We start from the raw sequence: 56,048 nt of genomic DNA, 5'->3' as shown, positions 1-56,048 counted from the left end.
TTCGTGCCGGCCACCGACGGTTCGGCATCCGCCCCGCTGCTGCTGTGCGCGCACATCGATACAGTCGAGTGCGGGCCCGTCGTGCGTGGCGAGGTGCGTGACGGCGTGGTGCGGGTCGCCGAGGGCATGATCCTGGGTGCCGACGACAAGGCCGCGGTCGCGGCCATCCTGGATGCCGTTCGCCGGCTCCGCGACGAGAGGGTCCCGCATCCTGCGGTCGAGATCCTCCTCACCGTGCAGGAGGAGCGCGGGCTGGTGGGTGCGAGAGCCGCTGATCTGTCGATCCTGAAGTCGCGGCGCGGCATCATCATCGATGAGTCCGGGCCGATCGGCGCGGTCGCCGCCCAGTCGCCCAGCTATCTGCACGTGACCGTTCAGATCACCGGGCGGTCGGCACACGGCTCGCTCCCCGAGCTCGGCAGGAACGCGATCCTCGCCGCCGCCGAAGCACTGCACGCTCTACCGTCGACGCCGCCCGGGGTGTCGTCGAACGTCGGTCTGATCAAGGGCGGCTCCGGTGTGAACGTGGTCGCAGAGCATGTCGAGGTCGAACTCGAGGTGCGCGGCATCGACCACGACGAAGCGACGGCACACCTCGACCGCCTGATCGCGGCCGTCCGGGCGTCCGTGGAGCCGACCGGCTGCACGGTCGAGATCAGGACCGACGTGCTCTACCGCTCGTTCGCGCATGGCGACGAGCATCCGGCGGTGCGCCTGGCGCAGGATGCCCTGCGAGCCGTCGGAATCGCCCCTCGGCGCTCGTCGCCGTTGGGCGGGTCCGATTCCAACGCGCTGTCGCAGGCCGGCATCGCCGCTGTGACTCTCACCGGCGGTATGTTCGACATGCACACCCCGCAGGAGCGCATCGCGGTCGATGATCTGGTGAAGCTCTCCGACCTGCTCGTCGCGGCTGTGCGACTTCACGGAGAGGCCTGAGGATGCCTGAGACAGACGTGAACGCCCTGCTGCGGGACATCTCCGCCATCGGGCGCGACGCCAAGCGCGGCGGATTCTCGCGGCACGTGTTCGACGACTCCGACATGCAACTGCGGGAGTGGTTCACCGAGCACTCCCGGCGGCTGGGCCTCGACGTCGAGCATGATCGCAACGGGAACATCTGGGCGTGGTGGGGTGCCCCCGGCGACGACGCCGTGGTCACCGGGAGCCATCTCGACTCCGTGCCCGGTGGGGGTGAACTCGACGGGCCGCTCGGCGTCGCGTCCGCGCTCGCCGCAGTCGGACGGCTGCAGACCGACGGATGGCGGCCGACCCGGCCGTTCGCGGTGACCATGTTCGCCGAGGAAGAGGGCTCGCGCTTCGGCGCGGCCTGCCTCGGCTCCGGTCTGCTCGCCGGTTCGCTCGATCCGGCCCGTGTGGCCGCACTCACGGACCGCGACGGCATGACCTTCGCGGAAGCGGCGTCCCGGATCGGGCTGGACCCCCGGCACCTCGGCCGCGACGACGCGGCTCTGCGCCGGATCGGCGCCTTCGTGGAGCTCCACGTCGAGCAGGGTCGTGCTCTGATCGACCTCGGGGCCGGCATCGGCATCGGCACCAGCATCCTCGCCCACGGGCGATGGCGCTTCGAGTTCCACGGTCAGGGCAACCACGCCGGGGCGACGCGCATGGCGGATCGGGCGGACCCGCTCGTCGCCGCGTCGCGCACCGCGATAGCAGTGCGCGACATAGCACGGCTGCGCGATCGTGATGCGCCGTCGCGCTGCACGGTCGGCCGGATCGAACCCGTCCCGGGCGGCACGAACGTCATCGCCTCGAGGGTGGCGATGTGGCTGGACCTGCGCGGAGAGGGCGACGCCGACGCGAAGACGCTTCTGGATGCCGCGTCTGCCGCGGCGCAGGATGCGGCGGCGATCGAGGGCTGCACGGTGACGATCATCGAGGAGTCCTACAGCGGTCGAGTCGACTTCAGCCCCGAGCTGAACGAGCGGCTGCGCCGGAGCCTGGGGGAGGGCGTTCCGATGCTTCCGACGGGGGCAGGTCACGATGCCGGGGTGCTGAGCGCGAAGGTCCCGACCGCGATGCTGTTCGTGCGCAACCCCACAGGGGTGTCGCACGCGCCTGAGGAGACCGCGGAGCCGGCGGACCGAACCGCCGGCACCCTGGCGCTCGCTCGGGTGCTGCAGGACCTCGACGACGCGTAGCGCGCCATCCGCAGGGAGACTTCGGCGACCGGCATCACGACGCCGTCAGCGCACGGGCACGAGACGCAGGACGGCGAACGCGCCCTCGAGCGCCGTCGCACCCGGATCGAGCAGCATCGAATCCAGTGGTGCGACAGGGCGTCCTGCGACCGCATGAACCGTGCCTCCGACGTCGCCGGGCAGTGCGACGGCGACGTCGATCCCCGCTCCGGTGACGGTGATCTCTTCATCGGATGCTGTCGAGAGCGAACCCACCCACCGGTCCCGACGGGCGAAGAGATTCAGGGCACGGAGCCCTGCTGCGTCGGGCATCGCCGTGACGCGATCCTCGCCGGCGAACCCCCACCATTGGAGCGGGTGGAGCACGGCGGACGCGTCGTTCACCCTGAGGGTGAGATCGCCCGGACCGAGGGAGAGCTGGAACCGCTGCACGCCGGGAAGGCTGCTGTAGGGCTGAGGACCCGCGAGGTCGGCGATGCTGATCCGCCACGTCCATGCGCCCGCGGCGGCATCGTCGAACAGCACCCTGGTGCTCCCGCGGCCGTTGGCCCACGGTTGAGGTGCGATTCCGGTGAAACGGCGAACCATGCGCATCCGGGGTCCTTTCGTCCCGATCAGCTTACGAAGCGGGCCGCCGACGCGCTGATGCCCTGGACGCATGACCCCAACCTCCTTCCAGCCGCAGGGCGCGCACCCTGCCGGCGTCTCCGCCAGCAGCATCGGGATCTCCCCACGCGCCGCCGCCCCGATCCGATCTTCGCGCCAGTCCATGCGTCGAGCCTAGAGTGCAGATGCCGTGCGCCTCGTGCGGCAGTCCACCGCGCGCAGCGCAGACCCATCAGGCGGAGGACACGTCGGACTCATGCGGAGGTCGTTTCGGTCCGGTGACGGCCGTCGCCGGTACCATATGACGCATGACTGATCTTCCCGGGGGCGAGCGATGAGCGGCTTCGGCACCCTTCTCTCACCCGCCGAGAGCCTGCGCGAGCAGGTGGAGGGGCAGCTCGCGTCCCGCATCGTCTCGGGCGAGATCCCGCCCGGCCAGGTGCTGACGGTCCCCACGCTCGCCGGCGACTTCGGCGTGAGCGCGACGCCCGTGCGCGAGGCCATGCTCAACCTCGCCCGCCGTGGGTTCCTGCGCCCCATCCGCAACCGCGGCTTCGAAGTCACCGAGGTCTCGCCCGACGAGCTGCGCGAGCTCAGCGAGGTGCGGATGCTGCTGGAGGCGCCGCCCATGCGCCAGGTCGCCGGCACCCTCGATGAGGCCACGGTCAGAGAGCTGCGCGAGACCGCCGACCGCATCGTCTCGGCCGCCAAGGCCGCGCACTTCGACGAGTACCTGGCATCCGACACGGCGTTCCACCTGCGCATCCTCGAGGCCACCGGCAATCGCAAGCTCGTCGAGACCGTGCGCGAGCTGCGCCAGCAGACCCGATTGGTGGGTCTGGTGCACCTGGCTGAGACGGATGCGCTGATCTCCACCTCGCTCGAGCACGCCGAGCTGGTCGACCTGCTCGTGGCGGGTCGGGGCGAGGATGCCGAGGCGCTGATGCGCCAGCACATCCGCCACGTCGGCGGCGTGTGGAGCGGACGCGACGAGGATTGATCGTGTCCACGGGTGGGAACTCGGTTCCTAGGATCACGGATCGATCTCGGAGGGTTCCGCAACCGCATCCCGGACGGTAATGTGTCACGTGCTATTGGCGGTACTGCAATGACGCACCCCAGGAGGACAAGCACATGCAAACCCGAACCCCGCGCATCCGACGCGCACTGTCCATCGCCGCCGTCGCCGGCGCGATCATCCTCACCGCAGCAGGCTGCTCCAGCGGCCTCGGCAGCAGTGACTCCGGAGATTCCGGAAACTCCGACGGCCCCATCAAGCTCGGCATGATCGGCCCGTTCTCGGGCAGTGAATCGGCCTTCGGCGACTACATGAAGAACGGCGCGCAGCTGGCCGTCAACGAGATCAACGCGAAGGGCGGCGTCGATGGACGCAAGCTCGAGCTGATCGTCGAGGACGGCGCCTGCGACGCGACCACCGCGGTCGCAGCGGCCAACAAGCTCGTGACCGAGGGCATCTCGGCATCCGTCGGCGGATACTGCTCCGGCGCGACGCTGCCGACCCTGCCGATCTTCAACGAGGCCAAGGTCCCGATGGTGATCCCGGCCGCCAACTCCAACGAGCTGGTCAAGCAGAAGCTCCCCGGCGTCTTCCTCATCAACGGCACCGGCACGCAGCAGGCCGCCGCAGCGGTGAAGTACGCCAAGAAGGCGGGCCTCACCGACGTCGCCGCCATCAACGACGCCAGCGCGTACTCCGCCGACCTCGCCACCTCGTTCGTGACGCAGGCGAAGGAGGCCGGCCTGACCGTCTCGTTCGAGGCGACCGTCACCCCCGGCGAGAACGACTACTCCTCGGTGGCCACGCAGCTGGCCAACAAGAAGCCCGCGCTCGTCTACTGGACCGGCTACTACCAGGAGGGCGGCCTGATCGTCCGCCAGGCGACGGATGCCGGTTACACCGGTGAGTTCCTCGTCGGCGACGGCTCGGTCGACGCGAAGTTCGCGCAGATCGCCGGCAAGGGCTACACCGAGCACGTGCTGGGCACCTTCACGCAGACGCCCGACATGATCAAGGGCGCCGACAGCTGGATCGCCGACTACACGAAGCTGGCCGGCGCTGCGCCCGGCCCGTACTCCACGCAGTCGTACGACGCCGTCAAGGTGGTCGCGCAGGCGATGACGGATGCCAAGGGCACCGACTTCACCAAGGTCAGCAAGGCGCTCGAGGACCTGAAGGGATTCAAGACCTTCGCCGGCCCGCTGAGCTTCACGAAGGACCACACGCTCAACGGCGGTGGCTTCGTGATCGTCGGCATCGACCCGGCCACGGGCAACTTCGTCCTCAAGGACGACCTGCAGGGCTGATCCTGCGAGCGGGGGCGGTGCGAGCCGCCCCCGCTTCAGGCTCCGCACACCCTTGACGCGGAAGGACATCCGCCTGTGATGCAACTCATCTGGAACGGCCTGATCGTCGGCTCGTTCTACGCCCTCGTCGCCCTCGGCTACAGCATGGTCTACGGGATCATCAAGCTGCTGAACTTCGCCCACGGCGACATCTACATGCTCGGCGCCTTCGTCGGCTTCGCCACCCTCTCGTCCTTCGGCATCTCCAACGAGTCCTCCATCGGGCTGCTGCTGGTGATCATGCTGCTGTCGATGGTGATGACCGGCCTGATCGGCGTGGTCATCGAGCGCATCGCCTACCGTCCGCTGCGCTCGAGCCCGCGCCTGGCGGTGCTGATCACCGCCATCGGCGTCTCGTTCACGCTGGAGTACGCGGCACGGCAGATCTGGGGTCCGAACCCCGAGGCCTTCCCCGTGCGGCTGGCGTCGAACGGATTCGACTTCGCGGGCATGCGCATCACGGCGGCGCAGATCGTGCTGGTCGTGATCGCCGCCGTCCTCATGCTCGTGCTCGCGCACATCGTCGAGCGGACCCGCGAGGGTCGCGCCATGCGCGCCATCGCACTGGACCCGCAGGGCGCCCAGCTGATGGGCGTGAACGTCAACCGCGTCATCGCGACGGTGTTCTTCATCGGATCGGCACTCGCCGGAGCCGCCGGCGTCATGGCCGGCGCGTACTACGGCTCGATCGACTTCCTGATGGGCTTCATCATCGGGCTGAAGGCGTTCACCGCCGCCGTCATCGGCGGCATCGGCAACCTGTACGGGGCCATGCTCGGCGGCCTGCTGCTGGGACTGCTGGAGTCGTTCGGCTCCGCGTGGTTCGGCGGCGAATGGCGCGACGTGTTCTCGTTCGCCTTCCTCATCCTGTTCCTCACGTTCAAACCGACGGGGCTCCTCGGTGCCCGCGTCGTCGAGAGGATGTGACATGTCCCGTCTGCAGAGCAAAGCGGATGCCGCGCTGCGCGCACCGTCCCCGCTGTTCGACCGCCCGGCCGCACCCGGCGGCATCTTCACCTCCAACAGGGGCTTCCTGCGGGCGCTCGGCGTGCTGTGCGTCGTGCTGCTGGTCGTACTGCCGTTCATGGACGCCTCGCGGTACACGATGTCCGTGGCCACGAGCGCCCTCATCTACGTGATGTTCGCGATGGGCCTGAACGTGGTCGTCGGCTACGCCGGCCTGCTGGACCTCGGCTACATCGCCTTCTTCGCCGTCGGAGCCTACGTCTCCGGCATCTTCACCACGGTGCTGGGCTGGCCGATGTGGGCGGCGCTGCCCATGACGGTGCTCGCCTGCATCCTGGCAGGAATCATCATCGGCGCACCGACGCTGCGACTGCGCAGCGACTACCTGGCCATCGTCACGCTGGGCTTCGGCGAGATCATCCGCATCACCGCCAACAACCTGAAGATCACCGGCGGCCCCACCGGAATCCACGGCATCCCGACCTGGTCGTTCGGCAGCTGGAGCTTCGCCGACGGCTTCACCCTGTTCGGCATCGAGTTCCCGCAGCGAGTGGTGTTCTACTACTTCGTCGCGGCCATCGTCGTGCTGGTCGGCGTGATCGGCGCCGGACGCCTGGCCAAGGGCAAGATGGGCCGCGCCTGGAAGGCCGTGCGCGACGACGAGGACGCCGCCGAGGCGATGGGCATCAACACCTACATCGCCAAGATCACGGCCTACATCATCGGCGCGGTCTGGGCGGGCGTCGCGGGCCAGCTGATGGCCACGCAGCTGTCGGCCATCAGCCCGAACAGCTTCCAGTTCCTGTACTCGGCGCTGATCCTGATGGCGGTCGTGCTGGGCGGCATGGGCTCCACGCCCGGTGTGATCATCGGCGCGCTGTTCGTGTCGCTGGCACCGGAGCTGCTGCGAGACTTCTCCGAATGGCGCTTCCTGATCTTCGGCATCCTGCTGGTGGTCGTCATGCTGTTCCGCCCGGCGGGGCTGTGGCCGTCCACCGCTATCCTGCCGTGGCTGAAGAAGCACCGGCCGGTCGCGCCGCCGACGGCCGGGTTCATGGCCGTGCCGTCGTCCGCGTCGAACGAGGATCTCACCACCGCCGAAGGGGAGGATGCCCGATGAGCACGCTGCTGGAGGTCAAGGACCTGCGCCTGCAGTTCGGCGGCGTGAAGGCCGTCGACGGGCTGAGCTTCACCGTCGAGTCGGAGGAGATCCTGGCCGTGATCGGGCCGAACGGTGCCGGCAAGACCAGTGCGTTCAACTGCATCTCGGGGTTCTACCTGCCCACCTCGGGCAAGGTGGTCTTCGACGGCAAGGACATCGTGCGCAACGCGCCGGGGTTCTGGCGCTCGCTGCGCCTGGTCGACCTGCTGCAGAGCTTCGGGTTCTACCGGGTGCTGCCGTCCCGGGTCACCAAGTGGGGCATGGCGCGCACGTTCCAGAACCTGCGGCTGTTCCGCGAGCTGAGCGTGCTGGACAACGTCAAGACCGCGATGCACGCCAACATCCGCGAGGGCTTCTGGGCCACGCTCCTGCACACGCCCGGCTACCGCCGCGCCGAGGCGGAATGCGCCGAGCAGGCCCGCGGCTGGTTGGACTTCGTGGGCTTCGAGGGCGACGAGAACCTGTTCGTCACGCAGCTGCCGTACGGCGAGCAGCGCCGGGTGGAGATCGCCCGGGCGCTGGCCACCTCGCCCAAGCTGCTGCTGCTGGACGAACCTGCCGCAGGGCTGAACTTCAATGAGAAGCAGGCCCTCATGCAGCTGATCCGCAGCATCCGGGATCTGGGTGTGGCCGTCGTGCTCATCGAGCACGACATGGGGCTGATCATGAACCTGGCCGAGCGCATCGTGGTGCTCAACTACGGCAAGGAGATCGCGGTGGGCACGCCCGATCAGATCAAGAACGACCCGGTTGTGATCGAGGCGTACCTGGGCGTGGAGGACGAGCCGCTGGATCCGACCAAGCTGCAGACCGGCACCGTCGACCTGTCGCTGCTGGATGACGGCAAGAAGGGGAAGCTCTCATGAGTGCGCTGATCGTCGACGCCGCCGACGTCTACTACGGGCGGGTGCACGCGCTGCGCGAGCTGAGCTTCCACGTGGGCGACGGCGAGATCGTCTGCCTGCTGGGGAACAACGGCGCGGGCAAGTCCACCACCATGAACATGCTCTCGGGGCTCGTGCGCCCGAAGACCGGCGCGGTGCGCTGGGGCGACATGGACCTCACGACGGCCAAGCCGTGGGACATCGTCGCATCCGGACTCATCCACGTGCCGGAGGGCCGGCGCATCTTCTCCACGATGACCGTGCACGAGAACCTGCTGCTGGGCGGGTACACAGTGAAGGATCAGAAGCTCATCGCGCAGCGCGTGGACCAGGTGTATCAGCTCATGCCGCGCCTGGCCGAGCGGCGCAAGCAGCAGGGCGGCACGCTCTCGGGCGGCGAGCAGCAGATGGTGGCCATCGGCCGCGCGATCGTCGGCGGACCCAAGCTGCTGCTGCTGGACGAGCCCTCGATGGGGCTCGCGCCGCTGGTGGTCAAGCAGGTCATGGAGACCATCCAGGCCGTCAACGCGCAGGGCACGACGGTGCTGCTCGTGGAGCAGAACGCCCGCGCCGCGCTGAAGATCGCCGATCGCGCCTACGTCGTGGAGACCGGCAGGACGACGATGGAGGGCACCGCCGCGGAGCTCGCGGCCGACGCCCGCGTGATCGACGCCTACCTGGGCGGCTGATCGCCGCTTGCATCACCTCGAGAGGGGTGGCGCAAGCACGTCCAGACGAGTAATATGTCACATGGTACAGATCGGATCGGGAGGAGGGGCGGATGCGGATCATCGTGATCGGCGCGGGGGCTGTCGGCGCCGCGTGCGCGCTGGCCCTCACCGAGGCCGGCGCCGAGGTGATCGTCGTCGACCGCACCGGCGTGGCGGGGGAGACCTCCAGCCGCTGCGAGGGCAACATCCTCGTCTCCGACAAGGAGCCCGGCGCTGAGGCACTGATGGCCATCGAAGCGAACCGCGCCTGGCGCGAGCTCGCCGCCCGCCTGGACGCCGACCGCGTGCCGGGCCAGCCTGCCACCGAGTTCGAGTCCAAGGGCGGGATCGTCGTGGCCTTTCCCGGCGGTGCGGATGCCCTCGAGGAGTTCGCGACCTCGCAGCGCGGGATCGGCGTCCGTGCCGACGTGCTCGACTCGGCCGCGCTCCGCGAAGCCGAGCCGCACCTCTCGCCCGAGGTCGCGCTGGGCGTGCACTATCCCGACGACGCACAGGTGCAGCCGAGCCTGGCCGCACAGGCCATGATGGCCCGCGCGCGGCACCTGGGCGCGCAGCTGCGCATCGCCGAGGTCACCGCCGGCATCGTCGAGCGCGACCGCGTGCGTGGTGTGCAGACCACGAGCGGCCGCATCGACGCCGACGCCGTCGTGAACTGCGTGGGCCCGTGGGCGGGCGACGCCGCCGCGCTGTTCGGCTCGATGCTCGACATCCGTCCCCGCCGCGGCACGATCCTCGTGACCGCCCCCATGCCGCAGCGCGTGTTCCACAAGGTGTACGACGCCGACTACGTCGGAGCCGTCGGGTCGGGGGATGCCGCGCTGCAGACGTCCACGGTCGTCGAGTCCACCCATGGCGGCACGGTGCTGATCGGCTCCAGCCGCGAGCGCGTGGGGTTCTCGGGCGAGGGTCTGCTGGCGCCGCTGGCGGAGATCGCCGACAAGGCCACCCGGCTGTTCCCGTTCCTGCGCGACACCATGCTGCTGCGCACGTACTACGGCTTCCGTCCGTACGCGCCGGACCATCTGCCGGCCATCGGAGCGGATGCCCGCATCGCCGGTCTCTTCCACGCGGCCGGACACGAGGGTGCCGGCATCGGGCTGGCGCCGACGACCGGCGCGCTGATCGCGCACGCCGTCCTCGGCACCCCCGCGCCGCTGGACCCGACGCCCTTCCTGCCTTCCCGCCCGACATTGCAGGGGGTTCCGGCATGAGCACCGTGCACATCACCTTCGACGGCGAACGGCTCTCCGGGCGCGAGGGGCAGAGCATCGGCGGCATCCTGCTGGCGAACGGACACCGCACCTGGCGCACCGCGGCGGGCTCCGAGCGCGGGATCTTCTGCGGCATCGGCATCTGCCAGGACTGTGTCGTCACTGTCAACGGCGTCGAGGGCGTCCGCGCCTGCCAGCGCACCGCCTGCGAGGGCGACGCCGTCGAGCGGGAGGAGCGGGCATGACGCGCATCGTCGTGATCGGCGCGGGCCCCGCGGGTCTCGCGGCCGCGGCATCCGCCTCCCAGTCCGGCGCCGACGTGACCGTCGTCGACGAGGGCGAGCGCCCGGGCGGCCAGTTCTGGCGCCACCACCCCGACTTCACCGACCCGCGCCTGCAGCATCAGCTGGGCAGGTTCGCCTCGCTGCAGCAGGCGCTGAAGAACGTGCGGATGCTGTCGTCCGCCAGCGTCTGGCGCGTCGAGGCCGGCACGCCGCTGCGCGTGCACGCCCTGGTCGGCTCCGTCGACGCCGCGCAGCGCCGCGGCGAGACCCTCGAGGCGGATGCCGTGATCCTCGCGACCGGTGCGCACGACCGCGTGCTGCCGGTGCCGGGCTGGACCCTCCCCGGCGTGACCTCCGCCGGTGCCGTGCAGGCGCTCGCCAAGCGCGACGGCATCGCCCTCGGCACCCGCACGGTCGTCGCCGGCGCCGGGCCCTTCCTGCTGCCGGTCGCGCAGAGCGTGGCGATCCTGGGCGGCGAGGTCGTGGAGGTCGTCGAGGCGGCATCCGTCCGCACCCTGCTGGCCGGCTGGGGCCGGCGGCCGTGGGAGCTGGGCGCCGCGGCGGGGAAGGCCGGCGAGCTCAGCTCGTATGTCGGCACGCTCCTGAAGCATCGCACCCCGTACCGGCTCGGCAGCGCCGTCACCCGCATCCACGGCACCTCGTCGGTCGAGGCGGTCACCGTGCAGCGCATCGACGCCGACTGGCGGCCCGTCGCGGGCACGGAGCGCACCGTCGAGTGCGACACCGTCGCCCTCGGACACGGCTTCACCCCGCGCCTGGAGGCCGCCATCCAGTTCGGCTGCGCCATCACGCACGACCGGTTCGTGCAGGTCGACGGGCAGCAGCTCACCAGCATCCCGGGCGTGCACGCCGCCGGCGAGATCACCGGTATCGGCGGGGCGGATGCCGCGCTCGCCGAGGGCGCGATCGCGGGCCTCGCCGCCGCGGGCGTGCCCGAGGCCGACCTGCGCTACCGCGAGCCGCTGGGGGCCCGCCGCCGCATGCACGCCTTCGCCGAGAGGCTGAAGACGCACGGCATCCGCTCGGGTTGGACCAGCTGGCTGGATGACGACACCGTCGTCTGTCGGTGCGAATCCGTCACCCGCGGCACGATCGTCGAGTACGCGGACGCGTCGGCGCGCGGCATGCGCCTGGCCACCCGCGCCGGCCTCGGCCCCTGCCAGGGCCGCACCTGCGGCCGCAGCGTCGAGGACATCATCGGAGCATCCGAATCCCGCTTCGACCGGCGGCCCGTCCTGTCGTCGGTGCGCATCGGCGAACTCGCCGCGCACCGAGCATCCACCCCCAACACCACCGCAGAAGGAGAATCAGCATGACTGAGAAGAGCATGGACCTCGGCGGCGTCGTCGTCGCCACGGCCCTCGCGTTCAAGGAAGACGCGTCCGCCCCCGCAGGTCTCGCCGTCGACTACGACAGGTTCGGCGAGCACGTCGACTTCCTGATGTCCAACGGATGCCGCGGCGTCGGCCCCAACGGGTCGCTGGGCGAGTACTCCTCGCTCACCGACGAGGAGCGCCGCCAGGTGATCAAGGTCGCCGTCGACGCCGTCGACGGCCGCGGCATCGTGATCGCCGGGGTGCACGGCGTGGGCAGTCACCAGGCGCGCCAGTGGGCCGAGTACGCCCGCGAGGACGGCGCCGACGGCGCGCTGCTGCTGCCGCCCATCGTCTACAAGGCCAACGAGCGCGAGATCCTCGCGCACTACGAGGAGGTCGCCAAGGCGGGCCTGCCCATCATGGCCTACAACAACCCCTACGACACCAAGGTCGACCTGGTGCCGTCGCTGGTCGCCAAGATCGCCCAGATCCCCGAGGTCGTCGCGATCAAGGAGTTCTCCGGCGACGTGCGCCGTGTGTACGAGATCAAGGAGCTCTGCGACATCGACATCATCGCCGGCGCCGACGACGTGCTCTTCGAGCTGATGATCAACGGCGCCGTCGGCTGGTTCGCGGGATACCCGAACGCGTTCCCGCGCGAGGCCGTCGAGCTGTACGACCTGCTGGCGGCAGGGCAGTGGAAGGAGGCCAAGTCGCTGTACGAGCAGCTCGTGGCCGTGTTCCGCTGGGACTCGAAGACCGAGTTCGTGCAGGCCATCAAGCTGTCGATGGACATCTGCGGCAACTCCTACGGCGGCCCCACCCGCCCGCCGCGCGGCCCGCTCAGCGACGAGCAGCGCGCTCAGGTCACCGCCGACACCGAGCGCGCCCTCGCGGCGATCAGGGCCCGCGCGGCCGTGGTCGCCTGAGGCGTGTGATGATTCAGGGAGGGGATGCCCGGCATCCCCTCCCTCCCCGCTCTCTACTTGGAGGACACTGATGCGCGCTCGCCGCACCATCCAGGCCGTCGACTCGCACACCGAGGGGATGCCGACGCGCGTCGTCACCGGCGGCGTCGGCCGCATCCCCGGTGAGACCATGAACGACCGGCGCCTGTACGCGATGGAGCACCTCGACCATCTCCGAGGGTTCCTCATGAACGAGCCCCGTGGGCACGCCGCCATGTCGGGTGCGCTGCTGCAGCCGCCGGCGCGGTCCGACGCGGACTGGGGCGTGGTGTTCATCGAGGCGTCCGGCTTCCTGCCGATGTGCGGGCACGGCACCATCGGCGTCGCGACCGTGCTGGTGGAGACCGGCATGGTCGAGGTCACCGAGCCGGTGACCGAGATCCGGTTGGATGTGCCGGCTGGCCTTGTCATCGCCCGCGTGCGGGTGGAGGACGGCCGCGCCGTGAACGTCACCATCGAGAACGTGCCGAGTTTCGTCGACCGGCTGGATGCGCGCATCGACGTGCCCGGCATAGGCGAGATCACCTACTCCGTCGCGTTCGGCGGCAACTTCTACGCGCTGGTGGACCTCGACCAGGTCGGGCTGCCGTTCGACCGGTCGCGGCAGGGCGACATCCTCGCCGCGGGGTTGAAGATCATGGATGCGATCAACGAGCAGGCCCCGCCCGTGCATCCGATCCTCGAGGGCGCGAACCACGTGCACCACGTCGAGTTCATCGCCCCGGGATCGGATGCCGTGCGCTCCCGCCACGCGATGGCCATCTACCCGGGCTGGTTCGACCGCTCGCCCTGCGGCACCGGCACCAGCGCCCGGATGGCCGAGCTGCACGCCCGCGGCGAGCTGGGACTGGACACCGACTTCGTGAACGAGTCGTTCATCGGCACGGAGTTCATCGGCCGGATCGTGGGGGAGATGACCGTGGGCTCTGTGCCGGCGGTGATCCCCACCATCACCGGCCGCGCCTGGGTGACGGGCCTGGGCCAGTACCTGCTCGACGAGGACGACCCGTTCCCCGAAGGCTTCGTGTTCTGATGCCCCCCTCTCCCCGGCCCCTTTGCCCACCCCCTTTCCGTCGAGAGCACGGGACCTCGCCGAGTGCACGGGAACTTCGCGTGAACAAGCCGTGCGCTCGCCGAGATGTCGTGCTCTCGACGCTGAGATTTGAGACCGAGGACTGAGGAGATCGACGTGACCGAGAACATCGAGAACATCGTGGAGCAGATCGCGGGCGCGGCGGCCGCTGCAGCGCGGCCGTTCGCCCGCACCAGCCCGCGCGAGCGCGCGGCGGCCCTCGTGGCCGTCGCGGATGCGCTGGATGCCGCGGGCGGCGAACTCATCCCGATCGGGATGCGCGAGACCGGCCTCGCCGAGGCGCGGCTGACCGGCGAACTGCGGCGCACCTCGTGGCAGCTGCGCCTGTTCGCCGACACCATCGTCGACGGCGGTTACCTCGACGCGCGCATCGACCTCGCCGACCCGGAGTACGTCATCGGCCCGCGTCCCGACGTGCGGCGGATGCTGGAGCCCGTCGGCCCCGTGCTGAACTTCGCCGCCTCGAACTTCCCGTTCGCGTTCTCGGTGGCCGGCGGCGACACGGCGGCCGCGCTCGCCGCGGGCTGCCCGGTGGTCGTGAAGGCGCATTCCGGGCATCCGGAGCTCTCGCGCGCGACCGCGGCCGTCGTGACTGATGCACTGTGCTCTGCCGGGATGCCGGAGGGCACGTTCCAGCTCATCGAGGGTCAGGAGAACGGCGTCGCGCTGCTGAAGGACGAGCGCATCCGTGCCGGGGCCTTCACGGGATCCACGCACGTCGGCCGGATGCTGGCCGACATCGCCGCCGCGCGCGAGGTGCCGATCCCGTTCTTCGGCGAGCTGGGCAGCGTGAACCCGGTGTACGCGACCTACGCGGATGCCGCCCTGCTGGACGGCTTCGTCGCCTCGGTGGCGGGCTCGGCCGGGCAGCTGTGCACCAAGCCGGGGTTCCTGTTCGTGCCCGACGACGCCGATCTGTCGTCGGTCTCGGGGGCCGCGGCGACTGTGGCCGAGCACCGGCTGCTGAACCCCGGCATCGGGCGCGCGTTCTCCGCACGTCGGTCCGATGTGCTGGGGGCCTCAGGCGTGGACGTGCTCTCCGCCGGCGAGGTGCGCGTGGACGACGACGGGCAGACGTTCGCGACGCCCACGGTCGTGGCCGTCGACGTGGACACGCTGCTGGCCGACCGCGACGCGCTGCTGGACGAGTCGTTCGGGCCGTTGTCGGTCGTCGTGCGGTATTCAGACCGTGACCAGCTGCCCGCGCTGCACGCCGAACTGTTCCCCGGCAACCTGACCTCGACCGTGCACGCGCGCTCGTCCGAGTTGGAGGACGGCTCGCTGAGCGACCTCGTCGAGAAACTGGCCGAGACCAGCGGCCGCGTGCTGTTCGGCGGCTGGCCGACCGGCGTGTCTGTGACCCCCGCCATGCAGCACGGCGGCCCGTATCCGGCGACCACGAGCGACGGCACCAGCGTCGGCACCGCCGCCATCACGCGCTTCCTGCGCGGCGTGGCCTACCAGGGCGCCCCGCAGGCGCTGCTGCCCGCCCCCCTGCAGGACGCCAACCCCTGGGGCGTGCCGCAGACCATCAGCCGCCCCGGCAACTCGACCTCCTGGGGCCAGTCCGCGCGCTGACGCGCCCCGCCCAGGTCGTCCCCGCCCCTGCTGGCCGTCGCCGCCCGTGTTCAGTTGCGCAGCTGAGCAGGGGCGGTGTCGCTGAGCAGGGGCGAGGATGCGCAGCGACGCATCTGGAACGCGGCGGAGGTGCGGCGCCGGCGTCAGGAGAGCTGCTGCGGGTGGATGACGGCCTTCACCGAGTCGGGCACGTGCTTCGCGAGCAGGAGCGCGTCCGCCGTCCCGTCGAGTGCGAAATGGTGCGTCACGAGCGAGGAGGCCTCCACCCGACCACTGGAGATGAGCTCGATGGCCATCGGCCAGGTGTGCGCGTAGCGGTTGACGAGCCCGATGGTGAGCTCGTTGACGTTGAGCCGGGACAGCGGAAGGCTCACGTCCTGCTTGGGCATGCCCACCATGGCGGCGCGCCCGTTGGTGCCCAGTCGCCACAGGCCATCCGCGAGCGCTGTCGGCGCTCCCGAGCACTCCAGCAGCACGTCGTGATCGCGACTGTCGCTCTCGCCCGGCTTCTCCGTGTCGAAGCCCAGCGAGGAGGCGATGCCGAGACGGAAGTCCGCGATGTCCGAGACGGTCACGGACCTGGCGCCGAAGGCCCGCGCCGCCTGCGCGGCGAAGAGTCCGACAGGGCCCGCACCGGTGACCAGAACCCGATCACCGGGCACCAGGTCCGCCCTGTGACAGGCCCAGATGCCCACCGAGAGCGGCTCGCAGAGAGCTCCTTCGTCATAGCTCATCGCGTCCGGGATCCGGAAGAGCTGCCGTTCGTCGATCACCATCCGCTGCACGAGCGAACCGTCGTACGGCGGCGTCGCGAAGAAGATCAGGTCCGGGCAGAGATGGTAGCGCCCTGCCATGCACTCCGCGCAGTCGCGGCAGGGCTTTCCGGGCTCGATCGCCACCCGGTCCCCGACGGCGACGGCGGTGACCTCGGAGCCGGTCTCGATGACCTGCCCTGCGCACTCGTGGCCGAGGATGATGGGTCCGTCGACGATCCAGTCGCCGATGCGGCCCACGGTGAAGTACGCCGTGTCCGACCCGCAGACGCCGACCGACTCGATGCGCACGCGTGCGTCTCGCGGCCCCAGCGGCTGATCGCCGACATCCCGTATCTCGATGCTGCCCAGCTCGGGCATCACGGCGGCGAAGTTCGGCATGGAGGACTCCTGTCAGTCAGCGTTGCGTGGAGGCTCGGAGGATGAGCTCCGGCGGGATGTACTCGACGACGGGTCCGGGTTCGGCGGTTCCGTCGAGCAGGGAGAGGAGGCGGGTGGTCGCCAGGCGGGCGACATCGACGGCGGGAAGGCGCAGCGTGGAGAGCGGCGGATCCAGATAGCGGGAGAACGGATAGTCGCCCCAGCCGATCACCACGACGTCGTCGGGAACGCGGATGCCGCGCTCGCGGAGCGCCGCGTACAGGCCCAGGGCGAAGTAGTCGTTGCCGACGAGGAACGCGTCGGGCAGACGGCCGGTGTCGAGCAGGTCGCTGACGACCCGGTAGGCGTCCTCGCCTCGCCACAGAGAAGCGCCGCGTGCCGTCCGCCGTGAGGGGACCGCGGCGATGCGCTTGGAGTCGAACGGGATGCCGTGAGCCTCGAGCACCTTCCGGTAGGCGTCCAGTCGATGCGTGACCGTGGAGATCCGCAGGTCCTCCTCGAGGAGCACGATGTCCCGAGCGCCGTGGGAGAGGGCGGCCTCCGTGGTCATGATGCGACCGGCCTCGTTGTCGGTGGAGTAGAGGTCGACGTCCAGTCCGGGCATCTCTCGCGCCATGAGCACGAGTGGCACGCCGGCGTGCACGACCGCGGACCACGGGTTGTTGCGTCCCTGCACCGGTACTGCGAGGATGCCGTCGACGCCCGACTGCAGCGCCGTGTCGACGGCATCCTGCTCGCGTTCGGGATCCTCATCCGAGAGCAGCAGGACGATGGTGTAGCCCGCGGCGATCGTCTGCTCCTCGATCTCAGTGACGAGGTCGTTGAAGAACGGGTTGGCGAGATCGGTGAGGATCACGCCGATCATCTTGTGCGACCCCAGGACGAGGGAGCGGGCGTGCGCGTTCGGCACGTACCCGAGCCGCTGGGCCTCCGCCTTGATGCGCTCGCGCGCGGCGTCGCTCACGCCCGACGCGTCGCGCAGGGCGCGGGAGACGGTGTTCACCGACAGGCCCACCGCGTCGGCGACATCCTGCAGGGTTCGCCGTCGCGGACTCGACGTTGTTCTGGGCATCCTGGACTCCTCGGTCACTCCTTCAACTCAAGATAGATCCGCAGCGTCGGCGCACCGACACCGCTGGTGCGCGTCGTGCGCAGCCTGAGCCAGTGCCCGAAGCGCTCGACGGGGATGGAGCGCCACCCCGCAGCCGTGGACGAGATCGGGGCGATGCCCTCGTGGTCCAGCCAATTGATCCCGTCGGCGGAGATCTGAACCCGGAACTCCACCTGGGTGTCGTCGGCCGGCTGCAGGAATTGGACGTACCACCGGGCCTCACCCGCCCAGGCGACCTCGAAGGGCTCGGTCTCGTGGACGTCGACGAGTTCGACGCCGCGTTCCATGACTGCGCTCTGAGACTGACGCATGTTCGTGCTCACCAATCTGCCGAGATGACGACGGAGTCGAGGAAGAGGAAGTTGCGATGCGGTGCGAGGGTGCGCACCGAGAAGTAGAAGTTCAGCAGGCTCTCGAGCGACTCGTACTTCTCGGCATAGGGCGGCACCGGCACGTCGCGGAGGTCGTAGACGTCGTTGTTGAACTGAAGCTCGACGTTGGATCGCGTGGAGGTGTCGATGGTGAATCGCAGGTAGTGCCAGTTCACCTTGGTGGGCACCTCGTTGTAGCACGCCTCCTGGCGCCGATCGTCCAGATAGCGCCAGTCGTCGGGGTCGGGCGCAGTGAAGTCGGCGTAGCGGCCGTGATCGTGCTTGCCCTCGAAGCGCTCATGCGGCGTGGGTTCGGCGACGACCGGGTACATCCACTTCTGCACGATCCGGCCCTGCTCGTCGGAGTTCTGGAATCGCATCACATTGTGGTAGCGGACGCCTTCGTGGCACAGGTCCGTGGCGACGGTGAAGGCGCCGAACTGCGCTTCGGACGGGTGCGAGTTCGCGTCCCAGGTGATATCGCCGTATGTGTTCGCCTCCTCGCCGCCGCCGAGGTTGGCCTCCACCTTCCAGGCCAGGTGCGCCTCGATCTGCAGCAGACCGCGGCCCGCCATCGTCAGCCGGCGGATGGCAGTGGCGGTGTGGCCGGGCGCCTGCCGGGTCGCCAGCTTCAGCGAGTACGTGCCGCCCATGCCGCCATGCGTTCCCACATCGAAGAAGTTCTGGTTGGACAGCTGCGGAGGACGGAAGTCCCGGAAGTGCTCGTCCATGGAATCCAGGTCACCGCGTCCGTTGTAGTTGCCGCCGAGCTCCACCCATCCGTGGGCCCCGTCGTTGAAGTCGTCGAACGTGAGGATGCGAGCGAGCGGGTTGAACTTCGACAGGCGCGGGTCGCTGCTTCGTATCGCGTGGCGCAGGGCGGCCGCGACATCCGCGACTTCTGTGGTGGTCACCGTTGACTCCTCGATCTCGGTCAGCGCCGCGCTGATTCACGGCGTCGTGTGCGAAACATTAGCGTTACCAGAACCACCTGTCAACGGATCGTCGAGATCACAGCATCTCGAAGTGGTCGAGGAGAGAAGCATCGAAATAAAGCAGGAAAAGTCGGGCTTGACAGAACCATCAAGGTGAGCGAACCTACATGAACGATAACGTTGAGCATCCGACGTAGCGAGATCGATGAGGATCCGGCGCTGTCCGAACGGCGTCGCCATTGGAGGTGGGAAGTGCTCGGGTACACGGTGCGACGGCTGCTGCTGGCCGTCTTCGTGCTCTGGGGCGTGGTGACGGTGGTCTTCCTGATCGTCCGCCTGATCCCCGCGGATCCTGCCGTGCTCGTCGGCGGGATGGATGCGACGCCGGAGCAGGTCGAGGCGATCCGGCACCAGATGGGCCTCGACAAGCCGCTCATCGTGCAGTACTTCGGCTACCTCGTCGGTGCATTCGCCGGCGACTTCGGCACCTCCTACACGCAGGGCGTGCCGGCGATGAGCCTGGTCGCCCGTGCGCTGCCGAACACCGCGATCCTCGCCGTACTCGCCTGCTCGCTGGCTCTGATCGTCAGTTTCCCGCTGGGGCTGCTGGCCGCGCTGAAGGTCAATCGTCCGGCCGATCGGGCCGTGACCACCATGAGCCTGCTGACGCAGTCCCTTCCCGGATTCTGGGTGGGCGTCGTGCTGATGCTGATCTTCTCCCGGCTGCTGCAATGGCTGCCCAGCGCGGGGCTGGACACACCGGACGCCCTCGTGCTGCCGGTCATAACCGTTGCGCTGCCGTTCATCGCCATCCTCACGCGCATGACGCGCAGCGGACTGCTCGAGGTCGTGGGCGAGGGGTACATCGCCACCGCACGCGCGAAGGGCCTGTCCGAGCGCATCGTGATCTTCGTGCACGCCACGCGCAACGCGATGATCCCCGTCATCACCCTGGTCGGACTCGAGTTCGGAACCCTGCTCGGCGGCGCTGTCATCACCGAGACCGTGTTCAGCTTCCCCGGTGTCGGCAGGCTCCTGGTCGATTCGATCCTGGTCCGCGACTACAACCTCGTGCAGGCCTGCGTCGTGATCATCGCCGCCGGGTTCGTCCTGGTCAATCTGATCGTCGACCTGCTGTACGGCTACCTCGACCCGAGAGTGAGGCTCGCGAAATGACCGCCGCACTGCCACCGACCATCGCCATCCAGACCATGCAGCGTGCGAAGCGAGCGCGCCGCGCGGTGACCGTGCGGATCGTGACCCCGATCATCGTGATCGCCCTGTTCGTCGTCGGCGCGATCTTCGTCCCCCTCCTCTACGGGTTCGACCCGCTGCACACGGAGGTGCTGCAGCGACTGCTGCCACCCGGTTCGGAGCTCCAGGACGGATCGACGGCGATCTTCGGCACGGACCAGGTCGGGCAGGACCTCTTCGCCCAGATGATGATGGGTGCGCGCGTCTCGCTCACCGTCGGGATATCCTCGCTCCTCGTCGCGGGAGCGCTCGGCGTCATCCTCGGCCTCTTCGCCGGCTACTTCGGCGGCTGGCTCGACAACACGCTGATGCGCATCGCCGATGTGCAGCTGGCCTTCCCCGGCATCCTGCTGGCGATCCTGCTCTCCGCAGTGCTGGGATCCAGTCTCTGGAACGTGATCGTGGTGATCTCCATCACCAACTGGGTGGTCTTCGCGCGCGTGACGCGGAGCCAGGTGCTGGCGCTGCGCAACCGGGAGTACGTCGAGTCGGCGCGCACCCTCGGCGCCAGCTCCTGGCACATCATCTTCCGCACGCTCTTCCCTGGCTGCCTCGCCCCCATCCTCGTCGTCGCGACCGTCGAGTTCGGTCACGTCGTCCTGCTCGAGGCGGCGCTGTCCTTCCTCGGCGTCGGCGTGCCGCTCGGCATCCCGAGCCTGGGAACCACCATCCACAACGGCACGGCGTACCTCGTGTCGGCGTGGTGGATCTCCGTGCTCCCCGGGATCGCGCTGGCGGCCCTCGTCCTCGCGACCGGCGTGCTCGGCGACGCCCTGCGCGACCGTTTCGATCCGACGCTGAGGAGCGCGTGATGATGAGCACACCGCACCGTCGCAACGACGCCGCAGCCGAGACGGACGACGTGCTGCTGAGCGTGCAGGACCTCCAGGTGGAGTTCGCCACCTCGGCGGGCGTGGTCCGCGCGCTCGACGGGGTGAGCTTCGACGTCCGGGCGGGGGAGACCCTTGCGATCCTCGGAGAATCCGGCTCGGGAAAGTCCGTGACCGCGCAGGCGATCATGGCCCTGCTGCCGAAGCCCGCCGGCTCGATCGTGGGCGGACAGGTGCGCTACCGGGGCACCGACCTCGTCGCCGAGCCCGTCAGCCGCGTGCGCGAGCTGTGCGCCACCGAGATCGCGATGATCTTCCAGGACCCGCTGAGCTCGCTCAATCCGGTGTTCCGGATCGGCTACCAGGTCGCGGAACCGTTCCGGCGCCGGCTCGGCATGGGGAAGCGCGAGGCGTGGGCCAGGGCACTCGAACTGCTCAAGCGCGTCGGCATCCCGGATGCCGAGACCCGCATCCGCGACTATCCGCATCAGTTCTCCGGTGGCCAGCGCCAGCGCATCATGATCGCGATGGCGATCGCGCTGGAGCCGCGGCTGCTGATCGGCGACGAGCCGACCACAGCGCTGGACGTCACCGTGCAGAAGCAGGTCATGGATCTGCTCGCCGACCTGCAGGCGGAGACCGGCATGGGGATGATCCTGATCAGCCACGACCTCGGCGTCGTCGCCGACGTCGCTCAGCGCGCGGCGATCATGTACGCAGGACGGATCGTGGAGACCGGGAGCATCCGGGGGATCTACGACACTCCCGCCCACCCGTACTCGCAGGGTCTGCTGTCGTCGATTCCGAGCAACACGGCCATCGGGGAGAGGCTCACGCCCATCGTCGGATCGCCTCCGAATCTGCTCGCGCTGCCGACCGGCTGCTCCTTCCACCCGCGGTGCCCCTTCGCGACAGAGGTGTGCCGCACCACCGTGCCGGTGCTGCGTCAGCCCGACGGGTGGGAACCGGGCCACGTCGCAGCCTGCCATCGCTCCGAGGAGGTGCTGACCCATGCCTGAGACGCACGTGCACGGTGAGAGCGCCCTGCTGACCGTCTCGCATCTGAAGGTCGCCTATCCGATCCGCTCCTCGGTGCTGCTGCGGAGGATCGGCGACAACGTCGCGGTGTCGGACGTGGACTTCGAGATCAGGCCGGGTGAGACGGTCGGCCTGGTCGGGGAGTCGGGGTCGGGGAAGTCGACGATCGCGCGCGCGGTGATCGGGTTGGTCCCGCCGTCCGGTGGGCGGATCAGCTTCGAGGGCGCGGACATCACGAACCTCTCACCGCGGCGGATGAAGGATGTCCGCCGCAACATGCAGATGGTGTTCCAGGATCCGTATGCCTCGCTCAACCCGCGGCTGACGGTCCGGGACATCATCGCGGAGGGGTGGCGCGTGCATCGCGGCATCGTGTCGCCGAAGGACTGGACCCGCGAGGTGAAGGAGCTCATGGACCGGGTGGGCCTGAACCCCGACTACTCGGACCGGTACCCGCATCAGTTCTCCGGCGGTCAGCGTCAGCGCATCGGCATCGCGCGGGCGCTCGCGCTGCGCCCCCGGCTGATCATCTGCGACGAGGCGGTGAGCGCGCTCGACGTCTCGGTGCAGGCGCAGGTGCTGAACCTGCTCGAGGATCTGCAGGCCGACCTCGGTCTGTCGTACCTGTTCATCTCGCACGACCTGTCGGTGATCGAGCACATCTGCGATCGCGTCCTCGTCCTGAACAAGGGCGTCGTCGTCGAGGAGGGCACAGCACTGGAGCTGTTCGAGAACCCTCAGGACGAATACACCCGTGCCCTGCTGGCCGCGGTGCCCGTCGCGCGTCCCTGGCTCGTCGAGGAGACGCCATGAGCGGCCGCGTCACACTGCACCTGATCCGCCACGGCGAGTCGCTGTGGAATGTCGAGGGGCGCTATCAGGGACACGCGGACTCCGGACTCACCGAACTCGGCCGCAGCCAGGCCCACGCACTCGGAGGAGCCCTCGCGGCGCAGGTCCCGGTGCCCGACCTCGTGCTCGCCAGCGATCTGCCCCGGGTGGCGGATACGGCCGCCGACTACGCGGTTCGCGTAGCCGCCGACGTGCGACCCGTGCCCGCACTGCGGGAGATGAGCGTCGGGGATTGGGCCGGCCTGACCTTCGAGGAGGCGGAGGCCGTGCACCCCGACATCGTCGCGGCGGTCGTCTCCGGCGCGGACGTGCGGCGGGGCGAGGGCGGCGAGACGTTCGCGGAGACGCGCGAACGCGTCACCGCTGCGCTCGAGAGTGCCATCGAGGAGGTCGACGACGGTGCCGACCGCGTGATCGTCGCCTTCACCAGCGGCAACCCGATCCGCCTCGCCGTGGCGCACATGCTCGGTCTGCCCAGTCCCGGTCACATGGCGCTGAGCCCGCCGGACAACTGCTCCGTCACGACGATCCGGCTGCGGGCCGGGCGCCGCGAACTCGTCCGCTACAACCATGACATCGCGCCGGCCCGTCCGGCTGATCAGAGGGAGATATCGTGACCGCCCCGTTCACGTTCATCGCGCAGACCCACAATCTGTGGGGTGACCATCACGGTGCGGACCGGGCTGACGCGCTTCGCGGACTGTACGAGCGGCGTGCTCCCGATCTGCTGGCGACCCAGGAGACGCGAGCCTGGTCGCGGGATCTGCTGGACGCCACCATGCCGGGACACGACCGCGTGCAGGACGACTTCGCCGGCTGGCAGGACGAGGGCTGCCTCTGGTGGGATCGCGAACTGTTCACCGAGGTGGAGCACGGCGCGGAGGACGTCGGCATCCACTCTCCGCACGCGCGGCTGTTCTGGGTGCGCCTGCAGGTGGAGGGGACCGACCGGACCCTGCTGTGGACTACCGCCCATCTCTCGTACTCTGGCAATGCCGTCGAGGTCGAGACCGGTGTCAATCAGCGCACCATCCAGGCCCGACGGGTGATCGAGACGCTCGAGCGGCTCACGCATCCCGGAGAGGCGGTGCTGTTCGCCTCCGACACGAACGCGATCGCCACGGCGATCTGGATCATCGGCAACGCCGGCTATCTGGACGGATTCTCCGCGCTCAACCGCCAGGCGCCGCCCACGCATCCGGTGATCCCCAATGCCTTCGCAAGCGTCGTCGGCACGCCGAAGTCGCCGATCGCGAGTCCTCAGAAGACCATCGACTACATCTTCTTCCGCGGCCCGCTGCGCGCACGCGCGGCCGAGGTCGTGGAGTACTTCGACCGGGGGATCGCGCCGAGCGATCACTACCCGGTCGCCACCGCGTTCGCCCTGGATCGCACGACGGGCGGATGATTCGCACCACTGCTCCACGCACTACCCGAAAACCCTGAACAAGAGGAGAAGGCAATGACATCGCTTCGCGCGAGGATGGGAGCGGTCGCCGCCATGGCGACGATCGCGGCCCTCGCTCTCGTCGGCTGCTCCGGGGGCGGAGGCGGCACAGGCGCCGCCTCTGCAAAGCCCCTGCCCGACGCACAGCAGAACCTCACATACATCCCGGCCTATGGCTGGTCGGGATCGGACATCTCCCAGGCGCCCCTCGAGATCGGCATCAACATGGCGATCTCTCAGACGCTCGAGACCGTGATCACCCTGGACAAGGACAACAAGCCGCAGCCCAAGCTCGCGACGTCCTGGGAGTGGACGGATCCCACCACGCTCGTCCTCAAGCTGCGCCAGGGGGTGAAGTTCACCGACGGCACGCCGTTCACCGCCGCCGACGTGAAGGGGTCCATCGAGCGCTACATCGGGTGGAAGGCGGCTCTGGCCACCGTCCTCTCCTCGATCGACACCGTCGAGGCGACCGACGACTCCACGGTCACGATCAAGACCAAGGCGCCGACGGGCACGCTGCTGGGCGTGCTGTCGCTGGTCAGGATCGGCCAGGCGAAGTACTCGCACGCGGACACCACCATCCAGGCCGACAACGACTACTGGGCCAAGCCCATCGGCACCGGTCCGTTCATCATCAGCGACTACGTGGCCAACGATCACTTCACCTTCACCCGCAACGACGACTACTGGGGCAAGAAGGCGAAGCTGAAGAAGCTGACCATGAAGCAGGTGACCGACGTCAACGGCAAGATCACCGCGCTCTCCAACGGGCAGGCGCAGGTCGTCGGGGACGTGCCCAACGACCAGATCGAACAGGTCAAGGCGATGAACGGCGTGACGTTCACGCAGGAGAAGAGCCTCAACTACTACTTCCTGTGGTTCGACAACAAGAACGAGTACCTCAAGGACCAGCGCGTCCGCGAGGCGATGTGGTCTGCGCTCGACCTGCCGACGATCCAGAAGCAGCTGTTCGGCGACACCGCGTCGGTCATGGACGCGTACTGCCCGGTGTCCGCGTTCGGATGCCTCCCGCCCGCCAAGGGCATGCCGAAGTACGATCCTGACCGCGCCAAGAAGCTGCTGGCCGAAGCGGGATACCCCGACGGGTTCACGGTGGACGCGATCTTCAGCAACGCCAACGGCGCCGGCTTCGCGAACATGATGCAGGCGTTCATCTCGGCGTGGAAGGCCGTCGGCGTCACCGTCGAGCCGCGCGCGCTGGACTCGGCGTCGTGGCTGAAGGTGTTCGGCACGGTCAACCCCGACGGCACGCACGCCTGGGACATGGACGTGCAGGCCAACCAGACCGCGACGGGCGACGCGGACTACACCATCTACCGCCTGTACAACTGCACGGCCGCTCGGCTGGGCTACTGCAACGAGGACTTCGACAAGCTGACCATCCAGGCGCAGCAGAGCTCGGACCAGGATGCTCGTCTCGAGCTGTACCAGAAGGCGGCCGACGTGCTGCGGGCAGACACCCCGGCTATCCCCCTGTTCGAGATCAAGGTGAACGCCGCCGCGAGCTCGAAGGTCAAGGGCATGGTCATCCCGCCGAACGAGTTCATCGATTTCAGCACGGTGTACCTCACCGACTGAAATCCGCGTGACGGGGCGCCCTGCGCCCCGTCACGCGTCCCGCCGCATCACATGAGAGGGAGTCCCGCTGTGGGCATCCGCATCCCCGTCGTCATCGACACCGACAACTCCTTCGGGATATCCGGCGCGGAGGTGGACGACGCGTTCGCGCTCGCCGCAGCGCTGGCCCTTCCTGCTCTGGACGTGCTGGCGGTGACCACCGTGCATGGGAATGCCGGTATCGGCGATGTCACGACCGCGACGCGGATGCTGATGCGGGATCTCGGTCGTCCGGAGCTGCGCGTCGAGCGAGGCGCCGGCCGTCCGCTGCGCAGGCCGCTCCGTGTCCGCATCCCGGACGGCGCCGATGACGGCGCCGATGACGACGGCGGCGCGGCGCTGGACGCGCTCGCGTCTGCCGTGCGGTCCAGGCCGGGCGAGGTCGTCATCATCGCGCTGGGGCCGCTCACCAACATCGCGAGGCTGCTGACCAGGGAGCCCGACATCGCGGGGATGGTGAAGGAGATCGTCGCCATGGGCGGCGTGTTCTCCGGCACGACGGGTCGCCTCGACCTTCCGGGCGAGTTCAACATCTGGGTCGATCCCGATGCCGCCGCTGTCGTGCTCGGCTCGGGCGCTCCGCTGCGCATGGTGGGGCTGGACGTGACCGAGCGCGTGCGACTCACCTCGGATATGGCACGGGCTCTGGCCGCGGAGGACGGCGTCATCGGACGCCTCGGGCGTCACGCGCTGGAGTGGATCTCCGTCGTCGGACATCGCCGGCCGCACGACCCGCGTGCACAGGGATCCTGCGCGATGCACGATGCGATGGCGGTCGCCGCCGTCGTGCGCCCCGATCTCATGGACTGGCACGACGCGCGGCTCGAGGTGGAGACGCAGTCCGACCTGACCCGGGGTGTGATCGTCGCCGACCTCGGTCTCACCGCGCGACCGCCGGCGCCGAACGCGCGGATCGCTCTCGACATCCGCGCCGGGGAGGGCATCCGCTGGCTGTCCGACCTTCTGGTAATGCCACCGACGAGAGGATGAGCCCCGCATGCAGAGGTTCGTGAGCTACGAGCGCGGTCTCGAGCGCTTCACCCCGCTGGAACGGGTGATCACCTACGACGACTTCGACGCCGGCTACAACGGGTGGCTCGACCTGACGCCCAACTACGTGTACGACGACTACGAATCGTTCCCGTCCGCGGTCGATCTGGGCAGCTGGGCCCCCTGTCAGCTGAGCTCGGGTCCCATGCGGTTCGCCTCCTCGGCGGGGTCGATGGAGGGCGCGTACTCCCTCAAGCTCACGACCGCACCCACCGGAGGCCCGCACACCGAGCCGCCGCGGCCGGGCAGCATGGGGCATGCGATCAAGCGCCTCTCCCGGTTCGGCGATCCCGAGTTCATCCAGATCGAGGCCTGGTACTCCTATACGCCCGTGCAGGACCGGGTGGGGCTGGGCGAGGAGGACATCCGCGCATTCGGGTTCTTCTTCGATGTGCAGGATGCGGAGTACCGGTACATGCCGGGAGTCCGGTACGTCAACTCCCTCGGCGGGAGGCTCGTGAAGAAGTGGCAGTACTACCGGGTCGGCGACGGAGTGACGCGGCAGGAGTGGAACTTCGGCGTCGAAGACGGCTGGTGCCTGCCCGGCGTGGACAACCAGTGGTACGGGCGCCGCTTCGAGGACGGCTCCGCCGACGGATATCAATGGGTTCCCGGCGGAGAGCAGGAGCTCGTCTACAACGAGAGCCCTGACAAGATCAACTGGCTGTACTTCCGACTGAAGGTCGACGTGCGCCGTCGCGAGTACGTCGAGCTGCAGTCCATGGACCGGGTGTTCGACATGCGCGGCCTGCAGCCCACGCTGGTGCCCGGCTACCGCTCCATCGACGGGCTGATCAACCCCGTGTTCTTCATCGAGGCCGATACCGATCGCTCGGTGAACCTGTACCTCGACTCCGTCGTCTACTCCTGCGAATGAGCGGAGGAGAGATGCTCATCACCGAATCGCCGCGCGAGACCCCGGTTGCGGGCGACTACGACATCGTGGTCGTCGGCGGCGGACCGGCGGGCGTGATCGCCGCGACGGCTGCCGCCCGCAATGGTGCGAGAACCCTCCTCATCGAGCGCTACGGCTTCGTCGGCGGGATGGCCACCAGCGCCCTCGTCACTCCGATCAGCGAGTTCCGTGTCGGCGGGCGGCAGCACATCGGCGGCATTCCGCTGGAACTCATGCGTCGCGCAGCCGAGCTCGGCGGGGCCGAGCTGGACCGTGACAGCGGCAACTGGCCGGTCGACGACGAGATCCTCAAGCTCGCGGCGCAGCGCCTGCTGGTGCAGAGCGGCGTCACCCTGCTGCTGCACACCTGGTTCGCCGACGTCGTCGTCGGCGAGGCGGGGGTCAGCCACGTGATCGTGCAGAACAAGGCGGGGCGTGTCGCCTACGGATGCCGCGTCGTCGTGGACTGCAGCGGCGATGCGGATGTCGTCAGGGCGGCCGGGCTGGCGACGACGAAATCCGCCGTCCTCCAACCTGCGACGCTGTGGTTCCAGCTCGGCGGCGTCGACACCGACGCCCTCGCGCCCCTCTTCACCGACGCGGTCGACGGGATCCTGCCGGTCTCCGAGCCCATCCGCCGTCGTCTCGCGGAACTGCATGCCGCGGGAGAGTTCCCGCTGTTCGGAGGACCCTGGATCAACGGCTTCTTCCACAGGGGGATGGTGAGCATCAACATCCTGCGCGAGCCGACGGATGCCAGTGATCCGGCGACGTTCTCCCGAACCGAGGTCAGTCTCCGCGAGAAGATGCATCTCGCCATCTCCGTGCTGCGCAGGGAGTTCCCCGAGTTCCGCGACGCATGGCTGGCCAAGTCCGGCATCCAGACGGGAGTGCGCGAGACGCATCACATCGTCGGGCTCTACGAGCTCACCCGCGATGACGTGCTGAATCCCAAGGCCTTCCCCGACACGGTTGCGAAGGGAGCGCATACGATCGACATCCACCAGGCCGACAGCATCGACCAGAACGACTTCGTCATCCTGCGCCGGCCCTACAACGTTCCGCTGCGCTGCCTGATCCCCGCCGGGGGAGTGAACCTCGTCACCGCGGGGCGGAGCCTCTGCGCCGATGGACCCGGGTTCGGCTCGGTGCGGGTCATGGCGACCTGCATGGCCATGGGACAGGGGGCGGGCACCGCGGCCGCGCTCGCCCTCGAGCAGGACGGCGTCGTCGCCGGCGTCGATCCCGGCCGGCTGCGGCAGCGGCTGATCGAGCAGGACGCGATCGTCGACTTCGACGATGTCGACGAGGCGGGGCGGCAGCCGGTCGGCTCGGAGAGGAGCCTGCCTTGAGGCGCAACTACACGTCGGTGGTCGCACGCCGGGTGCGGATCGACGGCGACTACAGCACACTTCCCTTCGAAGCGGGGTGGGCCGCGGAGGCCGTCGTGTTCGTCCAGGCCGAGGGAGACCATCCCGACCTCCACCTCGTCGCGCAGGTGTCCCCGGACGGTCTCGCCTGGGTGAGCCGTGGTCCCGGCGTGGTATTGCGGGCAGGGGAGGACATCACGGAGTTGCCGCTGACGGTCTTCGGCAACTGGCTGCGCATCAGCATCACCGGCGCGTCGAGTTCGGCTCCGGCCAGGATCCTCGTGCACATCAACGCGAAGGGCTGAGCGCCGTAGCGCGTCGTCAGACCACGAGCCCCGCGCGCACCACGGCGACGCGGGCGTCCTGCTCCCACAGGGCGCTCGCGTCGGTCAGCGGATCGGATGACAGCAGCACGGCGTCGCCGTAGGCGCCCTTGCCGAGATGTCCCAGCGCCTCGTCGCCGATGAGCTCGGCGTTCACCGATGTCATCGAGCGCAGTGTGTCCGCAGCGCTGGATGCGGCCACCTGCAGGCGCACCCCGGCGAGCTGGTCGTCCTCGAGGTCGCCCATCAGGTCGGTGCCGAAGCCCACGCGCACGCCTGCCGCATGGGCCAGGCGCACGGCATCCTGCCCCTTCTCCAACACGACGGCGTTCTTCACGAGCGATGTCTCGTTGAGCCCGATCGAGGCGCCTCGCCGGTCCATGGCGTCGTACGCGGCGAGGGTCGGCACGAGAAAGGCGCCCGCGGCCGCCATCATCGAAGCGGTCTCCTCGTCGATGAGATTGCCGTGCTCGATCGAGCGGATGCCGGCGTTCACCGCGTGCTGCACGGCCTCGGACGAGTACGCGTGCGCGCACACGTACGAGCCGCGGCGGGTGGCCTCCTCGACGACGGCGCGCAGCTCCTCGGCGGAGTACTGCGGATTGCGGATCGGGTCGACCAGCGAGAACACCCCGCCGGAGGCCATCACCTTGATCGCGTGCGCACCGGTGCGCAGCCGGTTGCGCACGGCCAGGCGCAGGTTGTCGACGCCGTCGACGACCTCGCACATGTGCCCATGCGAGAAGCACACGTCCACGTGCGCGGACCGGGGATCGCCGTGCCCGCCGGTCTGGCTGAGCGCGGGACCGGTGAAGTGGTACCGGGGAGACAGGAACAGATCGGCGTCGATCGCCTGGGCCAGCCCGATGTCACCACCGGCCACGTCGCGCACGGTCGTGAAGCCGCGCTGAAGTGCCCGGGTCAGACGCCTCGTGCCGTTGATGGCGGCGTAGCTGAGCGGTCCTCGTTCGTTCTCGAATCCGTCCATGCTGGTGGCATAGGCGTGGAAGTGCGCATCGATGAGTCCGGGGACGAGCCAACGGCCAGAGGCATCCAGCACCTCGGCATCCGCTCCCGCGTCTGAAACGACCCGGCCGTCCACGATGTGCACGTCGCGGGCAGTGAAAACTGCGCCGTCCCAGACCTGGGCGCCGGTGATGCTGATCGATCCCGTCCTCATGATGTCCTCCTGAAGTACGTCAGCGCAGGCTGAAGCCGGATGCGAGCGGATCGCCCTCGTCGAGCTCGAACGAGCAGGCGCCCACCCGGTGCGCGATGCCGCTGACCTCGGGAATGACTCCGCGCGAGGTGCGCTCGGCGATGCGCGCGAGGAACCGCGTGCTGATGATCGAGTCGTGCGTGAGCACGTCTCCGTCGGCCAGTTCGCCGGTCTCCGCCAGCAGTGCGACGCGCGCGGCCGTGCCCGAGCCGCAGGGGCTGCGATCCACTTCGCCATCGGCGAAGACCGTCACGTTCCGCTGGTGCGGACCCTCGGCGGTGCGGCCCAGATCGTCGAAGAGGATCGTGCCGTAGACGCCGCTGAGGCGGGCATCCTCCAATTGTGCGGAGGGATGCTCGTTGAGCGCCCACTTGATCTCGCGACCGATGGCGATGAGATCGGTGGTGTCCTCCGGAACGACGGACAGACCGACAGCGGATGCCGGAAGCGTGGCGTACACGGCGCCGCCGAACACCAGGTCGACGATCACGTCGCCGCGCGAGGTGTGCAGCGGGATGCCGCGCTCGAGCACGCGGGACTCGACGTTGCGGAAGACGATGTCCTCGATGCGCCCCGCGCTCTGGCGCACGCGCGCCTGCACGCGTCCGCTGGGCACGTCGATGGTGACGACGGTCTCGCCGTCGGGGTCGGAGGGCACCAGTCCGGTGCGCACGGCCCAGGCGCCCAGCGCGATCGTGCCGTGCCCGCAGGCGGTGGAGAAGCCGTCCTTGTGCCAGAACAGCACGCCGAAGTCGGCGCCGGCGTCGTCGGGCGGCGTGATGAACCCGCCGTACATGTCGTCGTGCCCGCGCGGCTCGAGGCAGAGGAAGCGGCGGATGCCGTCGGCTTCGCCGCTGATCGCCTCCACCCGGCGCTCGGCGACGGTCGCGCCGTGCGTGGGCACGTCCCGCACGATGCGGAACGGCTCGCCGGCGGTGTGCCAGTCCTCGGTGGTCCAGAGCATGCGGGGTCTCTCCTTCTCAGATCGCCAGGCGGGCGGTGGCGAGGTCCTGCCAGCCCATGCCGCAGGTCTTGACGATGCGCGGCCGGTCCGTCGCGGGGGCGACGGCGCCGGTGAACAGATCGTGCATGGTGACCAGATCCGCATCCTGCAGGGTTCCGGCCTCGAGGGCGCGGATGACGTCGCCGGCCTCGGAGGTTCCGACCCGCCGGCTCTCGACGATCACCTGCGAGCGGCCGACGAGTGCCGGGTCGAGCTCGGCCTTCTGCGGCTCGTGCGAACCGATCGCGACGATGGTCGCGTCGTCACGCACGAGGTCGGATGCGAAGAGGGGATCGGATGCCGTGGTGGCGCACACGATGAGGTCGGCGTCGTACACGGCATCCGGGGTTCCGACGGTGATGCGGGCGTCCGGTGCGTACTGCCGGGCCTCGTCGACGGCGGCGGCCGCGCGTTCGGTGTTCCGACCGATGAGCTCGACCGAGCGCAGCGGGCGGATGGCCTGCAGTGCCTCGACGTGGCGGACCGCCTGCGGTCCGGTGCCGAAGATGACCGCGTCACCGGCATCCGGGTTCGCGAGCAGATCGACGCAGGCGGCCGAGACGGCGGGCGTGCGCAGGCTGGTCAGTGCGGTGCCGTCGAGGATGGCGGTGGGGGCGAGGGTGGTGCCGTCGAGCAGGATGTAGAGGGCCTGGATGCGCTCGAGTCCGCGCGCGGGGTTGCCCGGCGCGACGGTGGCGAACTTCTGACCGACGGCGCCGTCGACGGCGGCCGGCATGAGCAGGAGCTGTCCATTTGGGACGTCGAGGATGCCCCGGGGCAGGTCTTCTTCGGGATCGAATCCTGCGCGCAGAACGCGCTGCAGTTCGTCGATCGCGGCGGCCATACTCACCCGGTCGGCGATGGTCTGCGCGCCTATCAAGGTCAGGTCGGCGATGACGTCGGGCATGGCGCGAGTCTAGCTCAGTAATATGTCACATGCTAGTGAGCCTGGTCGCCATCCTGATTCGCGCGCAGGCGGCCCCGTATCGTAAGCTTGTCCGCGGTGACGTGTCCGAGCGGCCGAAGGTGCAACTCTCGAAAAGTTGTGTAGGGTAACCCCCTACCGTGGGTTCAAATCCCACCGTCACCGCCAGAAGTTCAGGGTCCTGAGACGAAGTCTTGGGGCCCTGAACTGTTTCCGTCGGCGGTTGGCACTATGGACAGCACGGCCCTACGTGGCCGGAGGCTCCGCGCGCCGCCCTTCGCTCCGGGCGCAAGCCGATGGGACATGCCGGCGATCGTGTGGGGTGCGGTCCTGTCCTGGAATAGTGATCTCACTGATCAAGTTTATGCATTCAAAGGTTGAATAACATGTGAGAAGATCAAGGTATGGAATCGCCTGAGCTGGTGGGCACGTCGTGGCCTGTACACGACGTGGAGACACTGCCCTGGCGTCAGCGGATCCGCGGCGGCACCCGTGCCGATCGGATGCTCAGTTCCGTCGACGCGACGATCCCTCCGATGATCGCGGAGCGGGACTACCTCCCACCCGTCAAGACGACGGTCATGTCGGAGGAGGCCCTGCTCGCCGTGGCACAGGCGGACACCGATGCCGAAGGGCATTCGGCGGCGATGAGCCGCTTCATGATGCGCACCGAGTCTGTCGCCTCATCGAAGATCGAGCGCATCACCGCCGATGCGGCGGACTACGCCAAGGCCCTGGCAGGCAACCGCTCGAACACCTCCGCGACGAGCATGGTGGCGGCGAGCACCGCGCTGCACAGCCTGGTCACCGTCGTCGGAGAGCGCGGACGCTTCGAACTCGACGATCTGCTGGCGGCGCACCGCGCACTGATGAAGGCCGATCCGATGGAAGCCACCTATGCCGGGCGGCTGCGCGACATGCAGAACTGGATCGGTGGAAGCGACTACTCCCCTCGAGACGCCCTGCATGTCCCGCCGGCTCCGGAACGGGTGCTCGCTCTCGTCGAGGACCTGATCGCCTACCTCAATCGCGACGACGTGCCTGTGCTGGCGCAGGCAGCGATCGGTCATGCCCAGTTCGAGTCGATCCACGCGTTCACCGACGGCAACGGCCGCATCGGTCGCGCCATGGTGTCGGCCGTGTTCCGCCGGCGGGGCGTGACCCGCAACGCCGTCGTCCCCCTCGCCAGCGGCCTGCTCGCGAAGCGCGACGACTATTTCGCCTCCCTCGGCGAGTACCGGAAGGGCGAGCCGGCACCGCTCATCGACCTGTTCGCAAGGTCAGCACGGTCTGCCGGGATCTGTTCGCGCGACTCCATCGCTCGCATCAAGGCACTCCCGGACGAGTGGATGGATGAGCTGAAGCCCCGGAAGGGCTCTGCGGCTGCGGCGCTGATCCCGGCGTTCTACGACCACCCGGTCATGACTGCTGCGGAGATCGAACAGCGTTCTGGATCGAGTACGCCCGCGGCCTACCTGGCGATCGATCGGCTCGCCGAAGCGGGGTTCATCGAAGAGGTCACGGGGCGAAAGCGCGATCGCGTCTGGGTCGCCTCCGAACTGCTTGCCGAGCTCGACGATCTCGACCGGCGCATTCACGTCGCGATGACGGCCTGACCTCTGCGGCAGGCCGGATCGCCGGGTCTCTCCAGGATGCCACTGCCACCGGCATCCTGTACGCCTCTTATGCATCCCTTCTGCATCGGCTCGACGGCGGCTCTGCGCGACGTGTGCGCGCGTATCGTCTTCCCTTGGAATCCGCGCGACCGCTCCTCGACAGTGTCGCCGCAAGTGCGCCCACGGACGTTCGTAGAACACCAGGTTCAACGAAGACAGAGGAGTCGCCATGTCCGTTTCCATGAGCGAAAGAGATCTGCTCACCGCATCGCAACCGGTCCACAGGATGAAGCGATCGCTCGGCCCGGTCGCGCTGATGTTCACGGCGATCGGATCCATCATCGGATCCGGCTGGCTGTTCGGCGCGTTCAACGCCTCCGCCCTTGCCGGTCCCGCCGCGATCTTCTCGTGGGCTGTCGCCGCCATCATGATCATCCTGATCGGCCTGACCTACGCCGAGCTCGGCCCGATGTTCCCGATCTCCGGCGGCGTCGTCCGCTACCCGCACCTGGTGTGGGGCTCGTTCGGCAGCTACTCGATGGGCTTCGTGACCTGGATCGCCGCGGCGGCGGTGCCTGCGATCGAGGTGACCGGCGCGCTGCAGTACGCCAGCCGGTTCTACCCGTTCACCCAGGCCGTGCAGTACCAGGGCACGACGCAGCACATCCTCACCCCGGTGGGCATGGTCATCGCCGTGCTGGCATTGGCGCTGTTCGTGGTGCTGAACTACTTCGGCGTGCTGCTGTTCGCGCAGATCAACAATGTCGTGGTGTGGTGGAAGCTCTTCGTCATCGTGCTCGTGATCGCCATCTTCCTGGTCACCGGGTTCATGATGGCGAGCGGAGACGGCGGCGCGACCCACGCCGGCGGAGCCGCGAACTTCGTCAGCCACGGCTTCGCGCCCAAGGGCTTCGCGGCCGTGTTCACCGCGGTCTCCACCGCAGGCATCACGTTCTCGTTCCTCGGCTTCCGCCAGGGCATCGAACTGGCCGGCGAGACGAAGAACCCCAAGCGCAACATCCCGCTGGCGCTGGTCGGATCGGTGGTCATCACCGGCATCCTGTACATGCTGCTGCAGGTGGCGTTCACCGTGATGGTGCCCGCCGAGACGCTGAAGAAGTCCGGCGGTTGGATCAACCTGACCTTCACGAACGACGCGGGCCCTCTCGCGGCGCTCGCCGCTGCGGGAGGCATCGCCTGGCTCGCGTACGTGCTGTACTTCGACGCCATCGTCTCGCCCGCCGACACCGGCCTGATCTACACGACCATCACCGCCCGCGTCTCCTACGCCATGGGCCGCAACGCCAACGCGCCGAAGTGGCTGGCCACCAACAACCGGCACGGCGTGCCGCACTGGAGCCTGGTGGTCGCGTTCCTCGCCGGATGCGTGCTGCTGCTGCCCTTCCCGAGCTGGCAGGCGCTGGTCGGGTTCATCACCAGCGCGACGGTGATGTCGTTCGGCACCGGCCCGCTGGTGCTGGCGATCCTGCGCAGGACGCACCCCGAGCGGGTCCGTCCGTTCAAGCTCCCCGGCGGCGACCTGATCCCGTACCTGGCGTTCTGGAGCGCCAACATGATCATGTTCTGGGCGGGCTGGGCCACCAACTCGAAGCTGCTGATCATGCTGTTGATCGGCTACGTGCTGCTGATCGTCTTCCAGCTGACCAACCGCAGGGGCTACCGGCCGCCGCTGTTCTTCAAGGTCGGCGCCTCGTGGGTGATCCCGTGGTTCATCCTCTACGGCCTGGTGAGCTTCCTCTTCAGCGCGGACAGCCCCATCGGATCGCTGAAGATCGGCGACACGACCTTCGGGAACATCATGTTCTTCTGGGTGTTCCTGATCAACGCCGCCGTCGCCGGCTTCGTCTTCTGGCTGGCCGTGCGCACGCGGCTGCCGAAGGAGCAGATCGACCTCTACATCGAGGATGCGACGCGTGAGTCCGAGGTCGAGGACGACACCGTCGCGGGCGGCCACATCGCCTGAAGGATGCTGACGCGACGGCTGCCGCGATCAGTCGCGCGAACTCGCGTTCACGCTGCCGGAGCGCTCCTGCCCGCTCAGCTGCGCGACGGCGGCCATCATCCGCTCAGTGATCTCGTGACGGGCCCTGCCGGCAGGCATCCCGGCGAGATCGGTCAGATCGAGCGGCTCCCCGAAGCGCACCTCGAGGCGCGGCCTGCCCGGCAGCAGATGGCTGAGAGGCTTGACCGAACCGGTGCCGATCAGCCCGACGGGCACGACCGCGGCCCCTGTGTCGCGTGCCATCCAGGCAGCACCGCCATGGCCGTCGTGCAGCTTCCCGTCACGTGACCGGGTGCCCTCCGGGAACACGGCGAACACGCTCCCGGCTCGCAGAACGCTGCTGCCCGCATCGAGCGCGGCACGCGCGTCGCGCCCGGCAGCACGACGCACGGGGACGCCCCCGATCGATCCGAAGAACCAGCGCTTGAAGCGCCCGAGCATCCCGCTGCCCTCGAAGTACGACGCCTTGATCAGGAACTGCACGGGGCGCACGGCGGAGGTCGGGATGATGAGCGTGTCCAGCGAGGACAGATGGTTGCTCACCAGCAGCACCGGCCCGCGTTCCGGCACGTTCCCACGGCCGGTGATGCGCGGACGGTACATGGCCCAGAACAGCGGGCGAAGGATCGCCCGTCCGAAGAAATAGACGGCGCCGACCCGCGGAGCGGGGCTCGGAGGAGCGGATGCTGTCACCTGGCCACACTATCCGCATCGGCGACGGACATGAGAGAACCCGGAAGCCGGCCCCAGCTTGCGGCTTCCGGGTGCACGTCCCCTCACTGCTTGCGTGCGATGAGGTGAAGCTACTCCGGCGGGACACCCCTGACAAGATCGCGGGAAGAAGTTCAGTGAGGATACGGATACCGCGGGCGCTCACTCGGGTGACGCTGGCAATGTGCACATCGACATCTGGCTGGAGGGCGCGGATCCGCCCGAGGGGCGGGTCGCCGATGGCGACCACGAGCTGCGCTTCCGCGGCTGGATAGAGCTGATGGCGTCACTGACCCGGCTGGTCGAGTCGGGCGGCGAAGCGGATGGCGAGCTCGGTGCGTGAGCGCAGCCCGAGCTTGGCGAGGATGTTCGAGACGTGCGTCTCCACCGTGCGGCGGGAGACGAACAGGCTCTGGGCGATCTCGAGGTTCGTCTGGCCGGTGGCGACGTGGCCCGCGATCCGCTCCTCGGTGCGGGTGAGCGATCCCCATCCGGATGCCGGACGACGGCGCTGCCTCTGCACTTTCACCCCGAGCCGGCGGAACTGCGCCCTCGCCCGCGTCGCCTCGTGATCGGCGCCGATCTCCGCATACTCTCGCAGCGCCGTCTCGACCAGCACGCGGGTGCGCTGGTCCTCGGCGGGCAGCGCCAGCGCCGCGAGCTCGGCGATGCGGGCGTGATCGAGCCGCCGAGGCGTCGCGGACATCACCCGCTCGGCTTCGAGAAGCGCCTCGGCGTCCCCGGCGGCCACGCCGGCGACGGCCAAGGCGGTCGCCTGCAGATGCGCGACCGAAGGATTCATCGCCGCCACCGTGCGGGTCGCCTCGACCACCTCGGGGGCCTTGGCCGCGGCATCCGCTTCGATCAGACTCCGCAGACGCTCATCGACCGGCGGACGCTGCCACAGCTCGACCAGATCGAGGGCGATCTCCGCGCACTCCAACAGCATGCGCAGGCCGTGCACGTCCTGCCAGCCGCGCCACAGCGCTTCGAGCACCGCGGGGACATCGCCCCGCGCACGCACCGCGTGGACGTACCCCAGCCAGATCAGGGCGCTGCCGCGGCTGCTCCACACGCGCCGGCTCGCGATCGGGTCGACGAGTCCCGCAACCTCCAGAGCCGACTCCGACCCGTACTGCAGTGCGAGCACCCGGGCGCGCAGCGCGAGCACGGGCGGGTCGAGGCGGACGTCCATCTGCCCCAGCAGTGCGGCATGCGCCTGCAGCTCCGTGGCGATGTCGGCCAGGCTGCTGCTGTGGCTGCGGGCCTCGGCGGCCATCGCATGGGTGGCCAGGATGCCGGTGCGCAGGCCCAGCTGTGCCGACATCCGCAGTCCGCGGCTGATCATCGTGGCCGATTCGTCGATGCGGTCGACATCGGCCAGCGCCACCGCCAGCACCGCATGAGGGAACGTCTCGATCGCCGCGACCGACGGATGCCGCTCTGCCAGCTCCACGGCCCGCGTGAGCACCCCGAGGGCATTGTCCAGCTCGCCGCGGCTGTTCAGGATCAGCCCCTGCAGCGTGAGCGCGTTCACCTCCGCGACCGGGTTGCCTCCGATCGCTGCCGAGACGGCGCCCTCGGTCGCCAGCCGCAACGCCTCGTCCATGTCGCCGAGCAGCATCGTCGGCCAGCCCGCGAAGGCGAGATGGGCGGCCCGCTCCGCGGGTGCCAGCGCATCGGATGCCGCGTACTCCTGCGCCAGTCGCTGGGACTCGGCGTGCCGGTGCTGCATGGTCAGCGATCGCACCCGGATGCTGCGCAGTGCCGCCGCGACCTCGGGCTCGTCGGCATGGAGGAGCGCCGAGGACGCGAGGTCGTACGCATCGTGCACCCTGCCGCTGCTCAACGCGGTGCGGGCAAGACCTGCGACGGCTGCGACGTGCAGTGGGTCTGACGGATCGGTGCCCAGCACCACCCGATCCCACAGCTCGACGGCCGTTGCCGGCGCGGATGCCGCGGTGCGCTGCGCGAGTCCGTGCAGCCAAGGCAGGTCCTCGCCCACGCTCGGCGCGCGGAGCACGTGCCCTGCCACGGTGGCCGCCGGAACGCCCGCCCCCTCGAGCTTGAGCGCCACGTCATGGTGCAGCTCCGCCCGCACCGCGGCCGGCAGATCGTGCAGCAGCACGTGCTGGATGAGCTCGTGGCGGAAACCGAGGGTGCGGTCGTCGATCTCCGCGAGAAAGCCTGCCGCCAGAGCCTCCCGCAGCAGCGGCACGAGTTCCCGCATGGTGCGACTCGTCACCAGCCGCAGCTGCACGGCGGGAAAGCGGGTGCCGAGGAGCGCGGCGGTGGTCAGCAGCTCGCGCGTCGCGGGAGAGAGCCGGCTGAGGTGACGCATCATGACCGTGGCCAGCGAGGGCGAGGGCCCCAGCGGGGCATCGCGCAGCTCGGCACCGCTTGCATCAACGGTGACCGCGCCGTCACGCAGCAGCGAGCGGACCATCTCGGTCAGGAACAGCGGATTGCCTCCTGCGCCGGCCGTGTAGTGCGCGAAGGTCTCGCCGATCGGAGCGCCCGTCAGCCCCTCCGCGATGGCGATGCAGCTGCTCTCGGGCAGCGGTCCGAGATCGAACGCGTGCAGCAGCCCTCTGTCGTCCAGCTCGCCCAGCAGTCGGTCGAGCGCGGGGGCGACCTCATGGCGGGCCTGCGGGCGCAGCGCTGTGACGACCACCACCGGCAGCTGCGCCAGCGTGCGCGCCAGTCGGGTCAGCAGGTGGAGAGAGGCGTCGTCGGCCCAGTGCAGGTCCTCGAGGATGAGCACGGTCGGCGCACCGACCATGCCGTCCAGCAGTGAGAGCAGGCGCTCGCCGGTGATGTGCTCGTTCTGCTCCGCCGCGACCCGCCGATCCTGCTCGGTGAGCACCGGGCCCAGGGCATCCAGCAGGACTCCGAACGCGCGGCGACGATCCATGGCATCCGCCGCGCCCCGCAGCACCCGCCGCTCTTTCGGCGCCTGCGCGACGGCCGCGTCGATGAGGGCGGTCTTGCCGATGCCGCCCTCGCCCCGCACCAGCAGGAACCGCCCGCTGGAGAGCCCTCCCCGCCAGGTGGAGACCAGGTCGGCGAGTTCGGCGTCGCGACCCAGCAGGGGCGGAGCGGATGCGGCGGCAGGAAGCACAGGCACGGCCATCGTGGTGCCACCGCCTCTCTGCTCGGAGACCCCCCGCTGCTGTGAATTCTAGCGCCGCCGGCATCCGCATCGCCGGTGGTGCGCTGCGGAGGCCTCGACGAGCTCGCCGGCCGCGCGACGCAGACCGCGTAGGCTCGAGGATCATGGCGACAGGCTCCACGATCCACACGTTCGATGTCTCGCTGGCGGACGTGGACCGCGGCGTCTACGACGACTTCACGCTGCGCCTGGCCCGGCATCCGTCCGAGACCGACGCCTACATGCTCACCCGGCTGCTGGCGTACTGCCTGGAGTACGAAGAGGGCATCGCCTTCACCGAGGGGGTTGCCGCGACCGACGAGCCTGCGGTGCTGGTGCGCGACCTCACCGGACGTGTGACGGCGTGGATCGAGGTGGGTGCGCCCGACGCGACCCGCCTGCATCACGGCAGCAGACTGGCCGACCGCACCACGGTCTACACCTATCGCGATCCCGCCAAGGTCATCGCGACCTGGACGGGCAAGACCATCCACGATGCGGATGCCATCCTGCTGCACAGCTTCGACACGGGCTTTCTCGACGATGCCGCGGCGGCGCTGGCGCGCCGGAACACCATGACCGTGTCAGTCACCGAGCGGCAGCTGTACCTCGAGCTGAACGGCACGCACCTGAGCACAGCCGTGCACGACCACGGCATCCGCTGAGTCAGGCCGCGGCTGGCGCTTCCACCGGGTTCCGACGGATGCCGATCCATGACACCACGCCGCCGAGCGCGAACAGCCCGGCGGTCACCCACGCTGCGCTGTGGAAGCCGCGCAGGTCCAGCGTTCCGCCGACGATGGTGGACAGCAGCGCCACCACCAGCAGACCCGCGACGCGGGAGACGGCGTTGTTGACCGCCGAGGCGATGCCGCTGCGCGTCTCGTCGATCGCGCCGAGGATGGCCGAGGTCAGCGGCGCGACGGTCAGCGCCAGGCCCAGGCCGAGCACGATCATCGACGGCAGCACCTGCCACCAGTAGTTGAACTGCACGCCCACCGTGAGCAGCAGCGCGGCGCCGACCGCCATCACCAGAGGACCCACGGTCATGAACAGCCGCGGTCCGAGCTTTCCCGCCCATGCGCCCGCGCGAGAGGAGAGCAGGATCATCAGGATGGTCACCGGCAGGCTCGCGAGCCCGGCTGCCGTGGCGGGCAGGCCCGGTCCCTGCTGCAGGTACACGCCGATCACGAAGCCGTTCAGCGACAGTGCCGCGTAGATGAACAGCGTCGAGATGTTGCCCCAGCCGAAGTCGCGCACGCGGAACAGCGACAGCGGCATCAGTGCGGCATCCGATCCCCGCTGGCGCAGCAGGAAGACGACGAGTAGAAGGATGCCGAGGATGCCGGGCATCCAGATAGCGGGGGAGGCCCAGCCCAACCGCTCCTGCTCGATGAGCGCGAAGACCAGCCCGCCCAGGCCGACGGCGCAGAGGACGCCGCTGAGCCAGTCCACGCGAGTCGTGCGCTCGTGCTCCGGCAGGTGCAGGCGGCGCAGCAGGACCAGGTTCACGGCGATGGGCAGCACGTTGATGAGGAACACGAACCTCCACGACAGCAGATCCACGAACAGTCCGCCCATCAGAGGGCCGATCAGCTGCGCGCCGGTGGTGAACGACGTCCAGACGCCGATCGCCCGGGACTGGAGCTGCCCGCGCATGGTCGCGGTGATCAGCGCGAGAGAGCTCGGCACCAGCAGTGCCCCGGCGGCACCCTGCGCTGCGCGAGCGATGATCAGCGTCAGCGGCTCGGGGGCCGCGGCGACGGCGATGGATGCCACCCCGAACGCGATCAGGCCGATGCGCATGATGAGCACGCGACCGTAGGCGTCGGAGAGCGAGCCGGCCAGCAGGATCAGTGCGCTGAGCGTGATGAGATAGGCATCCACGACCCACTGCTGCGTGGCGATCCCGCCGCCCAGGTCACGGCTGATGGCGGGCAGCGCCACGTTCACCACAGTGCCGTCGAGGAACGTCACGAACGACGCGAGGATCGCGACGGTGACGACAAGTCGCTGCAGGGGTGTGAACGGCGGCACAGCCTGACACTACATCGGCGGGGAGGTGGTGAGGGCGGGTCGATTCTGCCGAAGGCCGCGGGTGGGGCCGGCCGGTCGTTCCGGTCGCGAACGGACCATGAACAGCGGCATCCGGCTATCGACGCCGCACCGCCCGCGGCGTACTCTGAGCCTCAGGCGGGTCCACCTGCCCGCCCGCAGCAGGCGAGAGCCCTGAAGAGGAGCGGTGCGCGATGGACGCGATGATGATGGACGCCATGTCGGCGGAGATGAAGATGCCAGGCATGGAGATGATGGACATGGGCGCCATGCAGGCGTGTATGGATGCGTGCTCGGCCTGTGAGCAGGCGTGCACGGTGTGCTCGATGCAGATGATGGACTGCGCCCCGGCGTGCATGAACTGCGCCGACATGTGCAACACCATGATGCGCGGCATGATGCGGATGCAGGGCATGACCCCGGCCGTCATGATGTCGATGCTCGACGCCTGCATGTCCATGTGCCAGTACGCCATGGACAAGTGCATGGAGCACGCCGACATGAGCGAGGTCTGCAAGATGTGCGCTCAGTCGTGCAAGGCATGCATGGACGCGTGCACGGCCATGCGCGAGTCGATGATGAAGATGGCCAGCTGAGTCCGCTCAGCGCGCGACGTTGTACTGCGCCGAGCCGATCGCCAGCACGTGATACTCGCGGTGCAGCGCCACGGGCGTGCCCGCCGTCGCCTCGAGAGCCGCGCCACCGGCGTTCCAGACCGTGATGCTCTCGCCGTCCAGCGTGCGCAGTCTCAGCACGCCGGATGCCGCGTCTGCGGCCTCCACGAGGGCATCCGCCCAGCCGAGCGGCGTCGCTGAGGCGAGCCGCGCCTGGATCAGGTGCAGGGCGTGACCCGGCGCGAACGACGAGCAGGCGAAGCCGTGGTCGCACATGCACGCAGCACGCTCAATCACCTCAAGGGGCGAAAGGCGGGTCTGCGGGCTGGTCACGGTGATCTCCTCACGATCGGATGCTCCGAGAGTACGTCCGCGTCCGGTCGGGTGCGATCTGTGGCGAAACGCGACGAAACAAAGCTCCCAGACGGCGTTCAGGCGAGCAGACCAGGGCGGCGGCGTACACTTGCCGACGTGCTGTTCTTCGAGAGCGCCCGTGCGGCGCGAGAGGTGATCGTCGGCGCGTCGCGCGCCGACGGCAGAGGCTGAGAGCGATCCGGCGGCGGAACCCCCGTCACCGGAGAAGCGTCGTACCCGGCATCCGGGTCTCTTCTCTCATCTCTGGCCGTGCCCGGCTTCCGGGCCCACCGCAACTCCCGCCGACTCGGCGGTTCCGAACAGAAAGCACTTCTCATGCGTCCCATCGACGAGCGCGCCATCCGCGCGTCCTTCCGCAACGCCTCCCGCAAGGAGGTCTCTTCTCTCACCCTGCCGCCCGACTTCGACGAGCTCGACTTCTCCCGGCTCGACTACCTCGGCTGGTTCGATCCGAAGATGCCCCGACGGGCCTACGTCGTGGCCGAGACTCAGGACGGCCTGGTCGGCGTGCTGCTGCATCGCACTGAGCAGCGCACCGCTCGCCGCGCCCAGTGCTCGTGGTGCGATGACGTCACCCTGCGCAACGACGTGCAGTTCTTCTCAGCCCGCAAGGCCGGAGCAGCCGGCCGCAACGGAGACACCATCGGCACGCTGATCTGCGAGAACTTCGGGTGCTCGGCCAACGTGCGCAAGCTTCCGCCGCTGGCCTACGAGGGCTACGACCGCGAGCTGGCCCGCGACCTGCGGATGCTGCGCCTGCAGGAGCACGTCGCCGCGTTCCTCGCCGAGATCGGCTGACCTCCGGCGCGCCGAGTGAACGCTCGCCTGCCCAGCGTGGATCAGAATCACACCGCGGACCGCGGTTCGCCGTGCACTTCTGATCCACGCTGATCGGCGCGAGGGGAATTCGATCCAGGTCGCACCGCTGAAGATCAGCCCACGGCGTTCCGCGCGTGCGCGAGCGCGGCGTCGGCCAGCTCGGCGCGGAGGCGCTGGAAAGTCTCGACGCTGCGCGTGCCCGGCCAGTCGGCGGGCAGCAGCTCGGCGGGCAGGCCGGGGTCGGTGTAGGGGATCACGCGCCAGCTGTCCAGCAGGCGTGTGTACGCGGCGAAGGGATGCTGAAGTTCGAGCACGGAGACGGATGTCAGGAACCGCTCATGCTCGGCGCGCAGCGCATCCATGTCCCACCAGTCGGCAGCGGCCTCGGCCAGTGGCATCGCAGGCCGAGGGTCGGCGGTGCGGAACAGTGTGGCGAATGTGCGGGTGCCGAGCTCGTCGAGCAGCTCCTCCACTTCGGCATCCAGATGCCCGGGCAGGATCCACAGCCCCGCTGACACGGCACCCGCACCCAGGTACTGCAGTCTGCGGCGCAGCTGGTGCCGCAGGTCTCGCCGGGACTCCGGGATGGTCGCCGAGATCAGCATCCACTCGTCGCCTGACCGCATGGTGCGCACCGCGAAGATGCGTCGGTCGCCGCGCTCGAGCATCGGGATCGCGGCCGGGTTGAGCGTCAGGATGCCGGGGCCGTTCAGCAGCAGTCCGTGCTTCTTCAGCCGGGTGATCGCCGTGCGCGCCCGCGCCGCGGGGATGCCGAGGCCCTCCGCCAGCCCGACCAATGCAGCCGGTGTGATCGTCCCGCCCAGCGGTCGCAGGTACAGCCCGACGACCGTCCGCAGCAGTGAGGTGGTGCTGCCCGGACGCGCATCGACGTCGTCGAGCACCGCGTCGCCCACCACGCCGAGACCCCTCCCCATCGCCGAGACCCCTCCTGAGCGACGCGAATCACGAGGGGTTTCGGCGTTGATGAGGGGTTTCGGCGAAAGAGGCATGGCGGAGATGGTGTGGGGGTCAGTCAGGGGGGCAGAGGGTCAGGCGGTCAGGGCGTCGCGCACGGCGGTGATGCCGCGCAGCGTCTCCTCGTGCGAGGTGCTCAGCGGCGACAGACCCAGGCGGATGCCGTCGGGGAACCGGAAGTCGGGGATGACCCCCTCGCCCCACAGCGTCTTCGTGACTTCCTGGAACGAGTCGTGCCCGATGGTGATGTGGCCCCCGCGGTGCGCGGCATCCCGCGTCGACAGCAGCCGCACGCCCAGAGGCGCCAGCAGCTCGTCGTAGGCTCGGACGGCGAAGTCCGTCAGCGAGACTGACTTGGCGCGCACGGCCGTGACGCCCTCGGCCTCGATGATGTCCAGCATCCCCTGCATGGCCAGCATCGACAGCACCGGCGGGGTGCCGCTCAGCAGCTGACGGATGCCGTCCACCGGCGCGTACTCGGGGCCCATCGCGAAGATGTCGGCGGCGCTCCACCAGCCGTGGATGGGCTGCGTGATCGAGCCGTGGTGCTCGGCGCGCAGGTAGGCGAACGCGGGGGAGCCCGGTCCGCCGTTCAGGTACTTGTACGTGCATCCGACGGCGATGTCCACGGCCCAGGCATCCAGCTGCATGGGCACGACGCCCACCGAGTGGCACAGGTCCCACAGCATGAGCGCGCCGGCCTCGTGCACGACCGAGGTGATGGCGGGCATGTCGGCCAGGGCGCCTGAGCGGTAGTCCACGTGGCTCAGCACGACCAGCGCTGTGCGGTCCGACACGGCGGCGGCGACATCCGCGGCGCTGACGCCGGTGATCTCGTCGGGTTCGACCCAGCGCAGCGTCGCACCGGTCTCCTTCGCCACACCCGCGGCGATGAACCGATCGGTGGGGAAGTTGCCGGCCTCGATGACGATCTCATCCCGGCCGGGACGTGCGGCCATCCCCGCGCGCATCATCTTGTACAGCAGCACGCTGGTGGAGTCGGCGACGATGGTCTGCCCGGCGGCGGCGCCCAGCGCGATGGCGCCGATGCGATCGCCCAGCACCATCGGCAGCTCCATCCACTGCTCGTCCCAGGAGCGGATCAGCCGCGTGCCCCAGTCCTCGCGGATGAATGCGGCGGCCTTCTCGGGCAGGTCCTTCAGCGGGCGGCCCAGCGAGTTGCCGTCCAGATAGGCGGTCACGCCGGGAGCCTCGGCGAACGCGTCGAGGTGGCGCGCCAGCGGGTCGGCGGCATCGAGACGGCGGGCCTCGCTGAGCAGGTCGGGAGCGCTGACGCCTGCCACGCGGCGGTGCTCGTCCTCAGGAGATTCGGGGGCGGTGGAGTCGGTCATGTCAAGCCTCCAAGTCGGCAGGGGTGAGGGGTCGCGCGGCGACGGGATCGCCGTCGGGAAGGAACAGGGCCTCGGGGCCGGACGGTGCGAGCGCCTCCAGCAGGCGCATGCCGTCGATGCCGGCCTCGCGCAGGGCGTCGAGCTCGTCGGTGCGCAGGTCGACAGGTCCGGCGCCGTTGCCCATGTCGGTGCCGTACAGCACGGTGCCGCCGGCCGCGGCGAACCGGCGCACGTTGTCGATCGCGATGTCGCGCTGCACGTCGTCGTGGATGACCAGCGTGGAGATCCATTGCACGGATGCCGCCTGCTCGGCGACCTCGTCGTCGCTCAGGCGCTCGCTGAACGGCGCATGCGCCAGCAGGTCCGCGCCCAACCGTGCGGCGCGCTGCGCCTGGCCCACGCCCTCCGCGTGCACGACCACGGGCAGGTCGTGGGCCGCCGCGGCCTCGACGATGGCACCGAACACGTCGTCATCCAGCACGGGGCCGGCCTCGCTGTGCAGCACGGCCTTGATGCAGGAGGCCCCGAACGCTGCCAGCGCGGAGACCGCGGCGGCCGCATCCGCGGCATCCGTCACCTCGCGCACCGAGCCCGCCGGCGCCCACGCGCGATCCGACGGGTATCCGCCGGGCGCGGTGAGGAAGGCACCGGCGTACTCGACGATCGGTGGCCACAACTCCGGAGGTTGACCGGTGTCGAGCCCCGAAACCGTCATCTCAGCTCTGGCGGCGTGCAGATCTCCGGAGTTATGGACCGCGACCTCGCGAACCCACCCGGGCTCCGCACCCAGATCCACCACGCGGCCCAGCCGCGAACCCGCCAGCAGACGGTGATCGACCAGCTGCAGATGCACGTGGTGGTCGGTGAAGCGGCCCGTGACGATGCCGCCGGCGACGTGGCGGACCCCGATCATCGGCCGATTTCGGTCCGCACGCTGTACAGCTCGGGGAAGAAGGTCAGAGACAGCGCGCGCTGCAGGAAGTCGACGCCGGTGGATCCGCCGGTGCCGCGCTTCATCCCGATGGTGCGGGTGACCGTGCGCAGGTGGCGGAAGCGCCAGAACTGGAAGTTGTCCTCCACGTCGACCAGCTCCTCGCACGCCTCGTACAGCTCCCAGTGCTCGTGCGTGTTCTCGTAGACCTCCTTGATCACGGGGATCAGCTCGGGCGTCTCGCGGTAGGGCAGGCGCACATCGCGCTCGAGGATGGATGCCGGCACCGGCAGCCCGCGGCGGGCGACCAGGCGCAGGAACTCGTCGTACAGCGTGGGGCGCTCCCACTCGGCGGTGAGCATCGCGAGGTTCTCGGGGTGGCTGCGGAAGACGCTGAGCATCTTCTCGTTCTTGTTGCCGAGCGCGAACTCCACGCAGCGGTACTGCACGGACTGGAAGCCGGAGGCATGGCCGAGGAACCCGCGGAACTCGGAGTACTCGGTGGGCGTGAGCGTTGCCAGCACCGACCACTGCCGGGTGATCACATCCTGGATGTGCTTGATGCGCGCGATGGGCTTGAGCGCTTCGCGCAGGTCGTCGGCGGCCAGCAGGTCGCGGGCACGGCCCAGCTCGTGGATCATGAGCTTCAGCCACAGCTCGGTGGTCTGGTGCTGGATGATGAACAGCAGCTCGTCGTGGTGTTCGGGCTGGGAGACCGGATGCTGCGCATCCAGCAGCTTGTCCAGGTCGAGGTACGAGCCGTACGTCATCCGGTTCTTGAAGTCGGTGACGATGCCCTCTTCGAGTTCGCGCTCATTCGCTTCGCTGCTCATAGCGCGAAGATATCACCATTGTGTCGAGCGTCACAAGAATGAAATGATCGGCGGCGTCGGCGCGGTCGGGAGCCGTTCGTCGCGCAGCAGACACCGTTCGTCGCACCGTCGTGCCGGTCGCCGGGACCCGCTGCCCGCGCGCGTGACCCCGTTCCTATCCTGGCGGGACGCAAAGTCGCGTGTTAAGGAGAACCCCCATGACAGCTGCCATGCCCCGGGGGCGGGGCAAGAACGGCGTCCTCGAACAGGACCCGAAGCTTCCGCCCGTCGCCGTATCCGAGAAGGATCACGAGCGGGAGAACCGCTGGACCCTGCCCAAGATCCTGCTCTGGGCCGCCATCGCCCTGCTGGGCGCCGTCGCCTGGACGATGCTGGCCATCGTCCGCGGCGAGACCGTCAACGCCATCTGGTTCGTGTTCGCCGCGGTGTGCACCTACCTGATCGGCTACCGGTTCTACGCCAAGGTGATCGAGAAGTACATCCTGCGCCCCGACGACCGCCGGGCCACTCCGGCTGAGATCCTCGAGGACGGCAAGGACTTCGTCCCCACCGACCGCCGCGTGCTGTACGGCCACCACTTCGCCGCCATCGCCGGCGCCGGCCCGCTGGTCGGCCCCGTGCTGGCCGCGCAGATGGGCTTCCTGCCCGGAACCATCTGGATCATCGTGGGCGTCGTGCTGGCGGGTGCCGTGCAGGACTACACGGTGCTGTTCTTCTCCATGCGCCGCAGCGGCCGCTCCATCGGCCAGATGGCCCGTGACACGCTGGGCAGGATCGGCGGCACGGCCGCCATCATCGCCTCGCTGCTGATCATGGTGATCATCATCGCCATCCTCGCGCTGGTCGTCGTCAACGCTCTCGGCGAGAGCCCGTGGGGCGTCTTCAGCGTCGGCATGACCCTGCCGATCGCCATCTTCATGGGCCTGTACCTGCGGTTCATCCGCCCCGGCAAGATCACCGAGGTCTCCCTCATCGGCTTCGTGCTGCTGATGGCCGCCATCATCGGCGGCGGCGCGGTCGCCGGCACCGAGTGGGGCCAGGCCGTGTTCTCGCTGGATCGCACCACCCTCGCGTGGGCGCTCATCATCTACGGCTTCATCGCCGCCGTGCTGCCCGTGTGGCTGCTGCTGGCTCCGCGCGACTACCTGTCCACCTTCATGAAGGTCGGCGTGATCGTCATGCTCGCCGGCGCCATCGTGCTGGTGCGCCCCGAGATCAGCGTCCCCGCGTTCACCGACTTCGCCTCCAACGGCGCAGGCCCGGTGTTCTCCGGTTCGCTGTTCCCGTTCCTGTTCGTGACCATCGCCTGCGGCGCCCTGTCGGGCTTCCACGCGCTGATCTCCTCCGGCACCACGCCGAAGCTCATCGAGAAGGAGCGCCAGACCAAGTTCATCGGCTACGGCGGCATGCTCATGGAGTCGTTCGTGGCCATCATGGCGCTGGTCGCCGCGATCTCCATCGACCAGGGCATCTACTTCGCCATGAACGCTCCGGCCGCCCTCACTGGCGGCACCGTCGAGCACGCCGCGGCGTTCGTGAACTCGCTGGGCCTGACCGGCGTCCACGTGACGCCCGAGATGCTCACGAACACGGCGGCCGGCGTGGGCGAGCCCAGCATCATCTCGCGCACCGGTGGCGCCCCGACCCTGGCACTGGGCCTGGCGCACATCATGCATCAGCTGATCGGCGGGCCGTCGATCATGGGCTTCTGGTACCACTTCGCCATCATGTTCGAGGCGCTGTTCATCCTCACCGCCGTCGACGCCGGCACCCGCGTGGCGCGCTTCATGCTGCAGGACTCCATCGGCGCGTTCTTCCCCCGCTTCCGCGACGTCTCATGGCGTCCCGGCGTGTGGGTGTGCACGGCGATCATGGTCGCGGCCTGGGGCTACATCCTCATCCTCGGCGTGACCGACCCCCTCGGCGGAATCAACACGTTCTTCCCGCTGTTCGGCATCGCCAACCAGCTGCTGGCAGGCATCGCGCTCGCCGTGGTGTTCGCCATCGTGGCCAAGCGCGGCCGCAGCTATGTGCGCTGGCTGTGGATCATCGCCGTGCCGCTGGCGTTCACCGCCGTGATCACGATCACGGCATCCCTGTACAAGATCTTCTCGCCGGTTCCCGGCATCGGCTACTGGGCCAACAACGCCAAGTACCGCGCTGCGCAGGCAGCGGGCGACGGCAGCCTCGGCACGCCCGAGGTCGTCGAGGCCGTGATCCGCAACACCGCCGTGCAGGGCACGCTGTCGATCATCTTCGTGGTGCTGACCGCCATCGTGATGGTCGTGGCTGTGATCGTGGGCATCAAGGCCATCCGCGACGGCGTCTCGGACGACGGCGAGGACGCCCCGGTGCCTTCCCGCCGCTTCGCTCCGGCAGGTCTCATCGCGACCCGTGCCGAGCGCGGGCTGGAGGCGCAGTGGGCCGAGCACGACGCCGCGCAGCCGGTCGGCCGAGGGGCATCGAGGCACTGATGACCGTCATCGCGAGGACGCAGATTCCCGCGGTCCGCTCCGCACCCGCCGCCTGGCGGTGGGTGCGGAGCGCGGCATCCGGCATCCGCTGGTACGTCACCGCGCTGATGGGCGACAGCGCCTACGACACGTACGTCGCGCACCAGCGTGCGCATCATCCGGATGCCGAAGTGCCGACCGAACGGCAGTTCTGGCGCGATCGGATGGCCGACCAGGACCGCAACCCCGGCGCCCGGTGCTGCTGAGCGGCTCCGCCCGGTCGGCCGTATGCTGAGCGCATGACCGACCAGGCGGTGCTCGCCGGCATCCTGGGCGTCGCCGTCGGTGTGCTGCTGACCCTCGCCCTGGTGCTGGTGCGCAGGCTCGCGCGCGGCTCGCGCGACCTCGGCGGCGAGGCCGAGCGGGCCACGTCGCGCACCCTGCACGTGGCGGGACTGGCCGCCGCCGAGCTCCGAGGCGAACAGGGTCCGGACCTCGCAAAGGCAGCGCGCCATCTTCACACGCTGCTGGGCGCGCAGGCCGTCGCGATCGTGATGGGTGACGGCGCGGTCGCCACCGACGGGGCCGTGGCGGGGCTGGAGACCTCGGCCCGGCGCATCGCCGACCGGGTGCGCGAGACCGGCAGGCGGCAGGTCTTCCCGCGCAGAGACGCCCCCGGCGCTGCGACGGAGGCCGTCGGCGCTCCCATGCTGCTGGATGGCGAGGTGCGCGGCGTGCTGATCGCGTTCGCCGAGACCGTCCGAGGGCCGCTGGTGCGCGCGACCGGCGAAGTGGCGCAGTGGTGCGCCACGCAGATCGCGATGACCGAGCTGGAGGAGTCGCGGGCGAGCCTGGCCGAGGCCGAGCTGCGGGCGCTGCGCGCGCAGATCAGCCCGCACTTCATCTACAACTCGCTGGCGGCCATCGCCTCGTTCATCACCACCGACCCCGAGCGGGCCCGCGAGCTGGTCCTGGACTTCGCCGACTTCACCCGGTACTCGTTCCGCCAGCGCGGGGAGTTCACCACCCTCGCGCAGGAGCTGGGCAGCATCCGCCACTACCTCGAGCTCGAGCGCGCACGGTTCGGCGAGCGGCTGGACGTGCGACTGCGGATCGCGCCCGAGACGCTGTCGACGGTGATCCCGTTCCTGTCCGTGCAGCCGCTGGTCGAGAACGCCGTCAAGCACGGACTGGAGCCGCTCTCGCAGGGCGGGCGCATCGTGATCGCCGCCGTCGACGAGATCACGCATACCGAGATCTCCGTCGAGGACGACGGCGCGGGCATGGATCCGGAACAGCTCCGGGCCGCGCTGTCCGGCCCCGCACCCGCCACGCACGTGGGGCTGCGCAACGTCGACACCCGGCTGCGCCGACTGTACGGGCCGGCCGGGGGACTGGTCGTGGAGACGAACACCGGCGCGGGTACCATGGTGCGGATGCGGATCCCGAAGTCCCAGCCCCTGCACGAGACGGACGCGCGGTGATCCTGGACGTGCTGGTCGCCGACGACGAGCCGCCCGCGCTCGCGGAGCTGGCGGCCTTCCTGCGCGCGGACGCCAGGATCGGCGCCATCCACCAGGCATCCAGCGGTGCCGACGCCCTGCGGATGCTGTCGACCGAGGCCGTCGACGCGGTGTTCCTCGACATCCACATGCCCGGGGTGAGCGGGTTCGACCTGGCGCGGGCGCTGGAGCACTTCGTGCAGCGCCCGGCCGTGGTCTTCGTCACCGCCGACGATGCGGGGGCGCTGGAGGCGTTCGACGTGCGCGCTGTGGACTACGTGCTCAAGCCCATCCGCCCGGCACGGCTGCGACGGGCTGTGGACCGCGTGCTGGCGGTGCGTGCGGGCGTGGAGGGCGTCGACGGCGAGGATGCCGAGACCGTGCCGGTCCCGGTCGGTCAGGCGGTGCGACTGGTGCGCCGCGGCGACGTCCGCTGGGTGAAGGCCGAGGGCGACTACTCGCGGCTGTGGACGGCATCCGGCGACAGCCACCTGGTCCGCACGCCCATCTCGGAACTGGAGGAGAGCTGGGCCGCGGCCGGCTTCGTGCGCATCCACCGCTCGTACCTCGTGCACGCCGACGCCGTCACCGAGCTGCGCCTGAGCGGATCCGCGCCCGTCGTGGTGCTGGCCGAGATCGAGCTGCCGGTCAGCCGGCGGCTGATCCCCGCTGTGCGCAGTCGGCTGGTGGGATCGGACCGGCGATGAGCGAGGATGCCGAACCGCCGCGCCGAGTGCGGGTGTCGGCCGACGACGCTGCCGCCGCCGAGAGCCCTGGCACCTCGGGGATCGCCCTTCCCGGGGCGCCCGTGCACGAGGCCGACACGGTGTTCCTGCACGGGCTGATGCGCGCGCAGCTGCGCCTGGCCGCGGGGAGCCTGGTCGGCTTCCTGCTGGTGTCGCTGGTGTTCACGGCATCCATCTTCATCATCGCGCGCACGGCCGATCCGATCCTGTTCGGGGTGCCGCTGTCGTGGCTGCTGCAGGCCTACGGCTACTACCCGCTCATCCTGGTGTTCGCGATCCTGTTCGCCCGCAGCGCCGCCCGCAACGAGCGCAGATACCGCTCGCTGGCGGGTGCCGACGAGGAGCGCGCGTGAACCCCGCCCTCGACATCGCCGCGGTGGTGCTCGTGCTCGTCGCGACCGTGGTGCTGGGCGCGATGGGCGTGCGGTTCAGCCGCACCACAGGCGATTTCTTCGTGGCATCCCGCAGCGTGCGCTCGGTGTGGAACGCCTCGGCCATCAGCGGGGAGTACCTCTCCGCCGGCACGTTCCTGGGGCTCGCAGGGCTGGTGCTGCTGGTCGGCGCGGACGGGTTCTGGTTCCCGATCGGCTACGCGGCCGGCTACCTGCTGCTGCTGCTGTTCGTGGCGGCCCCGCTGCGCCGCAGCGGTGCGTACACGATCCCCGACTTCATCGAGGCACGGCTGGAGTCGAAGGCGGTGCGGCGGCTCACCAGCGTGCTGGTGGTGGTGATCGGCTGGCTGTACATCGTGCCGCAGCTGCACGGCGCCTCGCTCGCCCTGAAGGTGGTGGCCGACCTGCCCGAGTGGGCGGGCGCCGTGGTGGTCGCGGTCGTGGTGTGCGGCCTGGTGGCGGCGGGCGGCATGCGGGCCATCACCGTGGTGCAGGGCATGCAGTACTGGCTCAAGCTCACCGCGCTGCTGGTGCCCGCCGTGGTGCTGCTGATCGCGCTATCCGGCCGTGAGCCGGAGCTTTCGCCGGCGCTGGAACCCCTGCAGGCGTTCCCCGTGGAGCTCGGTCCTGCGGCCACGCATCCGTACGCGACGGGGTCGCTGATGCTGGCGCTGCTGCTGGGCACGATCGGCCTGCCGCACGTGCTGGTGCGCTTCTACACCAGTCCCGACGGAGGGTCCGCACGGCGCACGACGGTGCTCGTGGTGGCGATGATCGGCGCGTTCTACGCGGTTTCCGGCACGATGGGGCTCATCGCGCGCGTCGTGACCCCCGATCTCGCCCATCCCGGACTGGCTGACACGGTCGTGCTGGCGCTGCCCTCGCGCGTGCTGCCGGGGCCCGTGGGCACGCTGCTGACCGCGCTGGTGGTGGCGGGGGCGTTCGCCGCGTTCCTGTCCACCTCGTCGGGCCTGGTCGTCTCGCTGGCCGGAGTGATCAGTCAGGACGTGTTCGACGGCTCGGTGCGCTCGTTCCGGCTCTCGGCCGTGCTGTGCGTGGTGGTGCCGCTGGGCGTGGCGCTGCTGACCGGCCCCGAGGCGCTGGTCTCGAGCGTGGGCACCGTGTTCCTCGTGGCCGCGACGAGTCTGACGCCGGTGATCCTGCTCGGGGTGTGGTGGCGCGGGCTCACCGCTCGCGGGGCGGCCGCCGGGATGCTGGTGGGAGCGCTCACCTGCGGGGCGGCGCTGCTCGGGTCGGCTCTCGTCGGCGAGACCTTGTCGGGAGCGGATGCCGCGCTCGCGGCCGCCCTGCTGGCGCAGCCCGCCGCGTGGGCGATTCCGCTGGCGACCGCCGTGGTGATCGTCGTCTCGCTGCGGGATCGGGATCGCGTGCCCAGCAGAGCCGACCGGTACCTCGCGCGACTGCACCTGCCGGAGCGGCGTCGCGAGGCCTAGACGAGGGTCTGGTGCGATTCCCGGGCATCCGGGTACTGTCGGGCCATGGGAGACGACGTCGGGGTGCAGAGCTTCTCACGCCAGGATCGCACGCGGTTCCGGGCGAAGGTCAGACGGTGCCTGGATGCCCTGGCCGTGATGCTGGCCGACGGGCGGTTCGACGTCTCCGACCCGCAGCTGGGGCTGGAGATCGAGCTGAACCTCGTCGACGACGCGCGGGATCCCGCCATGTCGAACGACGAGGCGCTGGAGGCGATCGCGAGCCCGGCGTTCCAGACAGAGCTGGGCCAGTTCAACGTCGAGATCAACGTGGCCCCGCGGCCGATCGACGGGGACCATCTGCGGGAGCTGGAAGACGTGCTGCGCGGTGCCCTGAACGCGGCCGACGACCGGGCCCGCGAGGTGGGCTGCGGCCTCGCGATGATCGGGATGCTGCCGACGCTCGACGAGAGCCACTTCACCGAGCAGTGGCTCTCGAAGGATCCGCGCTACGGCCTGTTGGGCCAGCAGATCCTCGCGGCCCGCGGCGAGGACATCGAGCTGGTGCTGGACGGGTCGTCGCTGTCGGACGGCGGCCCGCGGGAGAGCCTGGCGATCGTGTGCGACACGATCCTGCCCGAGGCCGCGTGCACGTCGATCCAGCTGCACCTGCAGGTGGCGCCGTCGGACTTCGCCGCGTACTGGAACTCCGCGCAGGCCATCGCCGGCGTGCAGGTGGCACTGGCCGCCAACTCGCCTTTCTTCGCCGGGCGGGCGCTGTGGCACGAGACCCGCATCCCGATGTTCGAGCAGGCCACCGACACGCGCTCGCAGGAGCTGAAGAACCAGGGCGTGCGGCCGCGGGTGTGGTTCGGCGAGCGGTGGATCACCTCGATCTTCGACCTGTTCGAGGAGAACTCCCGGTACTTCCCGGCGCTGCTTCCGGTGTGCACCGACGAGGACCCGTTCGAGGTGCTGGCAGCCGGTGAGTCTCCCAAGCTGGCCGAGCTGCGCATGCACAACGGCACGATCTACCGCTGGAACCGGCCCATCTACGACGCGCAGGGCGAGGGCAGGCATCTGCGGCTGGAGAACCGCGTGCTGCCGGCAGGGCCCAGCATCCCGGACGTGCTGGCGGATGCCGCGCTGTACTACGGCCTGGTGCGGAGCCTGGCCGAGGCGGATCGTCCGCTGTGGACGCAGATGACGTTCGACGCTGCGGAGGAGAACCTGCACTCGGCGGCGCGCGACGGCATCGAGGCGCGGATGTACTGGCCCGAGGTGGGCTGGGTGGGTCCGCGCG

54 protein-coding genes and 1 tRNA gene (1 of these 55 running past the window's edge) are annotated in these 56,048 nt (G+C 69.3%); 39 read left to right on the top strand and 16 right to left on the bottom strand.

Annotation, left to right across the window (positions count from 1 at the left end):
• Both Q0568_RS04055 and Q0568_RS04050 read left to right on the top strand, forming a co-directional pair.
• Positions 1-936, top strand: partial view of a M20/M25/M40 family metallo-hydrolase gene (locus Q0568_RS04055; RefSeq protein WP_298862642.1) — the 3' portion only. It extends 183 nt beyond the left edge of the window; only the last 936 of its 1,119 coding nucleotides appear in the window; its start codon lies off the left edge, out of view; its stop codon occupies positions 934-936.
• 2 nt (positions 937-938) lie between these two features.
• On the top strand, positions 939-2,162 hold the full coding sequence (locus Q0568_RS04050; RefSeq protein WP_298862639.1) for an allantoate amidohydrolase: 1,224 nt from the start codon (positions 939-941) through the stop codon (positions 2,160-2,162).
• A gap of 45 nt (positions 2,163-2,207) precedes the next feature.
• Here the strand turns inward: Q0568_RS04050 and Q0568_RS04045 are convergent, their stop codons facing one another.
• Positions 2,208-2,756, bottom strand: a complete 549-nt coding sequence (locus Q0568_RS04045; protein ID WP_298862636.1) for a HutD family protein — start codon at positions 2,754-2,756, stop codon at positions 2,208-2,210.
• Between the two features lie 346 nt (positions 2,757-3,102).
• On the opposite strand from Q0568_RS04045, the gene Q0568_RS04040 reads away from it, so the two are divergent.
• The 12 genes from Q0568_RS04040 (at position 3,103) to Q0568_RS03985 (ending at position 15,346) form a co-directional block, all read left to right on the top strand.
• Positions 3,103-3,768 (top strand): GntR family transcriptional regulator, encoded by a 666-nt coding sequence (locus Q0568_RS04040; protein WP_298862633.1) that lies wholly within the window; start codon positions 3,103-3,105, stop codon positions 3,766-3,768.
• A 134-nt stretch (positions 3,769-3,902) separates the two neighbouring features.
• Positions 3,903-5,093 carry a branched-chain amino acid ABC transporter substrate-binding protein gene (locus Q0568_RS04035; protein WP_298862630.1) on the top strand — a complete coding sequence of 397 codons (1,191 nt, stop codon included), beginning with the start codon at positions 3,903-3,905 and terminating at the stop codon, positions 5,091-5,093.
• Positions 5,094-5,171: 78 nt separating this feature from the next.
• Positions 5,172-6,059, top strand: a complete 888-nt coding sequence (locus Q0568_RS04030; RefSeq protein WP_298862627.1) for a branched-chain amino acid ABC transporter permease — start codon at positions 5,172-5,174, stop codon at positions 6,057-6,059.
• Between the two features lies 1 nt (position 6,060).
• Positions 6,061-7,218 carry a branched-chain amino acid ABC transporter permease gene (locus Q0568_RS04025; RefSeq protein ID WP_298862624.1) on the top strand — a complete coding sequence of 386 codons (1,158 nt, stop codon included), beginning with the start codon at positions 6,061-6,063 and terminating at the stop codon, positions 7,216-7,218.
• On the top strand, positions 7,215-8,126 hold the full coding sequence (locus Q0568_RS04020; RefSeq protein WP_298862622.1) for an ABC transporter ATP-binding protein: 912 nt from the start codon (positions 7,215-7,217) through the stop codon (positions 8,124-8,126). Before Q0568_RS04025 ends, Q0568_RS04020 begins: the two co-directional genes overlap by 4 nt.
• Entirely contained in the window at positions 8,123-8,833 is a 711-nt protein-coding gene (locus Q0568_RS04015; RefSeq protein ID WP_298862619.1) for an ABC transporter ATP-binding protein, read from the top strand. The genes Q0568_RS04020 and Q0568_RS04015 overlap by 4 nt, the downstream gene beginning before the upstream one ends.
• 92 nt (positions 8,834-8,925) lie before the next feature.
• On the top strand, positions 8,926-10,086 hold the full coding sequence (locus tag Q0568_RS04010; RefSeq protein WP_298862616.1) for an FAD-binding oxidoreductase: 1,161 nt from the start codon (positions 8,926-8,928) through the stop codon (positions 10,084-10,086).
• Positions 10,083-10,331: a (2Fe-2S)-binding protein gene (locus Q0568_RS04005; protein ID WP_298862613.1), complete on the top strand. Its 249-nt coding sequence runs from the start codon at positions 10,083-10,085 to the stop codon at positions 10,329-10,331. The genes Q0568_RS04010 and Q0568_RS04005 overlap by 4 nt, the downstream gene beginning before the upstream one ends.
• On the top strand, positions 10,328-11,707 hold the full coding sequence (locus Q0568_RS04000) for an NAD(P)/FAD-dependent oxidoreductase (RefSeq protein WP_298862610.1): 1,380 nt from the start codon (positions 10,328-10,330) through the stop codon (positions 11,705-11,707). Before Q0568_RS04005 ends, Q0568_RS04000 begins: the two co-directional genes overlap by 4 nt.
• On the top strand, positions 11,704-12,636 hold the full coding sequence (locus Q0568_RS03995) for a dihydrodipicolinate synthase family protein (protein WP_298862606.1): 933 nt from the start codon (positions 11,704-11,706) through the stop codon (positions 12,634-12,636). The genes Q0568_RS04000 and Q0568_RS03995 overlap by 4 nt, the downstream gene beginning before the upstream one ends.
• A gap of 70 nt (positions 12,637-12,706) precedes the next feature.
• Positions 12,707-13,708 (top strand): proline racemase family protein, encoded by a 1,002-nt coding sequence (locus tag Q0568_RS03990; protein ID WP_298862603.1) that lies wholly within the window; start codon positions 12,707-12,709, stop codon positions 13,706-13,708.
• A gap of 156 nt (positions 13,709-13,864) precedes the next feature.
• Positions 13,865-15,346, top strand: a complete 1,482-nt coding sequence (locus tag Q0568_RS03985; RefSeq protein WP_298862600.1) for an aldehyde dehydrogenase (NADP(+)) — start codon at positions 13,865-13,867, stop codon at positions 15,344-15,346.
• Between the two features lie 143 nt (positions 15,347-15,489).
• On the opposite strand, the gene Q0568_RS03980 is transcribed toward Q0568_RS03985, so the two are convergent.
• The 4 genes from Q0568_RS03980 to Q0568_RS03965 are packed head-to-tail and all read right to left on the bottom strand — an operon-like array spanning position 15,490 to position 18,896.
• Positions 15,490-16,500, bottom strand: a complete 1,011-nt coding sequence (locus Q0568_RS03980) for an NAD(P)-dependent alcohol dehydrogenase (protein WP_298862597.1) — start codon at positions 16,498-16,500, stop codon at positions 15,490-15,492.
• Positions 16,501-16,516: 16 nt separating this feature from the next.
• On the bottom strand, positions 16,517-17,572 hold the full coding sequence (locus Q0568_RS03975) for a LacI family DNA-binding transcriptional regulator (protein WP_298862594.1): 1,056 nt from the start codon (positions 17,570-17,572) through the stop codon (positions 16,517-16,519).
• A 14-nt stretch (positions 17,573-17,586) separates the two neighbouring features.
• The gene (locus Q0568_RS03970) at positions 17,587-17,898 is read right to left on the bottom strand and encodes a hypothetical protein (protein WP_298862591.1); all 312 of its coding nucleotides are present in this window, start codon (positions 17,896-17,898) and stop codon (positions 17,587-17,589) included.
• 32 nt (positions 17,899-17,930) lie between these two features.
• A complete protein-coding gene (locus tag Q0568_RS03965) occupies positions 17,931-18,896 on the bottom strand; it encodes a DUF6772 family protein (RefSeq protein WP_298862588.1) in 966 nt (321 codons plus the stop codon).
• A 201-nt stretch (positions 18,897-19,097) separates the two neighbouring features.
• On the opposite strand from Q0568_RS03965, the gene Q0568_RS03960 reads away from it, so the two are divergent.
• The 11 genes from Q0568_RS03960 (at position 19,098) to Q0568_RS03910 (ending at position 29,599) form a co-directional block, all read left to right on the top strand.
• Positions 19,098-20,093, top strand: a complete 996-nt coding sequence (locus Q0568_RS03960) for an ABC transporter permease (protein ID WP_298862584.1) — start codon at positions 19,098-19,100, stop codon at positions 20,091-20,093.
• Positions 20,090-20,983, top strand: coding sequence for an ABC transporter permease (locus Q0568_RS03955; protein WP_298862581.1), 894 nt, complete (start codon positions 20,090-20,092; stop codon positions 20,981-20,983). The genes Q0568_RS03960 and Q0568_RS03955 overlap by 4 nt, the downstream gene beginning before the upstream one ends.
• The gene (locus tag Q0568_RS03950) at positions 20,983-22,020 is read left to right on the top strand and encodes an ABC transporter ATP-binding protein (protein ID WP_298862578.1); all 1,038 of its coding nucleotides are present in this window, start codon (positions 20,983-20,985) and stop codon (positions 22,018-22,020) included. Before Q0568_RS03955 ends, Q0568_RS03950 begins: the two co-directional genes overlap by 1 nt.
• Complete coding sequence (locus tag Q0568_RS03945; protein WP_298862575.1) at positions 22,013-22,852, top strand: ATP-binding cassette domain-containing protein; 840 nt, start codon at positions 22,013-22,015, stop codon at positions 22,850-22,852. The genes Q0568_RS03950 and Q0568_RS03945 overlap by 8 nt, the downstream gene beginning before the upstream one ends.
• Positions 22,849-23,508, top strand: a complete 660-nt coding sequence (locus tag Q0568_RS03940; RefSeq protein WP_298862572.1) for a histidine phosphatase family protein — start codon at positions 22,849-22,851, stop codon at positions 23,506-23,508. The genes Q0568_RS03945 and Q0568_RS03940 overlap by 4 nt, the downstream gene beginning before the upstream one ends.
• Positions 23,505-24,299: an endonuclease/exonuclease/phosphatase family protein gene (locus Q0568_RS03935; protein WP_298862569.1), complete on the top strand. Its 795-nt coding sequence runs from the start codon at positions 23,505-23,507 to the stop codon at positions 24,297-24,299. The genes Q0568_RS03940 and Q0568_RS03935 overlap by 4 nt, the downstream gene beginning before the upstream one ends.
• Positions 24,300-24,353: 54 nt before the next feature.
• Entirely contained in the window at positions 24,354-25,940 is a 1,587-nt protein-coding gene (locus tag Q0568_RS03930) for an ABC transporter substrate-binding protein (protein ID WP_298862564.1), read from the top strand.
• 69 nt (positions 25,941-26,009) lie between these two features.
• Positions 26,010-26,969, top strand: coding sequence for a nucleoside hydrolase (locus tag Q0568_RS03925; protein WP_298862561.1), 960 nt, complete (start codon positions 26,010-26,012; stop codon positions 26,967-26,969).
• Positions 26,970-26,976: 7 nt separating this feature from the next.
• Positions 26,977-27,906 carry a DUF6772 family protein gene (locus Q0568_RS03920; RefSeq protein ID WP_298862558.1) on the top strand — a complete coding sequence of 310 codons (930 nt, stop codon included), beginning with the start codon at positions 26,977-26,979 and terminating at the stop codon, positions 27,904-27,906.
• Positions 27,903-29,276, top strand: a complete 1,374-nt coding sequence (locus Q0568_RS03915; RefSeq protein ID WP_298862556.1) for an FAD-dependent oxidoreductase — start codon at positions 27,903-27,905, stop codon at positions 29,274-29,276. The genes Q0568_RS03920 and Q0568_RS03915 overlap by 4 nt, the downstream gene beginning before the upstream one ends.
• The gene (locus tag Q0568_RS03910; protein WP_298862553.1) at positions 29,273-29,599 is read left to right on the top strand and encodes a hypothetical protein; all 327 of its coding nucleotides are present in this window, start codon (positions 29,273-29,275) and stop codon (positions 29,597-29,599) included. The genes Q0568_RS03915 and Q0568_RS03910 overlap by 4 nt, the downstream gene beginning before the upstream one ends.
• Before the next feature lie 16 nt (positions 29,600-29,615).
• On the opposite strand, the gene Q0568_RS03905 is transcribed toward Q0568_RS03910, so the two are convergent.
• The 3 genes from Q0568_RS03905 to Q0568_RS03895 are packed head-to-tail and all read right to left on the bottom strand — an operon-like array spanning position 29,616 to position 32,746.
• Entirely contained in the window at positions 29,616-30,797 is a 1,182-nt protein-coding gene (locus Q0568_RS03905) for an amidohydrolase family protein (protein ID WP_298862550.1), read from the bottom strand.
• A 19-nt stretch (positions 30,798-30,816) separates the two neighbouring features.
• The gene (locus tag Q0568_RS03900; protein WP_298862547.1) at positions 30,817-31,800 is read right to left on the bottom strand and encodes a proline racemase family protein; all 984 of its coding nucleotides are present in this window, start codon (positions 31,798-31,800) and stop codon (positions 30,817-30,819) included.
• A gap of 16 nt (positions 31,801-31,816) precedes the next feature.
• Complete coding sequence (locus Q0568_RS03895; protein WP_298862544.1) at positions 31,817-32,746, bottom strand: ornithine cyclodeaminase family protein; 930 nt, start codon at positions 32,744-32,746, stop codon at positions 31,817-31,819.
• 95 nt (positions 32,747-32,841) lie between these two features.
• Here Q0568_RS03895 and Q0568_RS03890 point away from each other — a divergent pair.
• From Q0568_RS03890 to Q0568_RS03880, 3 genes are all read left to right on the top strand, one after another.
• Positions 32,842-32,932, top strand: a tRNA-Ser gene (locus tag Q0568_RS03890).
• A gap of 236 nt (positions 32,933-33,168) precedes the next feature.
• Complete coding sequence (locus tag Q0568_RS03885; protein WP_298862541.1) at positions 33,169-34,380, top strand: Fic family protein; 1,212 nt, start codon at positions 33,169-33,171, stop codon at positions 34,378-34,380.
• A 286-nt stretch (positions 34,381-34,666) separates the two neighbouring features.
• Positions 34,667-36,364, top strand: a complete 1,698-nt coding sequence (locus Q0568_RS03880; RefSeq protein ID WP_298862537.1) for an APC family permease — start codon at positions 34,667-34,669, stop codon at positions 36,362-36,364.
• 27 nt (positions 36,365-36,391) lie between these two features.
• On the opposite strand, the gene Q0568_RS03875 is transcribed toward Q0568_RS03880, so the two are convergent.
• Positions 36,392-37,096, bottom strand: a complete 705-nt coding sequence (locus tag Q0568_RS03875) for a 1-acyl-sn-glycerol-3-phosphate acyltransferase (RefSeq protein ID WP_298862534.1) — start codon at positions 37,094-37,096, stop codon at positions 36,392-36,394.
• A 202-nt stretch (positions 37,097-37,298) separates the two neighbouring features.
• Between Q0568_RS03875 and Q0568_RS03870 the strand changes: the two genes are divergently transcribed.
• Positions 37,299-37,457 (top strand): hypothetical protein, encoded by a 159-nt coding sequence (locus Q0568_RS03870; RefSeq protein ID WP_298862531.1) that lies wholly within the window; start codon positions 37,299-37,301, stop codon positions 37,455-37,457.
• On the opposite strand, the gene Q0568_RS03865 is transcribed toward Q0568_RS03870, so the two are convergent.
• Complete coding sequence (locus tag Q0568_RS03865; RefSeq protein WP_298862528.1) at positions 37,401-40,241, bottom strand: AAA family ATPase; 2,841 nt, start codon at positions 40,239-40,241, stop codon at positions 37,401-37,403. The two genes, Q0568_RS03870 and Q0568_RS03865, sit on opposite strands and share 57 nt — an antisense overlap.
• Before the next feature lie 149 nt (positions 40,242-40,390).
• On the opposite strand from Q0568_RS03865, the gene Q0568_RS03860 reads away from it, so the two are divergent.
• A complete protein-coding gene (locus Q0568_RS03860) occupies positions 40,391-40,930 on the top strand; it encodes a YaeQ family protein (protein WP_298862525.1) in 540 nt (179 codons plus the stop codon).
• Position 40,931: 1 nt separating this feature from the next.
• Here the strand turns inward: Q0568_RS03860 and Q0568_RS03855 are convergent, their stop codons facing one another.
• Positions 40,932-42,302, bottom strand: a complete 1,371-nt coding sequence (locus Q0568_RS03855; protein WP_298862523.1) for an MFS transporter — start codon at positions 42,300-42,302, stop codon at positions 40,932-40,934.
• Positions 42,303-42,514: 212 nt separating this feature from the next.
• Between Q0568_RS03855 and Q0568_RS03850 the strand changes: the two genes are divergently transcribed.
• Positions 42,515-42,916, top strand: coding sequence for a hypothetical protein (locus tag Q0568_RS03850; RefSeq protein ID WP_298862521.1), 402 nt, complete (start codon positions 42,515-42,517; stop codon positions 42,914-42,916).
• 6 nt (positions 42,917-42,922) lie between these two features.
• Here Q0568_RS03850 and Q0568_RS03845 read toward each other — a convergent pair whose 3' ends face one another.
• Positions 42,923-43,267: a hypothetical protein gene (locus Q0568_RS03845; protein WP_298862517.1), complete on the bottom strand. Its 345-nt coding sequence runs from the start codon at positions 43,265-43,267 to the stop codon at positions 42,923-42,925.
• Positions 43,268-43,624: 357 nt separating this feature from the next.
• Between Q0568_RS03845 and Q0568_RS03840 the strand changes: the two genes are divergently transcribed.
• Positions 43,625-44,107: an FBP domain-containing protein gene (locus tag Q0568_RS03840; RefSeq protein ID WP_298862515.1), complete on the top strand. Its 483-nt coding sequence runs from the start codon at positions 43,625-43,627 to the stop codon at positions 44,105-44,107.
• A gap of 134 nt (positions 44,108-44,241) precedes the next feature.
• Here Q0568_RS03840 and Q0568_RS03835 read toward each other — a convergent pair whose 3' ends face one another.
• The 4 genes from Q0568_RS03835 to Q0568_RS03820 all read right to left on the bottom strand — a co-directional run bounded on the left by Q0568_RS03835 (position 44,242) and on the right by Q0568_RS03820 (position 48,219).
• The gene (locus Q0568_RS03835) at positions 44,242-45,063 is read right to left on the bottom strand and encodes a PaaX family transcriptional regulator C-terminal domain-containing protein (RefSeq protein ID WP_298862513.1); all 822 of its coding nucleotides are present in this window, start codon (positions 45,061-45,063) and stop codon (positions 44,242-44,244) included.
• 114 nt (positions 45,064-45,177) lie between these two features.
• Complete coding sequence (locus Q0568_RS03830) at positions 45,178-46,455, bottom strand: aminotransferase class V-fold PLP-dependent enzyme (protein WP_298862509.1); 1,278 nt, start codon at positions 46,453-46,455, stop codon at positions 45,178-45,180.
• Between the two features lies 1 nt (position 46,456).
• Complete coding sequence (locus Q0568_RS03825) at positions 46,457-47,368, bottom strand: hydrolase (RefSeq protein ID WP_298862506.1); 912 nt, start codon at positions 47,366-47,368, stop codon at positions 46,457-46,459.
• On the bottom strand, positions 47,365-48,219 hold the full coding sequence (locus Q0568_RS03820; protein WP_298862504.1) for a tryptophan 2,3-dioxygenase family protein: 855 nt from the start codon (positions 48,217-48,219) through the stop codon (positions 47,365-47,367). The genes Q0568_RS03825 and Q0568_RS03820 overlap by 4 nt, the downstream gene beginning before the upstream one ends.
• 209 nt (positions 48,220-48,428) lie before the next feature.
• On the opposite strand from Q0568_RS03820, the gene Q0568_RS03815 reads away from it, so the two are divergent.
• The 7 genes from Q0568_RS03815 to Q0568_RS03785 all read left to right on the top strand — a co-directional run.
• Positions 48,429-50,693 carry a carbon starvation CstA family protein gene (locus Q0568_RS03815; protein WP_298862780.1) on the top strand — a complete coding sequence of 755 codons (2,265 nt, stop codon included), beginning with the start codon at positions 48,429-48,431 and terminating at the stop codon, positions 50,691-50,693.
• Positions 50,693-50,938 carry a YbdD/YjiX family protein gene (locus tag Q0568_RS03810; RefSeq protein WP_298862501.1) on the top strand — a complete coding sequence of 82 codons (246 nt, stop codon included), beginning with the start codon at positions 50,693-50,695 and terminating at the stop codon, positions 50,936-50,938. The genes Q0568_RS03815 and Q0568_RS03810 overlap by 1 nt, the downstream gene beginning before the upstream one ends.
• Positions 50,939-50,971: 33 nt before the next feature.
• Positions 50,972-52,156: a sensor histidine kinase gene (locus Q0568_RS03805; protein WP_298862498.1), complete on the top strand. Its 1,185-nt coding sequence runs from the start codon at positions 50,972-50,974 to the stop codon at positions 52,154-52,156.
• On the top strand, positions 52,156-52,881 hold the full coding sequence (locus Q0568_RS03800) for a LytTR family DNA-binding domain-containing protein (protein ID WP_298862778.1): 726 nt from the start codon (positions 52,156-52,158) through the stop codon (positions 52,879-52,881). Before Q0568_RS03805 ends, Q0568_RS03800 begins: the two co-directional genes overlap by 1 nt.
• On the top strand, positions 52,878-53,273 hold the full coding sequence (locus tag Q0568_RS03795) for a heavy metal transporter (RefSeq protein ID WP_298862495.1): 396 nt from the start codon (positions 52,878-52,880) through the stop codon (positions 53,271-53,273). Before Q0568_RS03800 ends, Q0568_RS03795 begins: the two co-directional genes overlap by 4 nt.
• Positions 53,270-54,766 carry a cation acetate symporter gene (locus Q0568_RS03790; RefSeq protein WP_298862491.1) on the top strand — a complete coding sequence of 499 codons (1,497 nt, stop codon included), beginning with the start codon at positions 53,270-53,272 and terminating at the stop codon, positions 54,764-54,766. Before Q0568_RS03795 ends, Q0568_RS03790 begins: the two co-directional genes overlap by 4 nt.
• 45 nt (positions 54,767-54,811) lie before the next feature.
• Positions 54,812-56,048, top strand: a 1,237-nt coding sequence (locus Q0568_RS03785; RefSeq protein ID WP_298862489.1) for a glutamate-cysteine ligase family protein, incomplete at its 3' end; no start/stop codon positions are given.

The organism is uncultured Microbacterium sp. (assembly GCF_937927635.1).
GTDB lineage: Bacteria > Actinomycetota > Actinomycetes > Actinomycetales > Microbacteriaceae > Microbacterium.
Note: the sequence above shows the minus strand (reverse complement) of the source record. Positions and strands in the feature narration are given on the sequence as shown.

Excerpts from the sequence above, each read along its gene's own strand:
- Q0568_RS04050 (WP_298862639.1), top strand. The coding sequence starts at position 939 with ATGCCTGAGACAGACGTGAACGCCCTGCTGCGGGACATCTCCGCCATC.
- Q0568_RS04045 (WP_298862636.1), bottom strand. The coding sequence starts at position 2,756 with ATGCGCATGGTTCGCCGTTTCACCGGAATCGCACCTCAACCGTGGGCC.
- Q0568_RS04040 (WP_298862633.1), top strand. The coding sequence starts at position 3,103 with ATGAGCGGCTTCGGCACCCTTCTCTCACCCGCCGAGAGCCTGCGCGAG.
- Q0568_RS04035 (WP_298862630.1), top strand. The coding sequence starts at position 3,903 with ATGCAAACCCGAACCCCGCGCATCCGACGCGCACTGTCCATCGCCGCC.
- Q0568_RS04030 (WP_298862627.1), top strand. The coding sequence starts at position 5,172 with ATGCAACTCATCTGGAACGGCCTGATCGTCGGCTCGTTCTACGCCCTC.
- Q0568_RS04025 (WP_298862624.1), top strand. The coding sequence starts at position 6,061 with ATGTCCCGTCTGCAGAGCAAAGCGGATGCCGCGCTGCGCGCACCGTCC.
- Q0568_RS04020 (WP_298862622.1), top strand. The coding sequence starts at position 7,215 with ATGAGCACGCTGCTGGAGGTCAAGGACCTGCGCCTGCAGTTCGGCGGC.
- Q0568_RS04015 (WP_298862619.1), top strand. The coding sequence starts at position 8,123 with ATGAGTGCGCTGATCGTCGACGCCGCCGACGTCTACTACGGGCGGGTG.
- Q0568_RS04010 (WP_298862616.1), top strand. The coding sequence starts at position 8,926 with ATGCGGATCATCGTGATCGGCGCGGGGGCTGTCGGCGCCGCGTGCGCG.
- Q0568_RS04005 (WP_298862613.1), top strand. The coding sequence starts at position 10,083 with ATGAGCACCGTGCACATCACCTTCGACGGCGAACGGCTCTCCGGGCGC.
- Q0568_RS04000 (WP_298862610.1), top strand. The coding sequence starts at position 10,328 with ATGACGCGCATCGTCGTGATCGGCGCGGGCCCCGCGGGTCTCGCGGCC.
- Q0568_RS03995 (WP_298862606.1), top strand. The coding sequence starts at position 11,704 with ATGACTGAGAAGAGCATGGACCTCGGCGGCGTCGTCGTCGCCACGGCC.
- Q0568_RS03990 (WP_298862603.1), top strand. The coding sequence starts at position 12,707 with ATGCGCGCTCGCCGCACCATCCAGGCCGTCGACTCGCACACCGAGGGG.
- Q0568_RS03980 (WP_298862597.1), bottom strand. The coding sequence starts at position 16,500 with ATGCCGAACTTCGCCGCCGTGATGCCCGAGCTGGGCAGCATCGAGATA.
- Q0568_RS03975 (WP_298862594.1), bottom strand. The coding sequence starts at position 17,572 with ATGCCCAGAACAACGTCGAGTCCGCGACGGCGAACCCTGCAGGATGTC.
- Q0568_RS03970 (WP_298862591.1), bottom strand. The coding sequence starts at position 17,898 with ATGGAACGCGGCGTCGAACTCGTCGACGTCCACGAGACCGAGCCCTTC.
- Q0568_RS03955 (WP_298862581.1), top strand. The coding sequence starts at position 20,090 with ATGACCGCCGCACTGCCACCGACCATCGCCATCCAGACCATGCAGCGT.
- Q0568_RS03950 (WP_298862578.1), top strand. The coding sequence starts at position 20,983 with ATGATGAGCACACCGCACCGTCGCAACGACGCCGCAGCCGAGACGGAC.
- Q0568_RS03945 (WP_298862575.1), top strand. The coding sequence starts at position 22,013 with ATGCCTGAGACGCACGTGCACGGTGAGAGCGCCCTGCTGACCGTCTCG.
- Q0568_RS03940 (WP_298862572.1), top strand. The coding sequence starts at position 22,849 with ATGAGCGGCCGCGTCACACTGCACCTGATCCGCCACGGCGAGTCGCTG.
- Q0568_RS03930 (WP_298862564.1), top strand. The coding sequence starts at position 24,354 with ATGACATCGCTTCGCGCGAGGATGGGAGCGGTCGCCGCCATGGCGACG.
- Q0568_RS03920 (WP_298862558.1), top strand. The coding sequence starts at position 26,977 with ATGCAGAGGTTCGTGAGCTACGAGCGCGGTCTCGAGCGCTTCACCCCG.
- Q0568_RS03915 (WP_298862556.1), top strand. The coding sequence starts at position 27,903 with ATGAGCGGAGGAGAGATGCTCATCACCGAATCGCCGCGCGAGACCCCG.
- Q0568_RS03905 (WP_298862550.1), bottom strand. The coding sequence starts at position 30,797 with ATGAGGACGGGATCGATCAGCATCACCGGCGCCCAGGTCTGGGACGGC.
- Q0568_RS03900 (WP_298862547.1), bottom strand. The coding sequence starts at position 31,800 with ATGCTCTGGACCACCGAGGACTGGCACACCGCCGGCGAGCCGTTCCGC.
- Q0568_RS03895 (WP_298862544.1), bottom strand. The coding sequence starts at position 32,746 with ATGCCCGACGTCATCGCCGACCTGACCTTGATAGGCGCGCAGACCATC.
- Q0568_RS03885 (WP_298862541.1), top strand. The coding sequence starts at position 33,169 with ATGGAATCGCCTGAGCTGGTGGGCACGTCGTGGCCTGTACACGACGTG.
- Q0568_RS03880 (WP_298862537.1), top strand. The coding sequence starts at position 34,667 with ATGAAGCGATCGCTCGGCCCGGTCGCGCTGATGTTCACGGCGATCGGA.
- Q0568_RS03860 (WP_298862525.1), top strand. The coding sequence starts at position 40,391 with ATGGCGACAGGCTCCACGATCCACACGTTCGATGTCTCGCTGGCGGAC.
- Q0568_RS03850 (WP_298862521.1), top strand. The coding sequence starts at position 42,515 with ATGGACGCGATGATGATGGACGCCATGTCGGCGGAGATGAAGATGCCA.
- Q0568_RS03840 (WP_298862515.1), top strand. The coding sequence starts at position 43,625 with ATGCGTCCCATCGACGAGCGCGCCATCCGCGCGTCCTTCCGCAACGCC.
- Q0568_RS03835 (WP_298862513.1), bottom strand. The coding sequence starts at position 45,063 with ATGGGGAGGGGTCTCGGCGTGGTGGGCGACGCGGTGCTCGACGACGTC.
- Q0568_RS03830 (WP_298862509.1), bottom strand. The coding sequence starts at position 46,455 with ATGACCGACTCCACCGCCCCCGAATCTCCTGAGGACGAGCACCGCCGC.
- Q0568_RS03825 (WP_298862506.1), bottom strand. The coding sequence starts at position 47,368 with ATGATCGGGGTCCGCCACGTCGCCGGCGGCATCGTCACGGGCCGCTTC.
- Q0568_RS03820 (WP_298862504.1), bottom strand. The coding sequence starts at position 48,219 with ATGAGCAGCGAAGCGAATGAGCGCGAACTCGAAGAGGGCATCGTCACC.
- Q0568_RS03815 (WP_298862780.1), top strand. The coding sequence starts at position 48,429 with ATGCCCCGGGGGCGGGGCAAGAACGGCGTCCTCGAACAGGACCCGAAG.
- Q0568_RS03810 (WP_298862501.1), top strand. The coding sequence starts at position 50,693 with ATGACCGTCATCGCGAGGACGCAGATTCCCGCGGTCCGCTCCGCACCC.
- Q0568_RS03805 (WP_298862498.1), top strand. The coding sequence starts at position 50,972 with ATGACCGACCAGGCGGTGCTCGCCGGCATCCTGGGCGTCGCCGTCGGT.
- Q0568_RS03795 (WP_298862495.1), top strand. The coding sequence starts at position 52,878 with ATGAGCGAGGATGCCGAACCGCCGCGCCGAGTGCGGGTGTCGGCCGAC.